48 protein-coding genes (1 of these 48 running past the window's edge) are annotated in these 57,671 nt (G+C 47.3%); 30 read left to right on the plus strand and 18 right to left on the minus strand.

Going from position 1 to position 57,671, the window contains the following annotated elements; translation table 11 throughout:
• The 15 genes from dnaA (at nt 1) to tatB (ending at nt 20,021) form a co-directional block, all read left to right on the plus strand.
• Entirely contained in the window at nt 1-1,317 is a 1,317-nt protein-coding gene (dnaA, locus tag WJM45_RS00005) for a chromosomal replication initiator protein DnaA (protein WP_341326969.1), read from the plus strand.
• Nucleotides 1,318-1,502: 185 nt separating this feature from the next.
• Nucleotides 1,503-2,603 carry a DNA polymerase III subunit beta gene (dnaN, locus tag WJM45_RS00010; RefSeq protein WP_341326970.1) on the plus strand — a complete coding sequence of 367 codons (1,101 nt, stop codon included), beginning with the start codon at nt 1,503-1,505 and terminating at the stop codon, nt 2,601-2,603.
• A gap of 227 nt (nt 2,604-2,830) precedes the next feature.
• On the plus strand, nt 2,831-3,910 hold the full coding sequence (gene recF, locus WJM45_RS00015; RefSeq protein WP_341326971.1) for a DNA replication/repair protein RecF: 1,080 nt from the start codon (nt 2,831-2,833) through the stop codon (nt 3,908-3,910).
• A gap of 45 nt (nt 3,911-3,955) precedes the next feature.
• On the plus strand, nt 3,956-6,370 hold the full coding sequence (gyrB, locus tag WJM45_RS00020; RefSeq protein WP_341326972.1) for a DNA topoisomerase (ATP-hydrolyzing) subunit B: 2,415 nt from the start codon (nt 3,956-3,958) through the stop codon (nt 6,368-6,370).
• Nucleotides 6,371-6,736: 366 nt separating this feature from the next.
• Nucleotides 6,737-6,979 carry a hypothetical protein gene (locus WJM45_RS00025; protein WP_341326973.1) on the plus strand — a complete coding sequence of 81 codons (243 nt, stop codon included), beginning with the start codon at nt 6,737-6,739 and terminating at the stop codon, nt 6,977-6,979.
• Entirely contained in the window at nt 6,976-7,200 is a 225-nt protein-coding gene (locus tag WJM45_RS00030; RefSeq protein WP_125217637.1) for a hypothetical protein, read from the plus strand. Before WJM45_RS00025 ends, WJM45_RS00030 begins: the two co-directional genes overlap by 4 nt.
• Before the next feature lie 164 nt (nt 7,201-7,364).
• Complete coding sequence (locus tag WJM45_RS00035; protein WP_341326974.1) at nt 7,365-7,751, plus strand: hypothetical protein; 387 nt, start codon at nt 7,365-7,367, stop codon at nt 7,749-7,751.
• Between the two features lie 84 nt (nt 7,752-7,835).
• The gene (locus WJM45_RS00040; protein WP_341326975.1) at nt 7,836-9,092 is read left to right on the plus strand and encodes a TolC family protein; all 1,257 of its coding nucleotides are present in this window, start codon (nt 7,836-7,838) and stop codon (nt 9,090-9,092) included.
• Nucleotides 9,089-10,258, plus strand: a complete 1,170-nt coding sequence (locus WJM45_RS00045) for an efflux RND transporter periplasmic adaptor subunit (protein WP_341326976.1) — start codon at nt 9,089-9,091, stop codon at nt 10,256-10,258. The genes WJM45_RS00040 and WJM45_RS00045 overlap by 4 nt, the downstream gene beginning before the upstream one ends.
• Nucleotides 10,258-13,323 (plus strand): CusA/CzcA family heavy metal efflux RND transporter, encoded by a 3,066-nt coding sequence (locus WJM45_RS00050; protein ID WP_341328988.1) that lies wholly within the window; start codon nt 10,258-10,260, stop codon nt 13,321-13,323. The genes WJM45_RS00045 and WJM45_RS00050 overlap by 1 nt, the downstream gene beginning before the upstream one ends.
• Nucleotides 13,316-13,621, plus strand: coding sequence for a DUF3240 family protein (locus WJM45_RS00055; protein WP_341326977.1), 306 nt, complete (start codon nt 13,316-13,318; stop codon nt 13,619-13,621). The genes WJM45_RS00050 and WJM45_RS00055 overlap by 8 nt, the downstream gene beginning before the upstream one ends.
• A 452-nt stretch (nt 13,622-14,073) precedes the next feature.
• Complete coding sequence (locus WJM45_RS00060) at nt 14,074-16,644, plus strand: EAL domain-containing protein (RefSeq protein WP_341326978.1); 2,571 nt, start codon at nt 14,074-14,076, stop codon at nt 16,642-16,644.
• Nucleotides 16,645-17,038: 394 nt separating this feature from the next.
• On the plus strand, nt 17,039-19,399 hold the full coding sequence (locus tag WJM45_RS00065; RefSeq protein ID WP_341326979.1) for a PhoX family phosphatase: 2,361 nt from the start codon (nt 17,039-17,041) through the stop codon (nt 19,397-19,399).
• A gap of 86 nt (nt 19,400-19,485) precedes the next feature.
• Nucleotides 19,486-19,701: a twin-arginine translocase TatA/TatE family subunit gene (tatA, locus tag WJM45_RS00070; RefSeq protein ID WP_014146537.1), complete on the plus strand. Its 216-nt coding sequence runs from the start codon at nt 19,486-19,488 to the stop codon at nt 19,699-19,701.
• An 8-nt stretch (nt 19,702-19,709) separates the two neighbouring features.
• On the plus strand, nt 19,710-20,021 hold the full coding sequence (tatB, locus tag WJM45_RS00075; protein WP_341326980.1) for a Sec-independent protein translocase protein TatB: 312 nt from the start codon (nt 19,710-19,712) through the stop codon (nt 20,019-20,021).
• Between the two features lie 133 nt (nt 20,022-20,154).
• Here the strand turns inward: tatB and WJM45_RS00080 are convergent, their stop codons facing one another.
• Nucleotides 20,155-21,141 (minus strand): 2OG-Fe(II) oxygenase, encoded by a 987-nt coding sequence (locus WJM45_RS00080; RefSeq protein WP_341326981.1) that lies wholly within the window; start codon nt 21,139-21,141, stop codon nt 20,155-20,157.
• A 257-nt stretch (nt 21,142-21,398) separates the two neighbouring features.
• Here WJM45_RS00080 and lgt point away from each other — a divergent pair, with 257 nt between their 5' ends.
• Both lgt and thyA read left to right on the plus strand, forming a co-directional pair.
• Nucleotides 21,399-22,181 carry a prolipoprotein diacylglyceryl transferase gene (gene lgt, locus WJM45_RS00085; RefSeq protein ID WP_341326982.1) on the plus strand — a complete coding sequence of 261 codons (783 nt, stop codon included), beginning with the start codon at nt 21,399-21,401 and terminating at the stop codon, nt 22,179-22,181.
• Entirely contained in the window at nt 22,178-23,011 is an 834-nt protein-coding gene (thyA, locus tag WJM45_RS00090; RefSeq protein ID WP_341326983.1) for a thymidylate synthase, read from the plus strand. The genes lgt and thyA overlap by 4 nt, the downstream gene beginning before the upstream one ends.
• A 548-nt stretch (nt 23,012-23,559) precedes the next feature.
• On the opposite strand, the gene WJM45_RS00095 is transcribed toward thyA, so the two are convergent.
• The 3 genes from WJM45_RS00095 to crp are packed head-to-tail and all read right to left on the minus strand — an operon-like array spanning nt 23,560 to nt 25,302.
• The gene (locus tag WJM45_RS00095) at nt 23,560-24,090 is read right to left on the minus strand and encodes a nucleoside triphosphate pyrophosphohydrolase family protein (protein ID WP_341326984.1); all 531 of its coding nucleotides are present in this window, start codon (nt 24,088-24,090) and stop codon (nt 23,560-23,562) included.
• Nucleotides 24,091-24,149: 59 nt separating this feature from the next.
• Complete coding sequence (locus WJM45_RS00100) at nt 24,150-24,629, minus strand: YchJ family protein (protein ID WP_341326985.1); 480 nt, start codon at nt 24,627-24,629, stop codon at nt 24,150-24,152.
• A gap of 19 nt (nt 24,630-24,648) precedes the next feature.
• Nucleotides 24,649-25,302: a cAMP-activated global transcriptional regulator CRP gene (gene crp, locus WJM45_RS00105; RefSeq protein ID WP_014146545.1), complete on the minus strand. Its 654-nt coding sequence runs from the start codon at nt 25,300-25,302 to the stop codon at nt 24,649-24,651.
• Between the two features lie 143 nt (nt 25,303-25,445).
• Between crp and WJM45_RS00110 the strand changes: the two genes are divergently transcribed.
• Nucleotides 25,446-25,862 (plus strand): OsmC family protein, encoded by a 417-nt coding sequence (locus WJM45_RS00110; protein WP_341326986.1) that lies wholly within the window; start codon nt 25,446-25,448, stop codon nt 25,860-25,862.
• A gap of 3 nt (nt 25,863-25,865) precedes the next feature.
• Nucleotides 25,866-26,657 carry an adenosylmethionine decarboxylase gene (speD, locus tag WJM45_RS00115; protein ID WP_341328989.1) on the plus strand — a complete coding sequence of 264 codons (792 nt, stop codon included), beginning with the start codon at nt 25,866-25,868 and terminating at the stop codon, nt 26,655-26,657.
• A gap of 742 nt (nt 26,658-27,399) precedes the next feature.
• Here the strand turns inward: speD and WJM45_RS00120 are convergent.
• Nucleotides 27,400-27,531 carry a hypothetical protein gene (locus tag WJM45_RS00120; RefSeq protein WP_341326987.1) on the minus strand — a complete coding sequence of 44 codons (132 nt, stop codon included), beginning with the start codon at nt 27,529-27,531 and terminating at the stop codon, nt 27,400-27,402.
• A gap of 618 nt (nt 27,532-28,149) precedes the next feature.
• Here WJM45_RS00120 and WJM45_RS00125 point away from each other — a divergent pair.
• Both WJM45_RS00125 and WJM45_RS00130 read left to right on the plus strand, forming a co-directional pair.
• Nucleotides 28,150-30,510 (plus strand): caspase family protein, encoded by a 2,361-nt coding sequence (locus WJM45_RS00125; RefSeq protein ID WP_341326988.1) that lies wholly within the window; start codon nt 28,150-28,152, stop codon nt 30,508-30,510.
• A 430-nt stretch (nt 30,511-30,940) separates the two neighbouring features.
• Entirely contained in the window at nt 30,941-32,164 is a 1,224-nt protein-coding gene (locus WJM45_RS00130) for an autotransporter outer membrane beta-barrel domain-containing protein (RefSeq protein ID WP_341326989.1), read from the plus strand.
• Nucleotides 32,165-32,554: 390 nt separating this feature from the next.
• Here the strand turns inward: WJM45_RS00130 and WJM45_RS00135 are convergent, their stop codons facing one another.
• The 6 genes from WJM45_RS00135 to WJM45_RS00160 all read right to left on the minus strand — a co-directional run bounded on the left by WJM45_RS00135 (nt 32,555) and on the right by WJM45_RS00160 (nt 36,609).
• Complete coding sequence (locus WJM45_RS00135) at nt 32,555-32,923, minus strand: hypothetical protein (protein WP_341326990.1); 369 nt, start codon at nt 32,921-32,923, stop codon at nt 32,555-32,557.
• Nucleotides 32,924-33,697, minus strand: a complete 774-nt coding sequence (locus WJM45_RS00140; protein ID WP_341326991.1) for a head GIN domain-containing protein — start codon at nt 33,695-33,697, stop codon at nt 32,924-32,926.
• A gap of 42 nt (nt 33,698-33,739) precedes the next feature.
• The gene (locus tag WJM45_RS00145; RefSeq protein ID WP_341326992.1) at nt 33,740-34,330 is read right to left on the minus strand and encodes an OmpA family protein; all 591 of its coding nucleotides are present in this window, start codon (nt 34,328-34,330) and stop codon (nt 33,740-33,742) included.
• A gap of 74 nt (nt 34,331-34,404) precedes the next feature.
• Entirely contained in the window at nt 34,405-34,707 is a 303-nt protein-coding gene (locus WJM45_RS00150; RefSeq protein ID WP_341326993.1) for a hypothetical protein, read from the minus strand.
• 10 nt (nt 34,708-34,717) lie between these two features.
• A complete protein-coding gene (locus tag WJM45_RS00155) occupies nt 34,718-36,259 on the minus strand; it encodes a DUF4384 domain-containing protein (RefSeq protein ID WP_341326994.1) in 1,542 nt (513 codons plus the stop codon).
• A 38-nt stretch (nt 36,260-36,297) separates the two neighbouring features.
• Complete coding sequence (locus WJM45_RS00160; RefSeq protein WP_341326995.1) at nt 36,298-36,609, minus strand: hypothetical protein; 312 nt, start codon at nt 36,607-36,609, stop codon at nt 36,298-36,300.
• Between the two features lie 76 nt (nt 36,610-36,685).
• Here WJM45_RS00160 and WJM45_RS00165 point away from each other — a divergent pair, with 76 nt between their 5' ends.
• Nucleotides 36,686-37,045, plus strand: coding sequence for a hypothetical protein (locus WJM45_RS00165; RefSeq protein WP_341326996.1), 360 nt, complete (start codon nt 36,686-36,688; stop codon nt 37,043-37,045).
• Between the two features lie 49 nt (nt 37,046-37,094).
• Here the strand turns inward: WJM45_RS00165 and WJM45_RS00170 are convergent, their stop codons facing one another.
• Together WJM45_RS00170 and WJM45_RS00175 are read right to left on the minus strand one after the other, a co-directional pair.
• The gene (locus tag WJM45_RS00170; RefSeq protein ID WP_341326997.1) at nt 37,095-37,391 is read right to left on the minus strand and encodes a hypothetical protein; all 297 of its coding nucleotides are present in this window, start codon (nt 37,389-37,391) and stop codon (nt 37,095-37,097) included.
• A 338-nt stretch (nt 37,392-37,729) separates the two neighbouring features.
• Nucleotides 37,730-39,034, minus strand: a complete 1,305-nt coding sequence (locus WJM45_RS00175; RefSeq protein ID WP_341326998.1) for a caspase family protein — start codon at nt 39,032-39,034, stop codon at nt 37,730-37,732.
• 299 nt (nt 39,035-39,333) lie between these two features.
• On the opposite strand from WJM45_RS00175, the gene WJM45_RS00180 reads away from it, so the two are divergent.
• Nucleotides 39,334-41,730 carry a hypothetical protein gene (locus WJM45_RS00180; RefSeq protein ID WP_341326999.1) on the plus strand — a complete coding sequence of 799 codons (2,397 nt, stop codon included), beginning with the start codon at nt 39,334-39,336 and terminating at the stop codon, nt 41,728-41,730.
• 155 nt (nt 41,731-41,885) lie between these two features.
• On the opposite strand, the gene WJM45_RS00185 is transcribed toward WJM45_RS00180, so the two are convergent.
• On the minus strand, nt 41,886-42,680 hold the full coding sequence (locus tag WJM45_RS00185; protein WP_341327000.1) for a TIGR01458 family HAD-type hydrolase: 795 nt from the start codon (nt 42,678-42,680) through the stop codon (nt 41,886-41,888).
• A 906-nt stretch (nt 42,681-43,586) separates the two neighbouring features.
• Between WJM45_RS00185 and WJM45_RS00190 the strand changes: the two genes are divergently transcribed.
• Nucleotides 43,587-45,155, plus strand: a complete 1,569-nt coding sequence (locus WJM45_RS00190; RefSeq protein ID WP_341327001.1) for a hypothetical protein — start codon at nt 43,587-43,589, stop codon at nt 45,153-45,155.
• Between the two features lie 78 nt (nt 45,156-45,233).
• Complete coding sequence (locus WJM45_RS00195; protein ID WP_341327002.1) at nt 45,234-46,655, plus strand: hypothetical protein; 1,422 nt, start codon at nt 45,234-45,236, stop codon at nt 46,653-46,655.
• A gap of 263 nt (nt 46,656-46,918) precedes the next feature.
• On the opposite strand, the gene WJM45_RS00200 is transcribed toward WJM45_RS00195, so the two are convergent.
• Both WJM45_RS00200 and WJM45_RS00205 read right to left on the minus strand, forming a co-directional pair.
• Nucleotides 46,919-47,533, minus strand: coding sequence for a cation diffusion facilitator family transporter (locus WJM45_RS00200; RefSeq protein WP_341327003.1), 615 nt, complete (start codon nt 47,531-47,533; stop codon nt 46,919-46,921).
• A gap of 422 nt (nt 47,534-47,955) precedes the next feature.
• Complete coding sequence (locus WJM45_RS00205; RefSeq protein ID WP_341327004.1) at nt 47,956-48,957, minus strand: IS110 family transposase; 1,002 nt, start codon at nt 48,955-48,957, stop codon at nt 47,956-47,958.
• A gap of 555 nt (nt 48,958-49,512) precedes the next feature.
• On the opposite strand from WJM45_RS00205, the gene WJM45_RS00210 reads away from it, so the two are divergent.
• Together WJM45_RS00210 and WJM45_RS00215 are read left to right on the plus strand one after the other, a co-directional pair.
• Entirely contained in the window at nt 49,513-49,803 is a 291-nt protein-coding gene (locus WJM45_RS00210; protein WP_341327005.1) for a hypothetical protein, read from the plus strand.
• Nucleotides 49,804-49,924: 121 nt separating this feature from the next.
• Entirely contained in the window at nt 49,925-50,215 is a 291-nt protein-coding gene (locus WJM45_RS00215; RefSeq protein ID WP_017841429.1) for a hypothetical protein, read from the plus strand.
• Between the two features lie 119 nt (nt 50,216-50,334).
• Here the strand turns inward: WJM45_RS00215 and WJM45_RS00220 are convergent, their stop codons facing one another.
• Together WJM45_RS00220 and WJM45_RS00225 are read right to left on the minus strand one after the other, a co-directional pair.
• Nucleotides 50,335-53,010 carry a glucosidase gene (locus WJM45_RS00220; RefSeq protein WP_341327006.1) on the minus strand — a complete coding sequence of 892 codons (2,676 nt, stop codon included), beginning with the start codon at nt 53,008-53,010 and terminating at the stop codon, nt 50,335-50,337.
• Between the two features lie 380 nt (nt 53,011-53,390).
• On the minus strand, nt 53,391-54,056 hold the full coding sequence (locus WJM45_RS00225; RefSeq protein ID WP_341327007.1) for a Crp/Fnr family transcriptional regulator: 666 nt from the start codon (nt 54,054-54,056) through the stop codon (nt 53,391-53,393).
• 464 nt (nt 54,057-54,520) lie between these two features.
• Here WJM45_RS00225 and WJM45_RS00230 point away from each other — a divergent pair, with 464 nt between their 5' ends.
• The 3 genes in view from WJM45_RS00230 to WJM45_RS00240 are tightly spaced (at most 46 nt apart) and all read left to right on the plus strand, a layout consistent with a single transcriptional unit that may run on beyond the window.
• Complete coding sequence (locus WJM45_RS00230) at nt 54,521-55,249, plus strand: hypothetical protein (protein WP_341327008.1); 729 nt, start codon at nt 54,521-54,523, stop codon at nt 55,247-55,249.
• The gene (locus tag WJM45_RS00235; RefSeq protein WP_341327009.1) at nt 55,249-57,390 is read left to right on the plus strand and encodes an adenylate/guanylate cyclase domain-containing protein; all 2,142 of its coding nucleotides are present in this window, start codon (nt 55,249-55,251) and stop codon (nt 57,388-57,390) included. The genes WJM45_RS00230 and WJM45_RS00235 overlap by 1 nt, the downstream gene beginning before the upstream one ends.
• Nucleotides 57,391-57,436: 46 nt before the next feature.
• Nucleotides 57,437-57,671, plus strand: the start of a protein-coding gene (locus WJM45_RS00240) for a serine/threonine-protein kinase (protein ID WP_341327010.1). 1,400 nt of this gene lie beyond the right edge of the window; 235 of the gene's 1,635 nt are visible here — the first part of the coding sequence; its start codon is at nt 57,437-57,439; the stop codon falls past the right edge of the window.

Here is a 57,671-nt window from a genome sequence, read left to right on the forward strand (position 1 = left end):
ATGAGTGCACTCTGGAACAACTGTCTCGCTAAACTTGAAAATGAAATTTCTTCCTCGGAATTCAGCACCTGGATTAGACCCTTGCAGGCAATCGAAACCGACGGACAAATCAAGTTATTAGCGCCGAACCGGTTTGTGCTGGATTGGGTAAAAGAACATCATTTCGCCAAACTGGAAGAGGCGATACAGCAATTTTCCAACGGTTCTTTAAGCTTGCAATTGGACATCGGCTCGAAGAAAGCCATGCTGACTCCTACACCGCAGCATATCAAAGCCCCCGATAGTAAAAAATCACGTCCTAACTTTCTTAATAAAGCATTTATTTTCGATAACTTTGTCGAAGGTAAATCCAACCAATTGGCAAAAGCGGCTTCCATTCAAGTCTCCGAAAATATCGGCAAGGCATACAATCCGTTATTAATTTACGGCGGCTCCGGTTTAGGTAAAACACATCTGATGCATGCGATCGGTAATGCGATCCTGCAACATAATCCGTCGGCGAAAATCGTTTATCTGCATTCCGAAAAATTCGTGCAGGATATGGTCAAAGCTTTACAACAAAATGCGATCGATACTTTCAAGGAATATTATCGAGGCGTCGATACCTTGCTGATTGACGATATTCAATTCTTTGCCGGCAAGGAACGCTCTCAAGAAGAGTTTTTCCATACCTTCAACACGTTGTTGGAAAAAAAGCACCAGGTCGTTTTAACCTGCGATAAATACCCGAAAGAAATCGTCGGTTTGGAAGACCGTTTGAAATCGCGCTTCGGCTGGGGATTACCGGTTGCAATCGAACCGCCGGACCTTGAAACCCGTGCCGCTATTTTAATGAAAAAAGCAATGATGGCGGGTGTCGATCTACCTCAGGAAGTCGCTTTTTTCATCGGTAAAAGGATTCCTTCGAATGTACGAGATCTCGAAGGTGCATTACGACGAGTCATTGCCAATGCACAATTTACCGGACGCGAAATCACCACTGAATTTACCAAAGAAGCATTGCACGATCTGATTTCCTTACAAGATAAGCTCGTCAATATCGATAACATACAAAAAACCGTAGCTGAATATTTTAAGATTAGGGTTGCGGATTTATCGTCGAAAAATCGGCGGCAATCCATTACCCGACCAAGGCAAATTGCTATGTGTCTAGCTCGTGAATTGACTTCGCACAGTTTTCCGGAAATCGGCGAAGCATTCGGTGGACGCGATCACACCACGGTTATTAATGCTTGTAAACGCATTGCCTCCTTGCGCGACTCGGATGTAAAACTTGAGGAAGATTATTTAAACCTGTTGAGAACATTGTCGCATTAACGGTGTTTAACTTGTGGATAACTGCAGTCATTAACAGAGAAGGCGAGTTATCCTCTTTTTATCAAGCGCTTATCCACAGCCTTAAACTCCGGTTTCTTACAAGATAAGTTATTGATATATAAGATATTAAACGACTTATCACGTTTTTTTTATAGACTAATAGTAAATATAAATAAATATCTTATATGAAATATATTATTAATAGAGAACGGCTATTGGTTCCATTGCAGCAAATTGTCAGTGTGATTGAAAAAAGACAAACCATGCCGATTTTGTCGAATGTGTTGATGGTTTTTCGTCAAGACAGCCTGTTAATGACCGGTACCGATCTTGAAGTTCAAATTGTTACCGAAATTGCAATAGAAAATACGACTTTTGCCGAAATTACTTTACCCGCCCGAAAGTTTCTCGACATCTGCCGCTTGCTACCGACCGGTGCCGATATCAAATTGGAAGTCGCCGACGACAAAGTTAAGGTGCTTTCCGGGCGTAGCCGCTTTATTTTAAGTACACTGCCTGCCGAAAATTATCCGGAATTTTCAGAATCCGTGTTAGATCATCGGTTTACCATCAATGCCGGACTTTTTAAAAAAGCGCTCGAAAAGACCGTTTTTTGTATGGCGTCTCAGGATGTACGCTATTATCTCAACGGTTTATTGCTCAACATTTCCAATTCGCGTATCAAACTCGTCGCATCCGATGGACATCGTTTATCGGTTTTCGAAGACAACTTAGAAAATCCAGCCGGATATGAAGCGCGTATCATCCTGCCAAGAAAAGGCGTTATGGAATTGGTGCGTTTATTGGATGATCCTGAAATTGAACTTTTGGTTGAATTTTCTAGTAATAACATAAGGGTTACGATCAATAATACGATCTTTTCAGCTAAATTGGTCGATGCCAAATACCCCGATTTTAACCGTGTCTTCCATCAAGATTTTCTAACGCCGATTCATATTCAACGCCAGTTATTAAAAGATGCATTAACTCGAGTGGCGATTTTATCCAATGAAAAATACAAAGGCGTAACTTTCGACCTTTCTTCGGATTCGCTGAAAATTAGTGCGCACAACCCTGAACATGAAGAAGCCGAAGAAGAAATTGTCACCGATTATGTTGGCGAACCGCTTTCGATTGCGTTTAACGTGCAATATGTGCTCGATGCGATTTCCAATATCGATTCGGAAATTACCGAGTTGACCATTGCACGTAATTCCAGTTGCTGCATCATTGACGAACCGGAAACAAGAGCTTATCGATTCATCGTGATGCCGATGCGTCTATGATCTTTGCTTTATGCAATTTTGGGGAACTTTTTCAACGGATAAATGAAGCCTTTTAAATCAACTGAATCAGTTATTGCTTCGGCATGCTTTTTTATGGCTAACTGTTCACTAACTTCCTGAAATTTCTAAATCGCAGTCATTATCAAATGTGGAAGCGACAAAAAACCGAGCTTGTTCATCTAACCGGTGTTAACCGGGTGCTTTTTTTGACTAGCAACTAATAACCGATGAGTTTACAAAAGCTCGACATTTTTAATGTTAGAAATATTCGGCAAGCCAGTCTACAACCATCGCCTGGACTCAATTTAATTTACGGAGCTAATGCCAGCGGTAAGAGCTCTTTTCTTGAAGCCATATTTATTCTTGGCCGCGCACGTTCTTTTCGAACCACGCATATCAAACAAGTCGTAAACTTTGATCGAAATGACTTGATCGTATCGGGCAAAGTGCTGCAACAGGGCGGGCGCAGCAGTTGCCAACTAGGCGTACAATTCGATGGGAAGGTTTCTGAAATCCGAATTCAGCAATTACCTAATCAACCTCGGTATTTGCTTGCTTATGCCTTGCCTATTCAATTGATTGAACCTAAATCTTATCGTCTATTGGATACCGGCCCTCAAATCAGAAGAGAATTTATCGATTGGGGGACTTTCAATGAAAACGAACAATTCCTCTTGGCTTGGCGACAATACAAAACCGCATTGAATCAACGTAATGCTTTAATCAAACAAAAGCAAACGCACTCCATCCAAGTCTGGAATAATGAATTGGTTAATTACGGTACAATAGTCGATCAATATAGACGAACCTATTTACAAAGGCTTGAGCCCGTTTTTCAAGATTTTGTCCGTCGATTTTTAGGTGCTGAAACTGTTCAATTCGATTATTTATCCGGTTGGGATAGCGGTAAAGGCTTTATCCAATCCTTGGATGATGATCTCGATCGTGATCTGCGCTATAAAATGACGCATAGTGGTCCGCATCGTGCTGACTTAACTGTCTCCGTTAATAATCGACTCGCCAAGGACTTTGTATCACGCGGACAATTAAAATTGTTAGTCATATGTTTAAAACTTGCGCAAGTACAATTGTTGTCGACCCATCAGAGTAATAATGTCTGTGTTTTAATTGATGATTTCACTGCTGAATTGGATACGACTAAAAGATCTCTGTTAATAGAATATTTACAAACAATGAATGTTCAGGTTTTTATGACGGCCACTGAGATGTCTGAGTATGGTGATTTAAGTAAACTTAAAAACTATAAAATGTTCCACGTGGAACATGGTGAAATTAAACAAGCGTAATGTTTCACGTGAAACATTGGCACATTGAGAAGGTAGTAAACACACATGAGCGAAAATAATAAGCAGTACGACAGTTCCAATATTCAGGTACTAAAAGGTTTAGATGCGGTCAGAAAAAGACCGGGCATGTATATTGGGGATACCGATGACGGAACAGGGTTACATCATATGGTTTTTGAAGTGGTTGACAACTCGATTGATGAAGCCTTAGCCGGGTACTGCAAAGAGGTTAAGGTTATCATTCATAATGATGGTTCGGTTACGGTGTCTGACGACGGAAGAGGAATTCCCGTCGATATTCATCAAGAAGAAGGGCGATCCGCTGCGGAAGTCATCATGACTGTGTTGCATGCCGGCGGCAAATTCGACGACAACGCCTACAAGGTCTCGGGCGGATTACACGGAGTCGGTGTTTCTGTGGTAAACGCTTTGTCTGAGGAGTTGAATCTGGAAATCAGGAAAAACGGAAAACTCTATAAACAACAATATCTCATGGGTGAACCGCAAGCACCATTGGCGGAAATCGGGCCGACCGAGGGTAGCGGAACCAAAATTAATTTTAAACCGAGCGATCAGACCTTCGGCGATGTCGAGTTCCACTACGATATCTTGGCGAAAAGACTCAGAGAATTATCGTTTTTAAATTCCGGAGTCAGAATTTGTCTGGAAGACGAACGCACCAATAAACAAGACGTCTACGAATTCGAAGGCGGCATCAGCGCTTTCGTGGAACATTTAAATAAAAATAAAACGCCGTTATTTCCCGATGTGTTTCACTTTAGCGCCGAAAAAGAGGGTGTAACCGTCGAAGTCGCGATGCAGTGGAACGACTCATATCAGGAAAATATTTTTTGTTATACCAACAATATTCCGCAACGGGACGGCGGCACGCATTTAGCCGGATTTAGAGGGGCGTTAACCCGTACTATCAATCAATACATCGAAAATAACGGTTTAGCGAAAAAAGAAAAAGTCTCGACGACCGGCGACGATGCAAGGGAAGGGTTAACGGCAGTGCTTTCAGTCAAAGTCCCCGACCCTAAGTTTTCCTCGCAGACCAAAGACAAATTAGTTTCATCGGAAGTGAAGCCTTTGGTCGAATCAACGATGAATGAAAAACTGCAGGAATTTTTATTGGAAAAACCGCAAATCGCCAAAGCTATCGTCAATAAAATCATCGATGCGGCCCGAGCCCGTGAAGCCGCCCGAAAAGCGCGGGAAATGACGCGTCGCAAAACCACATTGGATATTGCCGGATTACCCGGAAAACTAGCCGATTGTCAGGAAAAAGATCCGGCCCTATCCGAATTGTTCATCGTGGAGGGTGACTCGGCGGGCGGTTCGGCGAAACAAGGCCGCGATCGTCGCACGCAAGCGATATTGCCGCTAAAAGGTAAAATCTTGAACGTCGAAAAAGCGCGATTCGACAAAATGATCTCGTCCGAAGAAGTCGGCACACTGATCACCGCGCTTGGTTGCGGTATCGGCAAGGACGAATACAATCTCGACAAACTCCGTTATCACCGCATTATTATCATGACCGATGCCGATGTCGACGGATCGCACATACGCACCTTGCTGTTGACGTTCTTCTACCGGCAATTGCCGGAAATCATCGAAAAGGGCTATATCTATATTGCCCAACCGCCGCTGTACAAGGTCAAGAAGGGCAAGCAGGAACATTACGTCAAAGACGATGCGCAATTGAACGATTACTTGATACAACTAGCCCTCGACAAAGCAGCACTGCATACCGATGACAGTGCACCGCCGATACAAGGCCAAGGCTTGGAGAAATTGGCGAAGGAATACACCGAGGTGCTAGCCATCATTAATCGCTTGACCAGCCGCTACGATGACGTGTTTCTCGAGCAATTAGTCTATATGGAGCGCGTGAGTGACGAAATCAAACAAGACAAGGAACGATTGGCAGCATGGGTTAGCCAATTGGCTGAACGCCTCTACAATCCGCAAAGCAAAATGGTATTTAAGATGGAACTCGATTACCGCTCGGCTGGTGATTACACGCTAACGGTCGACAAGCGCCATCACGGCAATACCAAAACCTTCATACTGCAAGCGGCATTCTTCGACAGCAAGGATTATCAGAAAATCGCGCAATACGCCGAAGGTACCGCCGGCATGTTCGGCGAGCAGTCTAATATCCGGATGGGCGAACGCCAGCAGCCGGTCGAAAGTTTTAAACAAGCGTTCGAGTGGATGATGAAAGAAGTCAAAAAAGGTCAGCACATCCAGCGCTACAAAGGATTGGGCGAAATGAACCCGGAACAACTCTGGGAAACTACGCTCGACGCCAACAGCCGCCGCATGCTGCAAGTCCGCATCGAAGACGCAATCGCCGCCGACGAAATCTTCACAACGCTAATGGGCGACATCGTCGAACCGCGCAGGGATTTCATCGTCAAGAATGCTTTGGATGTTACGAATTTGGATGTGTAGGTGTTTTTTGTCGGGTGCCACAAAAATTGAAAAGTGTGCCAAATTAGTGAAAAACTAGTGACATAAATAATGAAAAAATTCGGCAGTTTCTATTTTTACCTAAATTTTTAGTGCTACCTTGAAAAACCAGGCAAGCCTTATGGCTTGTCTGGTTGTACTGATGCATCCCTTCTTAAAGGGGCGTTATGAAAACGGATAATCGGTCAAAACAGATATCAGATCAAAAGTTAGTGAGTAGCCCGGCAGATGGAGCTTACGGAATCCGGGGCAAACACGGCTTTGATTATTCCGGATTCCACTGCGTCACATCAGAGCTACTCACTGACCCTTTGAGCATGTTTCCGTTGATTACGTTACAATCCACAAATGGATTTTGAAATTATTGGAAACATAAAACATCCGGAAACGTTTGCTCGTGGTTTGGCGATTAGAGAGCTACCAAGGCTTCGCAAAATTTATAGGCAAGGCAATTGGCGTAAGCGCAAAGGTTTTGCAACCGTTCGTTTACAAGATGGATCGCTTCGCGAAGCTGAAATTCACTGGTATGAGGCTTCGGGTATCGGCAAACGAGAATTTAAAATTAAGCGTTATATTGACACACAGCCATGAATAAACACGAATTTGCAATTTGCATCAATAATCGCGGCTATGAAGTTTCGCTTGAAACGCGCAAACTCTACGAAGTGCTAAATGACTCCGATGCTGAAAAGCATCAACAAATAAGGGTGATTGATGAGTCAGGCGAAGATTATTTATACCCTGCTTCATTATTCGATCGGATCTCATTACCGACTCAAGTCGTTGAGCATATTTTACATGCTCCAGCCTAACAAAACGCGCTCCTGCGGGCTCTGCTGAGGTAGAGCGATCCTAAGTGACCGCGATATCGAAGCGTTTCCAAACTCGCTAGGATTCGGTGAGGAACGAACTGAATTGATTGAGACACGCTTGTTTTTTATTGCCACCAATCACTATTTGACATAGCATAAGCCCCATGTCGACGCCCTTCACAAAAGCCTTAGTCATTTTTCTCGTGATCCTGCAATCGATCGCGCCGTTGGTGCATGCGCATCCGATGGTGGACGAGTTGTCGGACGGCTTGCATATGCCCGGCTTTGAGCAATTCAACGTAGCGAACGACGACGATGATGTATTGGCGTTATTCGACTCGTCCGTGATCGATTTGGATCAGGGCATTGAAACCGAAACGACGCTGCTATCCGATTGGCTTCCTTTTGCCGTAGTGTTCGTTGCTTTAGTGTTTCCCGAACCGGATGAATGTCTCGGTTTCGAAGTCGCGTTTTCTCCACCGCCGAATGTGCTTTCCGGCCGGACGTCCTCCTCTCCTCAAGCGCCACGCGCGCCGCCTGTGCAACTGTAAACAGTTTATAGATCGTCGGATTCGCTGAGTATCCGACTCGTTGTTTCAGTTGCGGCCCTGCTGCCGCATATTGCGGAGCTCAATATGATTCCCCTCAAGCCTTTAACAGGCGCTTTGCTGTGTTGCTGCCTGCTGTCGTCATTCGGCGTATGGGCAGACAGCGAAATGATCGTCGATCATTTCGATCCAATTGAAGTCGAGCCGACCATGACTTTGGCCGGTTTGATCGATACCACTGCCGAACATTATCCTGATGCCGCATGGCTCAAAGCGTTGGAAGATGAAGCGAAAGCGCTTGCTGAGCGCGGGCAAAGTTGGATAGCAGGGCCTGCTACTGCGGATTTGTTTTTTTTGGAAGCGACCAGCGGTACCTTGCATATTCTCGATGCAGTGGTAAGTGTGCCCTTGTGGAACTTCGGGCAACGCGATGCCGAACAAAATATTGCTCAACGTGCCGATGACAGCCGGCAATCGCAAAGCCGGGCGTTCAAATTGCGTGTTGCTGGATTAGTTAGGTCGGCCTTATGGGATATCGCATTGACTGAAGTGCGTCATGATCAGGCGAAAACCGATTATGAATTAACCGAAAAATTGGTCGGCAAGGTCAAGCGGCTTTATGAGTTGGGTGACTTGGCCCGGGCCGATTTATTGCTCGCGCAAAGCGAATTGTTGCAGAAACGGTCGGTGTTGACCCTGGCGGAATCGGAAGTCATGCATGCCCGAAAGCGCTATACGAATTTGACGCGGACCGAAAAGATTCCGGCCGAATTCCACGAACCATTGGTTGCGCTGAAAACAATCGAACAGCAGCATCCCGCCTTGGCCGCGCTCAACAGTCAAATAGCCCGTAAACAAGCCGAACTCGAAGCGATACGGTTGACCGGCTCGGGTCAAACTCAGGTTTCGGTGGGCATCAACAGCGACCGGGGTAATAACGACCCGCGCAGTAACTATACCGAAAGTTTCGGCGTCGGTATTTCGGTCCCGTTCGGCGGCAGCGCGCATCAGGCGCCTAAAATTGCCGCGGTCAATGTCGAGTTAAATCGTCTGATCGCCGAACGTGAGCAACTGTTTAGAGATTTGAAACTCGCCTATCACGAAGCCGAGCATGCCTTGGAAGTCAACCGCGCCGAACAGGCAACCGCCGATGAAATGAAGCAACTGGCGGAAGAACATTTGGATATGACCGAATTAAGTTTCTCGGTCGGTGAAATCAATCTGATCGAATTATTAAGAATCCGTGCCAGAACCCAACAAGCCATCCTTAACGCCAAAGAGCGTTCGGTGATCTTGCAGAGGGATATCGCACTATACAATCAGGCCGTCGGAGTGTTGCCATGAAACGAATCTTGTTATCAGTATGGGCCGGTCTGTTTCTTTTACAGGCCTCAAATAACAGTTGGGCGGCAAACGCGTGCGAGGATGTCGGAGCGGACACGGCGCACGAGAATCATTGTTCGCCGGTATCGGAACAGGCCGTTCTCGAACTGAGCGACGAGCAGATCGCTAATTTGGATATTAAACTCGCCGCCTTGGAAAAGGCCGACGAAATACCGCTTCTGACGGCATCGGCTCGCGTGATCGTTCCGCCGGAAAATGAACAAATCGTCAGTACGACCGTAGCGGGAATGTTGAGCCGCATTCATGTTGCAGAAGGCGATGTCGTGCAGCAAGGTCAAGTATTGGCGCAATTGAACAGTCCGGAACTCTTGGCTTTGCAACGCGATTATCTGAAACAGACCAGCGAAGCGCAATTAGCCGAGGCGGTCTATCGGCGCGATCGGAAATTACAGCAGGAAGGCATTATTCCGCAGAGCCGCTGGGAGGAAACGCTTAGCCGCTTCAACGTCGCCAAAGCGAAGGCGCAAGAAGCCAAACAAATGTTATTGATTAACGGCATGACCGAAACAGAGGCCGGGCAATTGCTTGCATCAAGACGGCTGAATAGTCTGCTGGAAATTAGCGCGCCGATCGGCGGCACGATACTGCAGCGCAGCGCTTCGGTTGGTGAACGTCTAACCGCGAACGAGCCGTTGTTCCGCATTGCGAATCTCGAACAACTTTGGTTGGAACTGTCGGTCGCTCAGGATCGTATCGACATCTTAACCGTCGGAGACAAGGTTAAAGTCGCCGGCACAGAAGCTATCGCCGAGATTGTTTTGCTGGGCCGGCATGTCGATAAACAGACTCAATCGGTACTCGCGCGCGCCGTATTAGCGGGGCCTCAAGCCAAGCTGCGGCCGGGACAGACAGTCAATGCTCAAGCGATCAAACACATTGAGACCCTCGCGTTTAAGTTGCCGCAATCGGCGCTGGCGCAAAGCGAAGGGCGGGATTATATATTCGTGCGGAGCGGACAGGGCTTCGAGGTTAAGCCGGCCGAAGTCATTGGACGGCATGAAGATGCGGTCTTTATCGTAGGTGAGCTGGACGGTAGCGAAACGGTCGCGGTGCGCGGCGCCGCGGCATTGAAAGCGCTTTGGCTGGAGTCAGGGAGCGCTGAATGATGGGCAACTTGATTCGATTCGCACTGGCTCAACGCATACTGATTGTTTTGTTTGTGCTGCTGTTGGTCGGCGGAGGCTGGTATGCATGGGAACGGATACCGATCGATGCGTTTCCGGAAGTCTCTCCAACCCAAGTCAAGGTGATCGTCAAAGCGCCGGGTATGACTCCGGAAGAAGTCGAGACAAGGATTACCGCACCGATCGAAGTCGAACTGCTGGGCATTCCTCATCAGACGATGCTGCGCTCTATCGCTAAATATGCGCTAACCGATATCACGATCGATTTCGAAGAGGGCACCGATATTTATTGGGCGCGACAACAAATCGCCGAACGTTTGAATTCGTTGTGGGGAGATTTACCGGAAGGTATCGAAGGGGGGATTGCGCCGATGACGACGCCTCTGGGCGAAATGTTCATGTTTACCGTATCGGGCGGAGGCTTGGATCAGATGGAGCTACGTACCCTATTGGATTGGGTGATTCGCCCAGCACTTCGAACCGTGCCGGGCGTGGCCGATGTTAATTCGCTTGGCGGTACGGTACGCAGTTTCGAAGTCGTGCCCGATGCGCTCAAGATGGCTGCCCGAAATATTTCGGTTGACCGTTTGATCGATGCATTGAAGACCAACAATCGCAACGACGGAGCGGGACGTCTGCATGAAGGCGAGGAAACCTTGATCGTTCGCGCGGAAGGGCGCATTCAGCAATTATCGGATGTACGGGCGATTGTGGTCGATACCGTTTCCGGCACGCCGATTACGATTGGGGATGTAGCTGAGGTTCGAATCGGCGCACTGACCCGGTACGGTGCGGTCAGCCGTAACGGAGAAGGTGAGGTGGTTACCGGTTTGGTATTAAGTCTGCGCGGAGCGAATGCCCGACAAACCATCGATCTGGTCGAACAAAAACTGAACGCCATCAAAAAAACCTTGCCGGACGGCGTGAAAATCGACGTCTTTTATAACCGAGGGGTATTGGTCGGAGAAGCCGTCGATACCGTCATCACTGCCTTGACTCAGGCGATCGTATTGGTGTTGTTGATGCTAGTGTTGTTTCTCGGTAACTGGCGCGCCGCGTTGACCGTGGCATTGGTATTGCCTTTGGCGGCATTGTTTACGTTCATCATGATGAAAACGATGAATATGTCCGCTAATTTGATGAGTCTCGGCGGATTGGTCATTGCGATCGGAATGCTGGTCGATGCATCGGTGGTCGTCGTCGAAAATATCATCACGCAATTGGCGCACAAAGAAAAAGCCGAGCGTCTCCCGCGATTGCATGTGATTTATCGGGCGACCCGTGAAGTGGCAGTGTCGGTTACATCGGGTGCATTGATCATCATCATCGTCTTTGTGCCGCTGTTAACCTTACAAGGTTTGGAGGGGAAATTATTTGCGCCGGTTGCCTTAACGATTGTGTTTGCCTTGGCCGGTTCCTTGATTTTATCGCTAACCGTGATTCCGGTGCTGGCTTCTTATTTTTTGAAACAGGTGTCGCAAGAAGAGCCTTGGCTGCCTAGGCAAATGCTCAAAGCCTATCGACCGGCGTTGCTATGGTGTTTGGATAACGGCAAATCGGTGTTTCTCGGCGCGGGCGTATTATTGCTGCTGGCTTTATTGTTGTTTAACCGAATCGGCAGTACCTTCATGCCAAGTATGGATGAAGGCGATATTATCGTTCAGTTGGAAAAGCTGCCGTCAATCACGTTGGAGCAATCGGTAGCGCTCGACGGACGTGTGCAAAAAGCGTTGCTGGAAAAAGTACCGGAAATTGCCGAAGCGATATCGAGGGTCGGTTCCGACGAACTCGGTCTCGATCCAATGGGCTTAAATGAGACCGATACGTTTCTGATTTTAAAACCCGAGGATCAATGGCGGATGGACGGTAAGGAAGCGTTGATCGACGAGATTCGCAAGGTGCTCGATCAACTGCCGGGTATCGCCTATGGTTTCACGCAGCCGATAGAAATGCGCGTGTCGGAAATGCTGACCGGGACCCGAGGCGATGTCGCGGTCAAATTATTCGGCCCGGATTCGACCGTTTTGAATCGAAAAGCCGAGGAAATCGCAGCGGTGTTGAGGGGTATAAAAGGTTCCAGCGACGTCTTTTTGAAACAAAACGAAGGCATGCAGTTTCTACAATTAAAGCTGGATCGTGCGGCAATCGGACGCTTCGGGTTGGATATCGATGCTGTCGAGAATCTGTTGAGAGCGCAGATCGAAGGTTTGAAGCTGGGTATCGTTCAGGAAGGTCAAGTGAGGACGCCGTTACTGTTGCGCGGCGCTGGTAGTTCGGCGAATTTCGCTAGTTTACCGATTGCGTTGCCGGGAGGCGGCTATGTCGCGCTGTCGGCATTGGCGAAACTCGATCGCAGCGAAGGACTGGTGTCGATAGAGCGTGAAAAAACCCAGCGCTTCGCAGTCATTCGCAGCAATGTCGAAAACAGAGATTTAGTCGGTTTCGTCGACGAAGCGCGAAACCAGGTTGCGCAACAAATCGAACTGCCGACCGGTTATTCGGTCGAGTTCGGCGGACAATTTGAAAATCAGCAACGGGCTGCGGCAAGGTTGGCGATTGTCGTGCCGATTGCGTTGATCCTAATTTTTTTGCTGTTGTTCGCGACCTTCGGCTCGGTCCGTCAAGCGACTTTGGTATTGTCGAATATTCCGCTGGCGATGATCGGCGGCGTCATTGCGTTGTGGTTGTCCGGCGAATATTTATCGGTACCGGCTTCTGTGGGGTTTATTACGTTGCTAGGTATCGCGGTCTTGAACGGCGTGGTGATGGTGACCCATTTCAATCAATTATGCATAGCCGGTATGCAAGTCGGGCAGGCTGTCGTAGTCGGGTCGATGCGGCGTTTGCGACCGGTCTTGATGACAGCCGCAACCACAGCATTCGGCTTGTTGCCGATGTTGTACGCAACCGGGCCGGGTTCGGAAATTCAGCGGCCGTTGTCGATCGTCGTGATCGGCGGCTTGTTGTCATCGACCTTTTTGACGCTTTTTTTATTGCCGATATTGTTTCAACGCTTTGGTATGGCAAAGGAGCTTGACGATGAGTAGCCCTGAGTTTTTAGTCACATTGAATGTCGCGCCGGATCTTGAAGAAGCGGTCGTCGATTGCTTGTTGACTCTGGAATCCGAACACGGTTTCAGCAGTCTGCCAGTCTATTCGCATGACCACCGAAACGTCGGTTTGTCTTTGGCCGAGCAGGTCACCGGTCGTCAACGCAAAATCCGTTTTCAAATGTATCTGGCCGAGCAGGGCCTGACAGAACTGCTCGATAAATTGCGCGGCGAATTTTCGGGCTCGGGCATCAGTTATCGAGTATCACCGGTTCTGGATAGCGGTGTTATTTAATCTCTTTCCGTACCGGCTCCTCCATACGCCTGTACAGAACTTTGTTGTGCGAGGGTATCGCGTAAGTCGGGCTTAAACAAACATAAGGTAAGTATTTAGTCCCCCTCTTTGAAAAAGACGACTGCACGGATGCAGGAGGTAGGGCACTAACAGTAGGCGCTTTAGGCGACGCAGGAGCAGTTGCCGAGGGGCGAGGGGAGATTTTTTAAATAAATCCCCTTTTGCAAAGGGGGAAGCCAACATTACGACTGAATTGCGGTAATTTGCCACCCGGGTTTGAATACTTACAACATAAGGACATTTAATAACTATTTCGTACCGAAACTATTGTCTTATCTTTCCGGTATTCTTCGCTTAGAATGGCCTATTAATAAACCTTAATAACCGTAATAAAATAAATTGCCGATTATGTTGTTTCTAAGATTCGGCAAATCAATAAACGGATAGCCATTATGCAAGAACTGATGAAATTTTTATTCGGCAGCGCAGATTTAATGCCGCACGGTAATTGCTTCCTGTGGCAACCTAGCTTGCTATGGTTAACTGTAACGGCGAATATCGTGATCGCCTTGGCGTATTTTTCAATTCCGGTTGCGCTGCTTTATTTTGTTTATAAGCGTAAGCAAGTTGAATTCAAAGGCATATTATTACTATTCAGCCTGTTTATTTTTTCCTGCGGCGCGACGCATGTCATGCATGTCGTAACGATCTGGAAACCCGTTTACGGATTGTCGGGCATCATCGATGCATTGACTGCCGGTGTCTCTGTGGTAGCGGCCGTAATGCTTTGGCCCTTGATACCGAAAGCGCTATTGATTCCGAGCCCATCGGAATTATTGAAAGCCAATTCTCTGTTACAAGACGAAATTCGTTATAACTTACAAATACAAAATGAACTCAAGCGGCTCAATCAAGATTTAGACAAAACGGTTGAGTTACTGCAACAGAGTAACCAGGCTTTTCAGGAAAGCGAACAACGTTTCAAGCATGTCGTCAACGTCACGCCGACCGCGATATATACGTTGCTATTTACCGGCCATGACCGATATCCCTATAGAACGACATTTATAAGCGACGCCTTTTTAAGCATTACCGGGTTCGCACCTGTTGATTGGTACAGCAATGATAGCTTATGGATCGATCGTCTACATCCGGACGACCGAGAACAGACTATCGAATTAATGGAACAGCTGAAAGAAACCGGACAATTGAATCATCAATACCGGTTTCGGCATAAAGACGGCTCCTATCGTTGGATACATGACAGATCGATTATGACCCGAACATCGACTGGGGATATCGATGAAGTATTCGGCGCATGGATGGATGTGACCGAACATAAAGAAGCCGAAGAAGAACTGCACCTGGCTGCGATTACTTTCGAAAGCTTGCAAGGGATCATGATTACCGATCCTGATGCGACAATTTTGCGTGTCAATCAAGCATTCACGACAGTGACAGGTTATTCTGCCGAAGAAGTGATCGGCAAAAATCCGAATATTCTGCATTCCGACCGGCATGATCAATCATTTTATGAAGACTTATGGCGGCAACTGGAAATCGACGGTCGATTCGAAGGCGAGATTTGGGATCGCCGTAAGGACGGTTCGATTTTTCCGATTTGGCAATGCATTACCGCGGTTAAAAACAACCGGGGCGAAACGACGCATTATGTTGCGGTGTTTACCGATCTGAGTGAGAAGAAAAAATTCGAGGAATATATTTCGCAATTGGCTTTTTACGATCCGTTGACTGATTTACCGAATCGCAGATTGTTACTCGAAAGAATCGAACAGGTATTGATACAAGCCAAACGAAAAAATACTTATGCGGCGATTCTGTATATGGATTTAGATCGATTCAAGGTATTGAATGATTCGATGGGGCATCAAACCGGCGATGAGTTATTGGTCCAAGTAGCCAAACGTTTGAAGCAATCGATACGACAAGAGGATACGCCGACTCGCCTCGGAGGTGACGAGTTCGTTATCTTGGTGCATACCGATAGCGATCGTCAAGATGAGGCGACTCAAAAAATTTTAAATCTTTCCGAAAAAATTATGCGTAAGTTGAATGAACCCTATTTAATCAAAGGCAACGAGCATTATTTTAGTTCCAGCATGGGTGTTACCTTATTTTCCGGGCAGTGCCAATTGGCGGCGACCGATTTACTGCAACAGGCCGACACTGCAATGTATCGGTCGAAAGAGAAAGGTCGTAATACCATCAGTTTTTTCGATCAAAGCATGCAAGAAGCTGCCGATAAAAGTTTGCAGATCGAAAATGCACTACGAATGGCGATAGAGCAACAGCAATTTACGCTTTATTTTCAACCTCAGGTCGATAGAACCGGTCGGATAATCAGCGCAGAAGCATTGATTCGTTGGAACTATCCGGGTAAGGGATTGATTGCGCCCAACGAGTTTATTCCAATCGCTGAGGAAACGGGGATAATACAGCAAATAGGCGCTTGGGTTATTGAGGCGTCGTGTAGACAGATTAAACTATGGCAACAAGCCGGTAGGGACTATGCTTATGTCTCGGTTAACGTGAGTTCGCAACAATTTCGGCAAAAAGATTTCGTGATTAAAGTCAAGCAAGCCATTGTGCAAGCCGATATCGAATCAAGTCGATTAATGATTGAAATAACCGAAAGTGTACTGATGCAGGATATCAACGACACTGTTGAAAAAATGCAGGCATTGACGGAATTGGGAATCGCGATTTCGATCGATGATTTCGGTACCGGCTATTCGTCGCTGGCCTACTTGACGCAATTTCCGCTTAGCCAATTAAAGATCGATCAGCGTTTTGTCAAAAATATTGATGTCGATAAGAACAGTGCCGTGATTGTCGAAACCATTATTGCGATGGCAGGCAACCTGGGTTTAAAGGTCGTTGCCGAAGGCGTCGAAACCGAACGGCAGTTGGAGTTTCTCGTTGAAAAAGGGTGCGTCGTATTTCAAGGCTATTTTTTCGGCAAGCCGGTGCCGGTCGATCAATTTGGGATGAACATTGAGTGAATGGAAACCAAAAGTGATAGCCATTGAAAATGTATAAGCCTAATAAGAAAAGTCAGTACAAAACAAAGTTAACCCAATTAGCCACTCACTGCCATTAAGTTAAGGAAATCCGTCATTCCGCCATGGACTGGCGGAATCCAGTGCCATGGATGGCAAGCTTTTGAGGCACATTAGAGCTTGAATACAAGCATTACTTATTTTTGTGACACCATTAACTTAATGGCAGTGAATTATCCACTAAGTTAATTCATTGATACTTGTCAATTATCGATTAAGTCTTGCACGGTAACGCTTTCGTCATTTTACAGTCACTAAATCTTCATCATTTTTTCACATGTCCTCACTATAGTGACCGCTCACCTTAACCCTGATTAAGCGAAGAGAGAGGCATTAGATGAGCGATAATAAACAAACGATGATTGAGATGGACAATGGCGACGAGCCGATGAGCAATCATTCGGATAACCCGCATTTCGCAACGATTTTAGAAAAGAGATTGTCGCGCCGCCAAGTCTTGAGCGGCAGCTTAACTGCGGCCGTGGCTGGTGTGTTCGGCGCTTCCGGGATCAATAATTTAGCCGAAGCGGCAAAGCCCGGTTTCCTGCCGCCGCGAGTAGGTAAACCTCCATTTGCATTGAAGCCGACATTGGGTTTCGACGCGATTCCTATCACGCGTTCCGATACAGCAACCATCCCGCACGGTTATAAAGCGCAAGCACTGATTCCTTGGGGTACGCCGATCACCGGTGGCTATCCGGAATTCAATTCGGCCGACAGCAATACCGGTGAAGAGCAAGAACAACAAGTCGGCTCGCATCACGACGGCATGCATTACTTCCCGATGCAAGACGACCCGAACGGTCACGGCCTATTGTGCGTGAACCATGAGTATGTCGATCAACGTGTATTTCATGCAGCCGGCGCAACTTTCGTTGCCGGTCAACGGCCGACCGACGAAGTCAGAAAAGAGATTGCCGCGCACGGCGTCAGTGTAGTCGAGATCCAAAAAAATGCGATCAGCGGCGAGTGGGGCGTGGTCAACGGTTCGTACAACCGCCGTGTTACGGCCGGTACGCCTGCCGAAATTCGCGGCCCGGTACGCGGCAGCGATTTGGTCAAAACCAAATACAGCCCGGACGGAACGATGGCGCGCGGCACGATCAATAACTGCGCTCACGGTTACACGCCTTGGGGCACTTATTTGACTTGTGAAGAAAACTGGGCCGGCTATTTCGTCAGCCGCGTGCAATTGGCCCGCGCGGAAGCTTTGTTGAACTGGTTTGAAGACACGCAACCCTGGCTGTATCCGGGACGGAAAACGTCGTTCGTCCAAGGTCGTTACTTTGCGCGTTTCTATCCGGAAACCGACCGTATCATCGGTATCTTCGACGAATTCTTCGATCAAAAAGTTACCAACTTGGTTTACTCGCAAGCCGGTAATACCTTTAATGATTCTGATCGTGTATTGGAAGGCGAATTCGGCGCCTTATTGGCACAAGCCGGTATCGACCAAGACTTGTCGTTGAGCCGGCCGAGAGAACAAAGTCGTTTCGGAGTGGCCACCGCCAACAGCCGTTACCGTTGGGAAACCGCACAGAGCGGCGAAGATCAATACATCCGTTTCGATGCCACGCCTAAAGGCGCCGATGCGACCGAAGATTACCGCAACGAGCCGAACACCCAAGGCTGGGTGCTGGAAATCGATCCGTTCGATCCAAACAGCACACCGATCAAACGCACCACAATGGGCCGTTTCGCGCATGAAGGCGCTTGGTTGTCTCCGCCGCAATTGGGTCAGCCGATCACATTCTATATGGGCGACGATGCACGTAACGAATATATCTATAAATTCGTGACCAAGGCGCGTTACAGTAAAAACGCCAACGGGGACATGTTGGATGAAGGCATCTTGTACGTTGCCCGCTTCAATGACGACGGCACCGGCGAATGGTTGGCGTTGGACATCAATAATCCGAAATTCCAAGCCGCGGCTGCCGCTGCCGGTGTCGAATTCGCGGATCAAGCCGATGTGTTGGTCAACACCCGCTTGGCGGCCGATGTCGTTGGTGCGACGAAAATGGATAGACCTGAGTGGGGTACGGTACATCCGCAAACACGCGAAGTCTATATGACCCTGACCAACAACAGTTCACGTACGGATGAGAATGGTAATAACCCAATCGACGCAGCCAATCCGCGCGGACCGAATCCGTACGGTCACATCATTCGTTGGCGCGAGCAAGGTAATCGTTCTTGGGCGACCAAATTCGAATGGGATATCTTCGTCTTGTCGGGTCCTGAAGTCGATAGCCAAGTATTGCCTGAACAAGGTGGGCCTGCATTGACGCAAGAAAACATTCACGCTAGCGCGGATGGTTTGTGGATCGACCAATTCGGTACGATGTGGATTCAGACCGACATGAGCGGCTCGCAGCAAGCTTCGGGTCCGTTCGGTAATAACTCAATGTTGGCGGCAAATCCTGAGACGGGTGAAATCAAACGATTCTTATCCGGTCCATGGGATCAAGAAACCACAGGCGTCGTTTCGACACCGGACGGTAAAACCTTGTTCGTCAACTTCCAGCATCCGGGCGATCGCTCGCAACCGGGCGTGTTCACTAGTAACTGGCCGGACAGCGGCGCGGTTTACGGACATCCTGGCGATGATGAAGTTGTGCCGAATCCGAACGGTCCGCGTCCGCGCTCGGCGACATTGGTCGTTACGCGTGAAGACGGCGGCGTAGTCGGTTTATAAAGAGCTCGTGAGTTAGTCATTTTCTAAAGGAAGACTCGTGGGCAAGGATGCCCATTTTTTAAAAATGCTTTTAGTCGAGAGATACAATGGGCATCAGCGTTACGCAATTAGTCATCATCATGGTCATCGTTATTCTTTTATTCGGCACCAAACGCGTTAGAAATTTGGGTTCCGATTTGGGCGTCGCGATAAAGAGTTTTCGCAATTCAGTCAAGGAAGGCGAGGACGATAAACAATTAAGCAAAGACGAATCCGAAAAAGTGGAAGATTCGGTCGAATTGCAACATCAAAGCAAAGTCTAAATCCCGTTATGTTTGATATCGGTTTTACCGAACTATGCATGATCGGTTTGGTCGCTTTGTTGGTCATAGGGCCTGAAAAACTGCCGAAGGTGGCCCGCGTTGCGGGCTTTTGGGTAGGCAAGGCGAAAAATACCGTGGCCAAAGTCAAGGCCGAAATCAAGGAAGAACTGGACGCAGAAGAACTGCGTCAAGCGGTCCGAGAGCAAAGCGGCTTGGAGGAGATCGAGAATTTCAAAGCAGAGGCTGATGAACTCAGGCAAAAAATTAACAAGCCGATGCCGTCGATCGTTCCATCGCCGAAGCGCGCCAAGAAACTTTGATAGCGAAAAATGCAAAGCGCTTAACGCTTAAACGGTAAAGGATAAAGGAAGCCATGGAATTTGACAGATGCATTAATACCGTTACAGTTTGCTAACCGCTAACCGCTAACCGCTAACCGCTAACCGCTAACCGCTAACCGCTATCATCATCCCCCCACATAAACGTCAGCAACACATATCGTTTTCCGGCAGTCACATCGGTCGCGGCGTGAAGTAAGGTTCCGGAAAACACTAATGCGCCTCCTGCCGGAGGACGGTAACGGTTAGCTCCGAATTCCGGAAAAACGATTTCGCCTCCCGTGTAATCGTCGTTCAAATTCAGCGATAATGCGAAACGCCGATGTTTGGCATCCGGCGTCACATTATCCCTATGCAGGCGAAAATAACCGCCGGTGATTGCATCGTAAGCCACGACTTTATAACTTTCCAGTCGGGTTACCGGATAATGAAAGGCGCGGGCAATAACCGGCAATAACCGCTCGACTAATGCGTCGTTTATAGCCTGAGCCAAATCCGGATCCTTTAAGCGATGATCGCTCCTAATTTTAGTCCTGGTATCGGGAATAAGTGTCGGTTCCCCGGCGACCATGCGCACCATGCCGCTATCGAAGTTATCCGCTTCATGAGCAGCAATCAATTGTTTACACAACGAAGAGGGCAACACTTCAGGAACGATTAAGACCGGGGCTGTTTCATTGCAAACTATGGAGTTTTGCGCCGGGATCGCATCGAGGATGTGTTCTATTTCGTTGAGAGTGGGGTTTTCAAGACAGGCAAAAACGGTCAAGGTAGGGCGCAATATCAATACCAGCGGTTCGCTTACTTGCGAGGCGTTTAAAAAAGCCTGTGTCAAGCGCCCGTCATCCTGAAGTATTGGAAATGGGGAATCGATCTGATGATTTTGATTTCCGGAAAATACTCCGAGTAGGTTGGTATGATTAGTTATCGGCTCATATCGTATGAGTTCGACTTGAATGGCGGAAAATACGATAACAACCGGACCTTGTCCACAGTAGTGTTCATAAAAAGTTACCGGCATTCCGTCTATTTCCGGTAATAAAAAATCCGGAGCGATTTTACCAGGCCGGATTTTTTGACAGGGTTCGTTTATAGTTGGCAATTTAATCTCCATTTAATGTCTTGAAGTATCGTTGAAAGCCCAAATTTCGATTCACTCCACACTTAAAAATGAAGTCGCACGAATTTTCAGTATCAAAGAAGTAGTTTGAGCACAATTTGGAAAGATAACAGCAGAACATGACAAATCGTTGAAAGTTTATTGAATATTTAATGACAATAGAGAGTTACTTGTGCTTATCGGGATGCGGCGGAAGACATGTATAATGGAAGGCCTTTAATCATTACCTATCGAGAAAAATGCTGACTTATCCTAATATCGATCCTGTTGCGTTCAGTCTGGGCCCCGTAAAAGTCCATTGGTATGGCTTGATGTACTTGATCGGGTTTGCCGCCGTTTGGGTGTTGGGCAAAAAAAGAGCCGAACAACCCTGGTCGCCGGTCAAACCGGAAGCGATCGAAGACCTCGTTACTTATGGCGCACTAGGGGTCATACTGGGTGGACGATTGGGTTATATTTTGTTTTATAACTTCAGTGAATTTTTGAACGATCCGAGCATCATTTACAAAATCTGGCAGGGCGGCATGTCCTTTCATGGCGGTATGCTCGGCGTGTTTGTTGCGATGTGGATTTTCGGGCGGAAACATAATTGCACCATGTTGCAATTAACCGACATCATCGCACCACTGGCGCCGATCGGATTGGGTGCGGGCCGTATCGGCAATTTTATCAATGCCGAATTGTGGGGACGAACGACCGATGTGCCTTGGGGGATGGTGTTTCCGAATGCCGGGCCATTGCCGCGACATCCCTCGCAGCTTTACGAAGCGTTTCTCGAAGGATTGGTGTTGTTCGTCGTGCTTTGGATTTATAGCAGTAAACCGAGGCCGACAATGGCCGCGACCGGTTTGGCGGTGATGCTTTACGGATGCTTTCGGTTTTTTGTCGAATTTTATCGCATGCCCGATGCGCATCTGGGTTATTTGATGTTGGATTGGGTCACGATGGGGCAGATTCTATCGACTCCAATGATATTAATCGGCGGATTTATGTTCTACTGGGCTTACAGAAAAACCGCATGAAGCAATATCTGGATTTATTGGAAAAAATCTTAACCGAAGGGAAGTTGAAAGGCGATAGAACCGGTAGCGGTACTTTATCGATTTTCGGTCATCAAATGCGATTTCCGTTGGCGGACGGATTTCCGTTGGTGACAACCAAAAAAGTTCATTTGAAATCGATCATTCATGAGCTACTTTGGTTTTTGCAAGGCGATACCCGTTTGGATTATTTGCATCGGCACGGTGTGTCGATTTGGGATGAATGGGCCGATGCCGACGGTGGCTTGGGACCGGTGTACGGTTATCAATGGCGTTCATGGCCGACTCCTGATAAAACCTGTATAGATCAGATTGCTACAATAATCGAGCAATTAAAAAGCAACCCTAATAGCCGGCGCATGATCGTTTCGGCTTGGAATGTTGCCGATTTGCCTGATGAGAAACTAAGTCCGCAACAAAACGTCGCCAACGGCAAAATGGCATTGGCGCCTTGTCATGCGTTATTTCAGTTTTATGTTGCCGACGGTAAATTATCTTGCCAGTTGTATCAGCGCAGCTGCGATATTTTTTTGGGGTTGCCGTTCAATATCGCCAGTTATGCGTTATTGACGCATATGGCCGCTCAGCAGAGCGGTTTAGAGGTTGGCGATTTTATTTGGACCGGCGGCGATGTCCATTTGTATTTGAATCACCTGGAGCAGGCTAAATTGCAATTGACGCGCGAGCCTTATCCCTTGCCTCGCTTAGCGATCAAACGCAAGCCGGAATCGATATTCGATTATCGCTTCGAAGATTTTGAGATGCTCGATTACCAAGCTCACGCGCATATCAAGGCGACGATTTCGGTTTAGGAATGAGCACGAAATAACGTAGGTCTTTTTGATTCCTCATTTCCAGAAGGTGGGAACGTACCTCGTTCCCACCGCTCCAGCGTGGGAATGCATACCGATCTTGCCTCTGCAGCTACTCCCTTTTGATTAAAAAAACCGTCTAAGAAAAAGGTATGGGATGTGTCTATCGAGGACCGCCGTGAACCCGTCCATGTAGGCTCTATGCCAGCTCCATGCTGGTCCCTCACCTAGCGTTAGGTGAGGGATCGAACACCCCGGCGCCTCCTCGGGCACTGCCGAAATTTGAAGTGCGAAAGGTATAAACTTAAATTCGGCAGTTAAACCATGAAGCACATGAAGTTCATGAAGGATTTCAAGAAATTACCTAAATCTTCTCGCTAACCTTTTTGGTGAGCGAAAGCTTGATTCATACGCGTAATAAGTTATTGAATTAACTTTCTATTCTTCATGATCTTCATGGTGAAATGCTTTTTCTAGGATAAAAGGTATGAGTTCCCACGGAGGATCGTGGGAACCAGAAAGCAGTTGTCGAAGTTATTTCATGTTCGTTATTCGTACATGAATTCGCTCAAGTCCGGCGCTTTCGGTAATTGCAATTGAGTTAGCCTATCCGCGTTTTTTATCGCATTCAGTCTGTCCATGTTATTGGCGTGAACGCACTGGAAGGCGCCGTTAAAGTCGGCATTCAAAAAGGCTTTAGTTAGGTGAACACATAAGCAATAGAGTGCGGAATAGTTTTTCGGATCGCCGTCTTTACATCGATCGATTTCCTTCGACAACAAGGTCATGACCGATAGCACGAAGCCGTCGTGCTGCCAATTCACCGGTTCATCGCTGACTTCATTCCCCGAAAGCGCGATTGCGCTCAACGCGTAATAGGCGAGATCGGTCAAGCCGGCCAGAATAGCCGCCATTTCGCCGGATTTGATTGCCTTAAAGGTTTCGCTGCCGCCGTCCATCAGTAAAGCCTGACGTAGAATGATATCCATATCGGAAACTTCGACGGGCGCTCCGTGCTCGGCTTGCGGAATCGCTAATTCGTCGTGGTAAGCCCTGATTGCTGCTAAATGCTGATTCATTGCTGTCCCCTTTTTTGATGGATGTCGAAATGAGACTGAATGAGGCGAAAAAAGTTGCGTTAATTTTGTCCGCAGCAACGTTTGAATTTTTTTCCGCTGCCGCAGGGGCAGGGTGCATTTTTGCCTTGGCCGCTTTCCGATTTCGGTTGGCCGATCGATTTGACCAGACCGTCCAGATAATACCAGCGTCCGCCGGATTTTTTGAAACGGCTGAGTTCGTGCATGACGCGTTCTTCGTTATCGAGGCTAAAATAGGCTTTAAACTCCACTAAACCTTTAGCGTCGTTTTTACCGCCTTTTTTGACATTGACGATTTCGAGCTTGGTCCAAACCGTTTTATCTTTGGAAAAATCGATAGACTGAGGCTTTTTAGCATTGTCCCAGGTTGCTAAAAGATAAGCCGCGTCATGATAGGCATAAGCGGTAAAACGCGAACGCATTAAGATTTCCGCGGTTTCGGCAAATCGGCTACCGTTATGGTAAGTCCGGCAGCATTGTTCGTACGGTAACCCCGAACCGCATAGACACATATCAACCATCGATGTAATATTGTTTACGTCAACGGGTGCCGAATACGACGATGGTTTTGCCGTGGGCGGTAATCAGGCCTTTATCTTCAAGCTCCTTGAGTACGCGTCCCGCCATTTCCCGAGAACAACCGACAATCCGGCCGATTTCTTGACGGGTGATGCGCAGTTGCATGCCGTCCGGGTGAGTAACGGCATCCGGTTCTTTTGCTAGGTCGAGAAGGGTGCGAGCGATACGGCCTTCCACATCCATGAAGGCGAGGTCGCGGAATTTGCGGCTGGTGATTAAAAGGCGAGAGGCTAATTGTTCACCGAGCATGGACAGGATTTCGGGAGCATATTCCAGCAATTCTTTTTTTAATGCTTGTTTTAGCCTTTCATAACCGATTTCCGCTAATTTGCAGGGCGTTCGCGTGTTAACGCTTACTTCTCGAGTGTCGGTCGGTTTAAATACACCGATTTCGCCGATAAAGTCGTGTTTGTTTAAATAAGCAAGGATCAATTCACGGCCGTCTTCGTCTTCGACACCGATACTGACAGAACCTTCGATAATAAAATAGAGGCGGTCACCGGTATCTCCGGGACGAATGATGGTGGTTTTGGCCGGGTAGGACTTGGTATGGCACAAGTGTAAAAAAGGCTCCAATGCATCTCTATATGCCGGGTTTAGCTTACTAGGGGTCATAACAACTAATCATCCTCTAACTATGTTGTAAAAAAAATTCCGCTAACAGTGCCGCATTTTTATAAAAAAATCAACAATGATGATCTTTTAAATTTAGCCTGGTGTGGTAATCTATGCGACTTTTATTGAGTCGGTATAGACAGATGGAAGCGAAAGTTAAATGGGTTGACGGTGTGATGTTTGTTGGCGAAACCGGTAGCGGACATGCAGTCGTCATGGACGGTTCGCCAGACCATGGCGGACGTAACATGGGGGCGAGGCCGATGGAAATGATTTTACTCGGACTAGGCGGTTGCTCGTCTTTCGATGTTGTAGACATTTTGCGCAAAGGCAGAAACGACATCGTCGATTGTCGTGTCGAAATAACGGCGGAACGAGCGGAATCCATACCCAGCGTATTCACCAAAATTCATTTACATTTTGTCGTAACCGGACGTGAACTTAAAGCGAATGCTGTAGAACGCGCGATAAAATTATCGGCGGAAAAATATTGTTCCGCATCCATCATGCTGGGTAAGACGGCAGAGGTTACCCACGACTTTGAAGTAATCGAGGTTTGATAAATTTTGAAAAAATTAAAATTACACGGCTTTAACAACTTAACAAAGTCGCTCAGCTTTAATATTTATGATGTTTGTTATACACCGGCCGATCAAAAACAGGCTTATATAGACTATATCGATGAGGCATACAATGCCGACCGCCTCACACAAATATTAAAGGATGTCGCCGAAATTATCGGCGCCAATATTCTGAATATTGCGCATCAAGATTACGACCCGCAAGGTGCCAGCGTGACCATGTTGATTGCCGAGGGTATGGATACTGAAGTCGATGCCGAGCAACTCAACAGCGAGTCGCCGGGACCGCTGCCCGAAACCGTGCTCGCGCATTTGGACAAGAGCCATATTACCGTGCATACCTATCCCGAATGTCACCCCGATACCGAGATCAGCACATTCCGAGCGGATATCGATGTATCGACTTGCGGTCAGATATCGCCGTTAAAAGCATTAAATTATCTGATTCATAGTTTTGAATCCGATATTGTGATCATGGATTATAAAATACGTGGCTTTACACGAGATGTATCGGGGCAAAAGCATTATATCGATCATAATATTACGTCGATTCAAAAATATATCTCGGAAGATACGCGCGAAAAATATCAAATGATCGACGTTAATGTCTATCAAGAACATCTTTTCCATACCAAAATGCTGTTGAAGGAAACCGAGTTGGAAAATTATTTGTTCGAAAAAGAAAGCGCGTTTAGCGATGAAGAAAAAGAGGCTATTCAAGAGCAATTGCAGCAAGAAATGGCTGAAATATTTTACGGAAGAAATTATGCTTAATTTTAGTTAGCAGTTAGCAGTTAGCAGTTAGCAGTTAGCAGTTAGCAGCGAATAGTGAATTTTTGCGCGGATAGGTTGTATTTGAGCTATCCATATCTTTTATTGCTTAAGACATTGTGACCAAGGAAGGTCTCAATTCCCTGTTTTCCCATTTCGACAACTTTAGGAAAAAACACGTCATTTCCGTTTCGTATTGGCGTAGTCCAGTGCAGGGTGGCCGTAGCTTCATATCCATGGCCTAGAATATCGTCAATTCAGCCGAGATGACGAATAACGCCGTAAATACATTACAAAATAAGCTATAATTTGGCGCTTATGTTTTTTCCCTTCTCTCGCCTATAAGGCTCATCGTTATACATAAGTCAAAAATTACCGTTTTCCTCGTTCCCACCGCTCCAGCGTGGGAATGCTACCGATCTTGCCTCGGCTGACAAGGTATGGGTTCCCACGGAGGACCGTGGGAACCAGAAAAAATTACTGTTTTGCAATCTTAGCTAATGAGGCCTCGATACCATTTTTTGTCGCCCAACGTTTCCGACTTTCCCTCACCTAGCGTTAGGTGAGGGACGATCTGGGGATCGCTCCCAAAGAGCATCCTGCCCTCTTGTGGGAGCGACGCCTTTGTCGCGATTTCGAAGCCACTGATGTTCAATATCCGCAGATTTATCAAACAACACCGTTTTCAGGTATACAGATGACCTCTGTTTAGCAAGTTTACCGATACTTGTGTATAACGGCGAGCCTATAAGGTTTCGGCATCGATTGCCGAATTTTCCCTAAAAATTTCCCAAAATTTTAAAAATTTATCGCTGTGCCGTTTTAAGTCAAGCGTACTAATACCGTTGAGTGGACTGATTTTATAAGAGGTTTTCATGAACTGATCGGCTATTTTGTTTCTAGCATGATTTAAAAATTAGTACTAATATTATTTTTTGTGAAAATGTTCGCAAAATGCCAATATTTATAATGAATATTTTTCGGTAGTGTGAATTCCCTTAACATCGGTTTGTGGTTGGAGCCTAGTTGCCATAGCTCTCTGTGGGAATCCAAACCGAACTTAATAGCCATGACTATTAGGCAGGGCTACTCCCTTTTGACCGAAAAAGCGTATAAGAACGAGAAGGTGTGGGGTATGCCTAGCGAGGATGTCGGCGGCAGGGAGCTGCCGTCAAGCCCCCATGGACGGGTTCACGGCGCTCCTCGATAGGCATACCCCATACCCAACAAAGTTGAACGATTCTTCAGTAAGAAGGGAGTAATGATAGTCTAAAGCCCCCTAAGAGTAATTATTCACACCCTCTATCGTTCCCACGCTCCGGCGTTGGAATGAAGACCAGGACGCTCTAGCGTCTCGTACCGCTGGAGCGGTACTCAGACGTTCCCACGCAGAGCGTGGGAACGATAATTGCCAGAGGACTGAATAGTTACCCCCCTAAGAAGCTCTAAATTTTATGTCTACATTATATCAATAATCTTGATTCGGCTTACAGCTATGAAACTGTTTCCCTTATTAGCTTCAATGACAATTGTAGTGTTGGCCGCTTGTACGGCAGATTCCGTTGTGGTCAAGGAGCGCGCGGCGGATTTTGCGAAAGTGGAACAGATGCGCGATGCCGATAAACTTTATATCGTGGATTGTCTCCTGCCCGGTCAAATTAGAAGAATGGGCCGGATGATGACCTTTTTAACGGCCAAGGTTCCGATCAAGACCACCGCGCTGGACTGCGAAATTCGGGGCGGCGATTATGTCGCATTCGATCGTTCGAATTATGCGACCGCTTTGAACTTATGGCTCCCTGCCGCTCAAGAGGGAGATGCCGAAGCTCAGGCCTATGTCGGGGAAATTTTTCAAAAAGGGCTTGGAACGCAGCCCGATTATCAAAGCGCGGCGTTATGGTTTAAAAGGGCGGCCGAGCAGGGCAACAAGCGAGCGCAATTAAGTCTCGGTTATCTCTATGAAAAGGGACTTGGTGTCGAACAGGACTCCGCCGTTGCTATGGAATGGTACCAGAAAGCCTCGGGACTCGACGATAAAGATCTTCGCTATGCGGCAACTCTGCAAACTTCACCGGATGAAGGCTTGTTGGAGGAAATCAAATGGCTCAAAGCCGAGCTCAACAACAGCCGCAATGAGGCAAGACGCTTATCGGGCGAACTCGCGAAAACGCAGCGCCAATTACAGGAAAGCCAACAAAAACTGCAACGCTACTTAGACGAGCGCAACAATACCCAGTCGAAATTAGATGCGGCTATCGGCCGAGGCGACAATGCGGCCATCGCCGATTTAAAAAGGAAATTGCAAGATGCGGAACGGGAATTATCGTCTTACGCGGCTCAGGTGGGCAATCTTGAAAAGCAGTATCGTCAAGAAGTCGACCAACTCAACAGTAAATTGCAGGAAACCGAAAACCGGGCCAATCAAATCTATAGCCAACTCAAAAAACAGAAGACCGAAGCCGGCGAAATCCAGCTTAAATTAGTCAACGCCGAGGCGCAATTAGCAAAAACCGAGCAAGAATTGTTGTCGGCCAAGAGTCCCGTTTCGGTCACTCCGACGGCGGGCGATACGCAGCAATTGGACGCAATCGAACGAAAGCACCAGGATGCCCTGAAGAAAATTCAAAAGGACTTACAAGAAAAAGAAAACCGCGAACGGCTCATGGCCGATCAGATTGCAAGCCTCGAAGCCGACAAGAAAAGATACGAACAAGAAATCCAACAATTACAGAAGTCTTCGGTGACCGTGGCAGCGGCGCAAAAACCCGTGATCGAAATTATCGATCCGCCTTTCATGCGAATCCGCGGAGTACCAACCGTAACATTGCGTTCTGCCGTCAAAGAACGGGAAATCATCGGCAAGGCCAGTTCGCCGGCGGGTATGTTGTCGGTGTTGATCAACGATGTAAAAAGCCGTATCGACGAGCGTGGGTTGTTTAACAGAAGCATTGCCATCACCGCTCAGGAAACGCCGGTTAGGATCGTAGCGGTCGATAACAATGGCGCACGCGAAAGCCTCGAATTCAAAATGACCTTGGAAGACCCAATAAGCGATAGTCAACGCGGTAAAGATGACATTACCCGCTTGCACACTGTCAGCCCATGGAAAGGTTTGGATTTCGGCCATTATCATGCCCTAATCATCGGAAACAATCGTTATCAGAAAATTCCGTCTCTCGATACGCCGGTCAATGATGCGCGAGCGGTTGACCGGGTTCTTCGTGAAAAATACGGATTTAAAACAAAATTATTGATCGACGCTAATCGTTATCAAATCTTGTCGGCGATGAATGAAATGCGAGCCAAGCTGACCGAAAAGGATAATTTACTGATTTACTATGCCGGCCATGGCGAGTTGGATCAAGTCAACATGCGCGGTCATTGGTTGCCGGTCGATGCCGAAGCCGACAATAATGCGAATTGGATATCGACCATATCGATCACCGATATTTTGAATGCGATGTCCGCAAAGCACGTCATGGTCGTTGCGGATTCTTGTTACTCCGGTGCGATGACCCGTTCTTCACTGGCGCGTCTGGATGTCGGTATGAGTCCCGAAAAGAAATCCGAATGGCTGAAAGCGATGCTCAAAGCCCGGTCCCGGACCGTAATGACCTCGGGCGGATTGAAACCTGTCATGGATGGCGGCGGAGGCGAGCATTCGGTATTCGCAGCCTCCTTCATCAAGGCATTGGATCGCAACGATTCTTTGCTCGAAGGACAGGAATTGTACCGGAACGTATCAGCCAATATCGTAGCGATAGCAGCGAAGTACGGTATCGAGCAAGTTCCCCAATATGCGCCGGTTAATCATGCGGGGCATGAGTCAGGGGAATTTTTCTTTGTGCCGAAATAGCGGCATTAAATCCAAGGTCAAATTTGAATGTTACCGGTATGTTATTAGGTAGGGTATTCAGGCTTATAAAGGTATTTTTTAATGAGGTTGCCCGACTCGGGGCAAACACATTAAAAGTTTCTATTGCCCTCATGTTACGCCGTGTTGAATTTTAAGTTATTGGGATATTTCCTTAATCCTAGAAAAAGCATTTCACCATGAAGATCATGAAGAATGGGAAGTTAATTCAATAGCTTATTAAGCGTTTGTATAGAACTTTCGCTCACCAAAAAGGTTAGCGAGAAGGATTTGGTAAGTTCTTGGAATCCTTCATGAACTTCATGTGTTTCATGGTTAAACTGCCGAATTCAGGTTAATAAATATATAAATCAGTAGCATAAAAAAATCCAGTGTAAGTAAATAATTTTTTTAATCTAACGGGGGAAGTTAAATGAGTCTTTTTAAAAAATCGCTAGTTTATACGGTAGTAAGTGGCTTGCTTATGCCATTGGGGCAAGTATCTGCTACGGAGACTGTTAATCAAGCAGAAGTTAATAACGCTATGTGCGGCAGTAGATCTTCGACTATTAGTCAATTTTGCAATACAAGTTTAGAGGGGCTTACTCAGCTCTCATCCATGCAAACTGCCGCTCAAAGTATGAACGCATTAGCAATGAACAATGTACAGTTATCGTCGATCGGCGCACGAGTTGCCGCCGTAAGGGGAGGTCGTCAAGGTGTCGGTTTGAATTTAAGCGGCTTATTGTTTGATGACGTAAATAACCCGCTAGCTCTAGGACAAACGAACAAAGCCGCTGCGGGCGATACCGGTTATGAAAGACTTGGTATATTTGTTAACGGTAACATCGGATTCGGCGACAGACGAGCAACTGTCAATGAACTCGGTTACAATCTCGATGAGCATGGCGCGACTTTTGGCGCGGATTATCGAATTACCGATAATTTTCTCCTTGGTGCAGCGTTCGGTTATAACAATTCAACTTCTCGGTATTTTAATAGTTTAGGAAGAAATGAAAATGACAGTTATACCGGCGCAATTTATGGATCATTTTTTACCGAAAGCGGTTTTTTTATTGACGGTATTTTTTCCGGCAGTCACTTAGAGTATGACTCGATTAGAAATATTGCGGTCGCAAACACGAACGCTCAGGGAAATACTCAAGGTGATGAATTTAATTTAAGTATGAATACCGGCTATAACATGGCATTTGGAGGGCTGACCTTGACTCCTCAAGTGCGAGTCGATTACACGACGACTCAGGTCGATGCGTTAACGGAAACTGGTGGAGCGGGTTTAGCTTTGCATATCGGTAGTCAAGAGTTCGAGTCGTTGCAAACCGCGGCCGGTTTGCAACTTTCTTATGCGCTGAGTTTGCCATGGGCGATTATCGTACCAAGTGCGAAAGCTGAGTATATTCATGAGTTTGAAAACGATAGTCGGCGAATTAACGCACGTTTTGTGGCTGATCCTACTGCTCAGTTCTCAATAATTACCGATAATCCCGATAGAGACTACATTGTTATGAATGCAGGTATTTCGGCGCAATTCGCTTATGGTTTGTCGGCATTTGCCAATTACGATACGGTTCAAGCCCATTCGTTCGTTAATAACCATAACTTTAGCGGCGGTTTAAGATGGGCGGTATCTTTCTAGAAAATAGTATGATTTAGATTTTAGTCGTATCCGGGACAATCAGGATTAGGAGTAATCCTGATTGCCTTTATGAAATAATTAGTAGAAACTGACCGCTTTTAGGATATGCTAAAAATGCTTCATGCGCTTTGTGCACATCCCTCAAAAGTTTAACGTTCTCATACTCTGCGTGGTAATGCCGCTTTTGACGCTCCACCTCTATTACGACGGATAGTTTTGGATTGAGAAAATGTAGAGAGTGTATTCCGCTCCCCGGAGCCCTTCGGTTTAACTTAATGGCCTTGAGGCAGAGCGAAGGAACGATGAATAATCGGGAAGTTTTTGTTACGAAATTCTTAGAGAGGTCGTAGGAAAAATTAAAGAATATCAATGCAAAATAAATGATTAAATTTAAGGATACAGAATAATATTCAACAGCTTGTTGGATTGATCGTAGAGCTGTAAATTTCGATTGAACCATTCGCCGTAAACGTATTTTTTATTGCCTTTGCCGTCGAATAAATAGCCGGTGACGTCTCTTGTTCCGGTTTTTTTCACGATTAAAAAAACATACCGGTTATCTAAACTACCGTGCAACTCGTGCCATTTGTCTTTTTTGGATTTGAGTTCCGGCTTAGTCATCGATTTCGGTTTGATTGCCGGCGACTCCGATTCGCTGAATGTGATTCCTGCCAATTGAGTAGTTTGCGCAGAACCGTTCGTGAATATCAGAAAAGAACCGGCCATAATGACCCAAGCGCCGCGCCATGTGAGTTTCATTTAATCTCCCGGTTGCAGATCGCCGCTGCCGATTATGCGTTTTTCTATGTGTGCCGGACGCCCGTAGTAGGTAATGTCGCCGCTACCGATCAGATAGGCTTTCAATGTTTCCCGTGCGGTAACTGAAATATCCCCGGAACCCGATAACCGGATATCCGCCAACTTGCTAACCAATCCTTGTGCATCGATATCGCCGGCGCCATTGACGGTCACGTTAAAGCGGTCGACCTGTCCGTCGGCGGTCACATTGCCGCTTCCATTAAGAGCGAGCGTGAACGATTCTTGGCGGATCGCGTTCAGCCGAATATCGCCGGCACCATGCAGGGCAAGCGAATCCAGACGCGGGCTCGTAATTTCGACAGTCAGCGGTAAATGTTGTTGATAACTTTTACGCCCGGCGATCGTTAATAGACCGCCGCTAACCGATGTTTCGATAATCGGAATCAAGTTTCGGTCGCCGATGATCTCGATACTTTGCGCCGGGCCGTTACGATAGTTAAGGTCGATCCCTGCGGCAACATGGATAGCCCGGAACGTCTCGACATCGCGGCGTTCTTTGCCTAAAACTCCCGAGCCTTGTTCGATACGCGCATCGCTGCCGCCATAAACGACTCCATCGATGATAATTTTGCCGGTCGTCGCTTGGCCTGCAACAGCATCGGTCGGTGAGGGTAATAAAACGGATAGGCCCAAGCTCAGACCGATAGTCAGAGATCGGCGACCGGCCCTTTGTTCGGGCCGGAAATCGGTTGTTTGTTTTCCTTGCGTTGTCATAGCGCGTCTCCTGATGACGAATCGAATAAAAAAGCCGCGTTGTTAATTCGCACTATAAAACTGAACTCTGCGATTGACCGCATCGAACGGGTCGCGGCCCGGCAGGGGTTTGGATTTTCCGAGCCCTTTGGTGGTTAATCTATTCGAGGAGACGCCGAAATTACGCGCTAAATAATTTCTTACGGATTGCGCTCTGCGTCTGGATAAATCCAAATTATAAGAGGCCGAGCCGACCGCATCGGTATGGCCTTCGATGATCAAGCGCTTGTCGGCAAAATCGGACATCGTCATCATTTTGCCGACTTCTTCCAAGAACGGTAGCGATTCGGGCAAAATTTCATCCGAGTTATAGGCGAATTTAATCGGTAAACCGATACTGGTTTTTTCCGCCTCGACTCGTTCGGCGGTGGCTAAATCGTCGGCCCGCTCATTCTTTTTTGGTTGGAAATTGATAGAACGCATTTTCATGGTTCCCGGAGTGCCGTTCGTTTGTCCTCCGAACAGAACTTTGCCCATTTCCTCGGCGCTAGGGGGAGCATCGTACATGCGTACTTGCTCGGCTTGAGTATTAAGGGTGTATAAAGCCAGTAAAAGGGCACCGCTGGCGGCGGTGATAGAGTGATGTAGTTTCATGGTACTAACCTCTTTAATTCTAATACGAATTGTTTCGTGTTAATCATCAAACCGGCTCAGAAAGAATTGCCGGCTTATTTTTGTTCCCAACGGGTAACTTTGCCGTTTTTGTCGAAAAATACCACTTGCGTGGAGTATTCCCAGGCTTCGCCCCAATCTCCGGAAGTGGTGCCTGTACAGCTCCAGCAAGGCCTTCCCCAAGCCGCTTTAACTTGGTCTTGATCCATGCCCTTGACCAGATAGCCGGCTTTGATGACTTCGACCATTTCCTTGTCCCACTCCGGATGTTCGGAAATCATTTCCTCGCGTCTGACCGGAGCATTTTCGCAGGCTTGTAAAATCAGGCCGGCGAGTAAGATTAATGTTAATTTTTTCATAATGCTTACCTTATCGAATGACATAGTCGATTGCGGCTTTAACCGAGTTGGCCGCCATTCTGGATTCGTCGAATTGACCGTCGTTGGTGAAATACAATGCGTCGGCCGGAATCGGATTTTTAGAGGCTATAGCCCTGAGTTTATCGGTGCCGGCCGGGCCCGAGACATCGATAGTGAAATCAGCGCCGGGTGAGGGGATGCTGTAGGTTTTTCCCGGTAAGCAATAATTATCGGGTTGATAGATATTCGGGAAAACCGTGTCGATCTTGCCTTCCGAATTGATCAGAACGATGCGGACGTACATCGGTTCGCTGACCGTGAAATCGATTTGCATCGGTTCGCCGATACGGTATTCGGATTTGTTGGTTCTAAGCGATAACGAGCCGGGAGTAGGCGAAGCGTCGATAAAAGTTTGCGGAGCCGGGGCGGGCGCCGGCGGGCTATAAGTCATCGGCTCATGAGCGGCATAATGGAAGCTTCCCTGTCCTTTCAGATTTTTTCGCAGTTGCCGGGTGGCATGATTCAAAGGAACGTTTTCATACAAGGCAAGATAAAGCTCTTGATTCAAATCGGTTCCCGGTAGGTTGTGTTTTTGAACAAAATTTTGTAATGCACTTTGAGTCGCGCCGTCCATCTGACCGGTAGGTTGCACGCTGAAGCCATGCAGATAGAGTAATTCCTGAACCTTGGCTATTTGTTCCGAACGGGTAAACGAATAATAATCGGCTAGGACTTGATCTATCACGACATCGTCGGGTTCGACGCCGGGTATCAAACGCCAATAGGGTAATTTTTGATAGCGTCCGATCAATTGAATCATATTCAATTGAACCAGCAAACGGACGGCCGCGTGCCTGCCTTGTACTTTTTTGATTTCGCCTTTTGCGCCGAACGTGACGCTTTTGATCGTAAAACCGATGCTGTCCTCTTTGGTCGCCTTATGTAGTTTGATGCCGTTGATCGCCTGTATTCTGGGAATGCCGGTAAACGTTTTGAAATCGATCATATTGAAATCCAACGTGACGCTGGCCAGTGAGGACTTATTTTGATCGGTAAAATTGAGCCCGTATTCCTTCACCTCGATATCGACATCGAAGGAGTCGCCTTGGGTCACGAGGCCGCGGTCGAATTCGGTAATACCTCCCGACAAAATAACCTGCGGCAGGATCTTGTCTTCATAGCCGCTATAACCGGTTTGTGCGGTATTGAGCATGAATTCGGGTTCGTAAGGTATGTAAAGTACGTTTCCGCCAATTCCGTTCAAGGTACTCTTGACCATTTCAGTGATGTCACGCGGAATTTCACCGCTCGTTGCCACGGACGTTCCGGTATTGTCGAACACTTCTTTGGCCATGATTTTGACCGGCTCGTTGCTGTAAATTTCGGTCATCAAGCCCAATTTATTGATTGCGCGTTGATAAATCGTGGTCTTGGCTTCAGGCAGTGTTTCATTGAGCCCAATATCGGCACTCTGCGGATTTAAACCGCAGCCGACGAGCAAGAGCGGCAAGCCAATGATTCGAAAACCGCTAGTGAGTTTATAGTTGTTCATAACACGACCTCGTTTCTAAAAATTTGGCATTCGGACGCTTATCGTCTTCGCTCGATGCAGACCGAATTGGCGCGTCTGTTATCCGAAAGGTTGACAATGGTGGCATTTTGCAAATTGGCGCCCGGACCGAAGGTTTGATTACCTGTACCGCCGCAACCGGAATTTTGATCGGTGTTACGTCGCGCCTTTGCCAAGGCATTGCGTTTTATAAAATCGATATTGGGATTGAGCTGTATGTTATCGTTGATGGGTTCATCGATGCCGATACCGTCGTCTAAATCGTTGGCAAGAAGCGGCGTTACGGGCAAGCCGATAAAGAGTAAAAAAGTACACAATCGAATAAATGACATAGCCGTCTTCCTCGTCATGAGGGAAACCGGACGGATCAAGTAATCGGACCGGTTTCCCGTAAGGGTTAAGGTTTACTTGATATCGACAGAACCGGTATTGGCCGAGCTGTCTCTGCCGATTGCTTGGGTATTGGATAGAGTATTTTTCGAAGCGTTAATCACAGTCGATTTTTCGACCTTGGAGCCTTCGACGCTGATTGAGCCGGTATTAGCCGAAGAATTGCGACCGATGGCTTGGGTATTGGTCAGCGTGTTTTTAGACGCATTGATCAACGTGGATTTTTCGATTTTCGAACCTTCGGCGAATGCGGAAGACGAAGCGGCGGCTGTCAAAGCCAATGCAAGCAGTGAAGTCGATAATGTTTTCATGGGGTTTCTCCTGGGTGGTTTTAAAATTCGAGGTCAGTGTAACCGGGCCTCGGGTTTATCGGCGTGAAGGAATCACGGAAAAAACGTGATCTATTCACATCCGAAGCTTGAATTCGTTATTTGATATCGACCGAACCGGTGTTGGCCGAGCTGTTTCTGCCGATTGCCTGAGTATTGGTCAGAGTATTTTTCGACGCGTTGATCACAGTTGATTTTTCGACCTTAGAACCTTCGACGCTAATCGAGCCGGTATTGGCTGAAGAATTGCGGCCGATAGCTTGGGTATTGGTCAGCGTGTTTTTAGACGCATTGATCAACGTGGATTTTTCGATTTTGGAACCTTCGGCGAAGGCGGAAGACGAAACAGTGGCCATTAAAGCCAATGCAAGCAGTGAAGTCGATAATGTTTTCATGGGGTTTCTCCAGGTGGTTTTAAAGTTCGAGGTCAGTGTAACCATCCCTGAGAGATTTCGATGTGAAACATTCACATTCGATTTGTGATTTAGTGACCAGCGGGAAACTGTCAGCTATCTTTTTCCGTCTTGGAGACGGTACTGCCATTAAATTAACGGAAAGCCGTCAAGTCCCCATGGATGGGTTCACGGCGGTCCTCGTTAGACACTCCCCCATACCTTTTATTCTTAGACGGTTTTTCAATCAAAAGGGAGTAGAATTAAAAACATTAAATTGCATGCAACAATAATTGAGCGGGTTTGTCAAGAATAGGCTTCCTTTTTGTTGTTGTCACGATTTATTCCGGTATAAACAAAAAGTTGCCGGTAAACGACGATTCCATCCAGGGGATTTGTTGGCCGCCGGTTTCTTGATTGACGCCTTGCAAGACGCGTTTGAAAACTTCTTCTATCGTGAGACCGGGGACTTGCATATTGTTGAGCAAATGCTTGGTGTAGATTCCGTTGTCGTCTTCGCCGTCGGCGGCAACCGAACCGGGACTGGTCGCAAAGCCGATAATGGTGCCTTTCGGACCGTCGATTTTGGCGAGGCCACGGCCGGCACTCCGGAAACTGCGCGGCAACGGATTGTCCCGGCAGGCATCCAAAATCACGATTTGTAAATTGTCTTCGCCTTCCATGGCGCCCAATACTTGCCCGATATTGACCGCTTTATAACGGACATCGGACTGCCTTTTAATGACCGCATCGGTCGGAATTAGGTAATTTGAACCGTCAACCTGAACGCCGTGGCCGGCGAAATAGAATAAACCGACTAATTTACCCGCACTCATTTGCCGGCCGAATTTATCGATCGCCGCTTCCATTTGCTCCTGATTACCATCGAGCAATAACGTGACTTCAAACCCTAAACGGCTCAGGGAGTCGGCCATGGCTTTGGCATCGTTGACCGGGTTCTTTAACGGGCTGAAGGCATATTCGCTATTGCCGATCACTAAAGCGGTTCGGCGCAGCGGTATCGTGCCGATAGCCTCAATGGCGGCGTTCGACATGGGTTGCACTGTAGACGATGACGCCGACAATTGTTGGGCGCCGGGCGGCAGGGTGATCATGGCGGGATTCGGTGATGCGATTGAAGGATTAGAATCGGCTAAGGCAATTTCGACATCGACATAACCTTCGTTGTCGTGGTTGCCGTCGATTACGTCATTGATTCTGAGCATTAACGGGCCGTCTTCGGATGCCGTAAACGTGACGTCCGAGCCGACTACGAAAGGGGTACCCTGTTCGCCGATTTTGGCGATCAGAGTCGAATGACTGTAACCGTCGATAATCTGAGGATATAACGGAGTATTATCGCACCAAGCCTTGTATAAACCGATACCGTCGGGGCCGGTAAAATTGCAGGTCGGATAAGTCCGCCATTGCCCTTTGGCGGAAACCCGATAGTTCTGTCCGGCGGAAACCTTGACGCCGCTATTTCGCCACTCCTCAACCGCTGCCGATACGCGGGTTTGCGCAGGGGTTCCTGTAGCGAGAGGGCGGGTTGTGATGACATTGTCGGTATAGTAACGTTTCGGCGCGCATGCCGACAACGATATGCACGCAGCAATGACGATTGAGTTAAAAATTATATTTTTCATAGTGTTACGGTATAAAGACGACTAGAAAAAGCACATGTTCCTACAGGATTATAGCGGCGATTTTTATTTATGGTTCATGGATTCATTTGAAAGGTCGCTCGACTTCAAGTGATAAATGCATGATGCACTGTAAGTTTGCCGAAACAAGTTCGGATGACAAATTGTAACGACGTGATAGGCAAATCGACCGTGTTTATTACCCGAATACCCGGTGAATACCGCACAGAGTTCCTAAGTTAAACCACATACGATGGAATTGCGCTAAATCGTAATTCAATCATTAACTTAGGGTGTGTGCCATGAAAACAAGAAAAAAACCGATGGTAAAGCTATTTATGACCGCTTTACTGCAAATTCCGTTGATGTCGACCGCGTTCGGTGCGGAAGGCGTCAGTTGCGATGCTTACCGTTGTTCGATCTCTATACATGAAAGTTTGGCGATCGAGTCCGGCATTGCCGATTTTTACGGAGACGGCGACCGCTATGAAATGATCGGCGATCTGACAGTCAAAACCCCGGCCGGCAATGTGCCGTTACTGGATGCGCAGTTGTATTTTTCCAGAAATACCGACAATGCCGACATCGGTTTCGAAGTCTACGGTGTTGCCGAAGCGCCCTTTCCGTCGGTACCTCTGTTGGCCGGTGCAAGCTTTACCGCCAAACCGCTGGCCGCAGTCGGACTGGCCGGTAGAAAAATGTTGAAATCTTTGCTCGAGTCGGACGGCTATACCTTGCCGTTAGCGGAAAACCCGAAAGATCCGGAAGGCGATCCTAACGATATCAAGCAGCCTGCATATTTGTTTTTTCATTTCCAAAGCGGATTGGCGTTCGATATGCCGCTTGATGCATTATTGGGAATGAATCAGGAGGGCGATAATCCGTTCAATTTTTCGGTGCCCGGCGATAAAAGCGTGACCTTTATTCTCGATCTCGAAGAGCCTTATTTTTTCATTTCGCAAAATGCGCGCGAATTGGTAGCGGAAAAATCGGAAGCCGCAATCGATTTGGCTAAGCAGGCCAACGAAGAGAGGGAAAAGGAGCGGGAGCAGCAAAACGGCGAGGATAATAAAGAAAACAACGATGCAGTCAAAGACGCCGCCTCGGAAACCGCCAAATCGGTATTACCCGATTTAGGCGATCTGGCGTTTTCGTTCGAGGGCGGTATTCCATTCAGACCGGAAACGATATGGGGAATACCGGAAGGAGCGGGCGAATTCAAAGGCCATCTGTACATAGAAACCGAATTGCCGCTTTATAAATTCGTCAAACTCAACGGCGAAATCGTCACGTATATCGGCAAAGAAGGTTATATGCAAGGCGGTAACGGCAACGTTGAAGTTTCGTTCGATCTGATTCCGAATTTCCTGAACTTTTCGTTTCCGCTCGGCAATGCCACTGCAGGAGTCACGATAACCAAGGACGAACAGGCTACCTATTTCAGCGGCATCAACGATCCGAATTATTCGTTTTTACCGTCTTTCGTACCGTTCACTCCGGCCAACAAAACACTGGTTTCGGGTTATATCAGCAGCGCCAATCCAATGGTGACGCAATTGCGGGCCAAGGGCCAGTTCGGCTACGATACCGCCGGTCTGAGCAAACTGGTCGGCGTCAATCTGAATAATCTAGCGGTCAACAGCGCCGATCTGACGGTAACGGTCGAAGGTATCCGGTTGCGCGGACGGACATCTTCAAGCATTCACCCGTCGATACAATTGGGCGGTTCGGTCGATGTCGACATCTTCTTTCCGTTTACTCGTCCTGAACTGAGCTATGTTCGAATGTCCGGACAAATGCAGGTTGCAGGCGTCGGATTGTCGCCGGTTGCTTTGGATATCAGCGCCAAAGGCTTTTTCATCAACGGAAAATTCGTCACGCCGCTGAGCGAGATCGGCATGGGCGGCCAAATTACCAACCAGGGGCCTTTACTGACCGGTAATGCAGGCATCTATTTACCGATCGGCGATATTACCGCCGCGTTGAACAAAGCGAGGGAAAGCGTGCTGAAGGCCGAGCAAAAAGTCCAAGAAGCCGGATATTTGGTCGATCAAGCGCGGAAACAAGTGCAGGCCGATCGGGACCGTGATGCGGCCAATCTGGAAAAAGCCCGTGCCGAAGTCGTTAGTGCGCAAAACGGCGTTAAATCGTTGCAGTCGAAGATCGACTATCAAAACGGCTTGATCAAGAAATACAAAGGCGAAATTGCAGCCAAAAAAAGATGGTATGACGATCAGCCGTGGTACAAAAAACCGGCCGCTTGGACCGCCTATACCGCTTATCGTACCTATAAGCTGGGTCAGATCGGTGTTGCCAATACGGCGATTGCCGGATTGAATGTAGCGATGGCGGCCGCCAAAGGGGTATTGTGGACTGCCGAACAAGTTCTGTACGGTATTCAACAAGGCATCTCGGCATTGCCGATCGATTTGGATCCGCGCGTTTCCGGATTGATTATCGGCTTGGAAAGCGCTAAAGCCGCTTTGAAACTTGCGCAATTAGCCCTACCCGATTTACCTGTGATCGATCTCGATGTCGGCGGTAAAATCGATCTGACACTCGATATCAAAGGAATTAACGGCAATCTCAGCGCTCAAATGAACGGACAATCGCTTGCCGACGGTAAAGTGGCTTTCGATCCGATACCTAAAGCCTGTGTGATTATCAGTAAACTCGGCGAATTCTGTACGCCTTTCTGACAAAAAGCATTGCTCGTGCTTGATAATTAGCCCCGCCACATCCGTGAGCTGGGCTTTTTATATGCCGTTTTTCGTATGGTTTGACGCAAGGAAGTCCAAAAATCGAGAGGGAAGGCAAGCGCGCAGCTTAGCCGAACTTGCGTCCGAATTGAATGTTAAGAACCGGCAATCTCAATAGGCAATCGAGCCGGCAACTCGGCGACCGACGGAATGATCAAATCCGGCATCACGCGGCTAGCGTCCGCATAGGCTTTGCGGTATTTGCCGGTCTTCACCAGAATGCCGATCAGGCCGGCATTTTGACCGCCGCCGATGTCGGAGTCTATGTCGTCGCCGACGATCGCGACGCGTTTTGGCGGCAATTCCAATTCGGTCAGCGCCGCACGGAAAAAATCGGGCGACGGTTTGCCGATGATCGTCGCCTGCTGGCCGCTGGCGTATTCTAGAGCGCTGACGAACGCGCCGATATCCATTTGCAGGCCCTGCTCGGTTTGCCAAAAGCGGTTCTTGTGGACCGCGATCAGCCGCGCACCGCCGGTCAGCAGACGGAAGACACGGTTCAGAACCGGGTAAGACCAACGGTCGCCGATATCGCCGACGATCACGAAATCGGCCTGAGTATCCGATTGCCGGAACCGCTCGAAATCGCGTCTGACATCGTCGGCGAGCAGCAAATGGCAGACCGGATCGCCGAATTGTTCTAGGTAGATCAACGTGGCGCGCGTCGCGCTGACGATTTCGCGTTCGTCGATGTCGAAGCCGAGGCGGGTTATTTTGTCGTGCAGCGAAGCGGCCGACAACGTGCTGGTGTTGGTGATGAAACGGCAACGGTAACCGCGCCGTTTGATTTCGGCGATAGCCTCGACGGCGCCTTCGATGACATTCGAATCGACATACAAAACACCGTCGAGGTCGATAAGAATACCTTGGATTAAAGATAGTTTTGGCATTCGGAAATTCCTCGATTCGTTTCAAAAAGAGATTTTGCCGCATCATGGCCCATAGAGTCACTTAGGATTTCGTGATAAATAACCTCCTGGAGCTATGAGCTTTGTTGAGGGTTTGGTAACTCGCTTGACAGGACGCCGTGAATACGTCCGTGTAGGCTTGACGGCGGCTTTCCCTGCCGCCGACACCTGCCAATCAAGCTACCGAACCCTCCATAAAATAGGGAAGTTATTTACGACCAAATCCTTAGAAGATAACAATTCGGGTTTGAATTGAGTTATCGAAAGGCTAGTGGAGATTAACAGAAAGGAATTTTTTGCAGATTTAACAAATATTCGAAATTTCAGCCTCATTGTTTACGCCAAGGCCAAGTGGAACTATCCAGACACGGAGGGTAAATAGAGAAATGCAAAAGACGATTGCTGTCTGCATTTGTACGATGCCGAATAGCGATTCAGTATTTACCAATTGACCGCAACGGCCGATAAAATCTTCTTCGGATTTTTTGGCAGAATTTTCCTTCGGCTCAGCCGTTGCAAACGAAGTTATCAAGTGCGAAAGGTTCCGATTTCATGTTAGGCATGTGACGAATAGGCCCATCGTCCATTTTGATGATACGGCAGAAGGGCGCAAATCGATTAGATGTCCCACATCGGCAACTGAATTGTTCCTTGAATTTCAGGTGATGTATAGTCTGAAAATTAGTTTGTATCTTTTGCAATTGTTTGATCAGTATTGTAGTTATCTATACCCTTGTATCATGTTCGATTTGCATGTTATCCGGCAGAAAAAGAAGCGATCGTGGATAATCTTTGTCAACTGCTTTTTCATGCAGTTAAGATATCCCGGTCAAGAGAATGGCTTTATGCCGTTTATAAAGATAGATAGAACCACTAAAGGAGTCTAATATGGTCTTTGGCCAACTTTCAAGAAATCGCAAACGTGAAAAAGGGAATATATTTCTCGGTTCACCGGAAGCGGAGGCTGAAGCGTTACCTAATTCTCGTATGCCTTTATCTAAGGTTTATGAAGACCATTGCGACCTTATTGGCGCCCTAGCAAATGAAAAATTTATCGTAGTTGGTAGAAAAGGCGCTGGAAAAAGTGCTTTTGCGGAGCACATATGTTCGATAGCAGAAGATCAAGCTAATTTATTCGCAAGATTTATTCGACAAGGAGAATCTAATCTAGAGCAAATAGTGCAGATAGGTATAGAAAACGGCCATGAGATAGAAAAAGAGAACTTATATAAGTGGCTTATTCTGACAAATATATTGAAGATGTTTTCAGATAATCAGGCAGCGCAAAACGCTAAAGAGTATGACCTACTTAAGCACTTTATATCTAAAAACTCAGGGTATATAGATATAAGAGAATCAGAGGTTAAAGAGCTTATTAAAAAGCAAGGCTTCGACATCAACATTCAGTATTTGAAGCGTTTTTTTACCAGTAAAATGAATAAGAGTTTAGAAATAAGACAGGAAAAAGCACCGTTTTACAAGCTAATACCACACCTAAAAGAGATATTGTTAAAGGTTCTTACCAGTCATTCTGAGCGAGAAAACAACAATAATTACGTACTATTTTTTGATGACTTAGATATCGTTTTTGATGCAAATAATGAGAGTACCGTTAACTCATTAATTTCTCTACTCCGAGTGTCTAAGGAAATTAACAATGAGTTTTTCGCTAAGAACAATCTTGATTCAAAAGTAGTTATTCTATTAAGAGATGATATTAGTAAAAAGGTTGCATCTACCACATCCGACACAGCAAAAATATTTTCTTCATATTCGGTTCCTATAAATTGGTACCAGGATGAATATCACAGTGGAGATGAAGAACTTCAGTTGAATATCCGAAAGTTTATCAATAAGAGGATAGATTACGCCTTTGGCGAGGAAAGAATTGCTGTTAATACTACTGATCCTTGGCTTTCTTTGGTGGAAGATCCTTTTAGCGGAACTCAGGATTCTACAAAATCAAGTTTTAAATACATTCTGGATCATACTTTTTTCCGGCCAAGAGACCTATTACTGTTTTTTAAGCCACTATCTCAGCATAATTATAATTTCCCTTTATCAAAGACAGACGCAAACCATCTCATTGGGCGATATTGCGAGGAAGTTGTAAATGAGATTAAAAATGAATTATCGTGTTTCTATTCATCCGAACAAATAGCAACGGTCTTTAATGCCTTCGGAGAAATTAGCTCTGCTCTTAAAAAACCGCACATACGCTCTATAACTTATGAAAATGCAATAGATATCATTAACCGAAATTGCTCTGGTGTTTCTGCTAGTAATTTGCTTGAGGATATGTTCTATAGGTCGTTAGTTGGGGGTATGGGTGATAATGGGTACGTTTATTTTAAGCATAGAGAGCCAACAACAGATGTCTATGAATTTAACAAGTCACATGGTGTTATTATTCACAGTGCTATGAAGGTTTATTGCACAAATAAAGGCTATGCATAACAACCGTATTAACTCCGACCTTCACCGCGATACGGCTCAGTCGGGTTATGCGGAGCGTTATAACTTAGGGAGTTCAGTTTGACGTACGCTCTTCTTGACAATGCTACTCTTTCAGCTGTGCAACGAGTACTTGGTGACGCTGAAATTTCCAACCCTGATACGATTAATGGAGATTTGTTAGCATTCGAAAATTTGATATTGGCAATTTTATTTTTTGATCAACTAGTATGCATAGACAATTACAAAGAAGAATATCGCCAGCAAAGAGTAGAACGATTCCCATATATAAGATTTCTTTCACCAACCGAATTAGGCCTTCAAGAAGTAGAAGCTGAAGCAAAAAAGGCAGCTGCTAGTATAAAGCCAGCAATAATAGGAGGAAAATTTGAAGATAATGAATTTTCTGAATTGTTAGAGCTTCTAAAATTGAATATGACATGCACTTGGGATTTACGTTCAAGTGTTTATTATTTGACGATGAAAATGTTGGGGCAGCCAAATACAAAAGAGTATGAGAAGTATAGTCAGCTAAGCAGCGCAATTTATAGTGAGCTGGTTGAGTCGAGTACAACAAAGGGCTACTGGTCGAAAGAAGTTAGGTTAGTATCGTCAACTGGCCAGGAATTTACCGAAGAAGACTTTAAACAAGCTAGAGATTTAGCTTGCCGTGGTTTTGGGGGAACTACAAAAGCATTGGATATGTTTATTGCGTCTTTAAATTGGTTGGCATTCAAAACTATTTATTATTCTATGACAGCCCGTTATCTTGAAGCAGATACATTTCTTCATCCTATAAGACACGCTTATCAAATGAATTGGATGTCAAAACATGGTGTTTATGGCAGCGATATAGCGACGGAGCTGGTTGCAAGCCTTTCTCAAGCAACTGCCAACGCGGTTACTAATGTTATTTCACATGGTCGTTCTGCATCAATTAAATATACGTTACCAGTTTTTTCAGCAGCACTAATTCAACGAGCAGGAAGTCCATCCGGTGTACTTGAGCTTGCTTTTGAGTTAAAAAAAGAAAATGCTATTTCTGAAATTAGAGGTGCGCTTAGAGAAATTAAGAACGCCTACCAACAAGAAGGTTACGAAGGTAGTTCTCCATTAGTTACTAAATGGATGAAATTTATCAATGCAGGATGTGAGGCAACCCTGGCAAAGTATGGAGTCGCTACCGAACAGGGTATTCATTCAACAACTTTAATAAATATATATAATTCGATCGCACCTTTTACTACTGGTTACAAAGTGCCGGGCTTTAATTTTAATATACCTTATCCAGAAATTTTAAAATCAAGAAGAACAAAAGCGTTTGGTATGGTTATAAGGGATGTAGTAGCCGGGCTAACTAGTATTGAACGATTGGGCGCAATTAGGGATCAATTAGCAACACAATTTAGATACAAAGAAAATTGGGATGAAATATATATGCCTCCAAAAACAGAAGATCCTAAATTTGCCTCATATTCATCGGATTGGAAAATTCCAATGTAGAATAAGTTATAACAACCGCATTAACTCCGACCTTCGCCGTGATGTGGCTCAGTCGAGTTATGTGGAACGTTAGAAGCCAAAGAAACAATGGAGTAATTATTAAGTGCCGATTTTCGATATTTCAGGTGACAAGCTATCTGCCGTCGAGCAGAAGAACTTCGCTCTGGAAAAGGACTTACAGTCCCTGATCGAGAAAAATCTCGAAACGGTTTTCAATTGCAGATTAGTTGCCAGTGAGTTTTCTACTGGCGCACAGCCCTTGCCTAATGCCGCCATGAAGCCGCATCTTCTATCGGTTCCAGGTGGGTTTCTATATCGATATGGTCGAATTTAGCCTTGATCCGATGTTCTATGGTTTCCAGCAAATCATGGCCTTGTTGTACAGACCATTGCCCCGGCACCAACACATGTACCGACATGAAACGGCGCGCACCGGCATATCGGGTGCGTAAAGCATGATAGGCAATTTGATCCGAAGCGATAAATTGCTCCAACACCCCTACAATTTCGGCTAGTTCTTCTTCCGGCAGCGTAGCATCCATCAAACCGGAAATAGTGCGGCGCAATAGATGTAACCCTGCCCAAAGAATGTTGATTGCAACTAAAATCGCAATCACCGGATCGAGAATCTCCCAGCCTTGCATGCCCAATTGCTCAGCAAAATCCAGCGTCAATTGAAACCGATTGCCCAACGCGATCAAGCCAATACTTGGGACAATTCCGACCGTGGTCCACACGTCGATCATCAAATGCTTACTGTCTGCTTCTAAGTAATTGAATGCCCGGCTACGACCGACTGTAATCAGAATTTTAGCCGCAACCGGATTGATTAACGACGCAAACACGGAAATGGCGATACCGACATTTAGTTGCTGCAAAGGCTCCGGATGCAGCAGGCGACCACTGCCATTAAGTAAAGCTGTAACAGGATAAGTAATGTTGGCATTCAGGCTCGGATGTGCTTCAAAAGCCTGCCATCCATGGCACTGGATTCCGCCAGTCCATGGCGGAATGACGGGTTTTCCTTAACTTAATGGCAGTGACCTGTAGCGGGCCAATGATTTCATTTCGGCAGCCATCCACTCAATCCGCAAAAAAAGCAGTTTAGCCCTTCCAAATTACGACTTGTACTCAAAAAAAAATTGGTTCAATTAAATCAAAAACCTGGGTCGAATTGCGGCGCGCCTGAATTTGAAATATCTGTGATCAGAATAAACTTAGTAATGGGCATGAAATAAATCGGGGGATTGTAGATACTCTCTTAAAACACAAGGCCTATTCTGCTAAAGAGTTAAAAACTTCAGCTAGAGGTATCGACAGGCATCGCATAAAAACGAGAACCGTCGAATTCCTTATTGGTTTTCAACATGCCATGGATGGCGTGCAACAATTTTCGCATCACGGCACAGAGCGCTTGTAGCTTCTTGAGCCCGTTGTTTTCAATTAAGTGGTGGTAATAGCGTTTAATGTTTGGCTCATAGCGCGTCGCCACTAAAGCAGGCATGTATAGGGCGTGACGAAGATATTTGTTGCCCGCCTTACTGATACGCGGCTTTTTGGCGACACTACTACCGGATTCGTTATGTCGAGGATCGAGGCCCGCGTAGGCTACCCATTGTTTTGCGCTTATGTCTTGAGGCAAGACCAGTAGTTCCGCTAAGAGTTGTATCGCGCTGGCCTCGGCAATCCCTTTAATACCGATGATTAGGGTAAAGACTCGCGTCAGTGATTCGTGTTGCCGGATCAGTTCCAAAGCGCTGTCCCGATGAGCCTGGATCTGTTTTTCCAGTACGCTGACTAATTCTTCGGTTTGCTCGATCACGATATCAGGCGTGTCCTGAGTGGCTGTTAAGGCATGACGCTGATTTTTTGTTTGTGTTTTCAATTTATTTAACGCCGCGATTCGTCGCCCTATGGCCCTTAAGGCAATGACTTCGTCAGCCGGACGCTGCCACGCTTCAAACGGCATTCTTTCGCAATAGGCCGCTAAGGTGGCCGCATCAATGGTGTCGGTCTTACTCCGTTTCATCAAGGCCTGAGCGAAGTTATGAGCGGCTTTGGGATTGATCACCATCACTTCGAGGCCATCTGTTCGGCTCAGGGCGACGGCTAAATCAAAATGATAGACGCCCGTTGCTTCCAAGCAAATTCGTGTTTCGCCTTTCAATTTGGCTAATAGCTGAATGATCTCACGATGCCCTGTGGTTGTATTTTCAAACTTCTTGGCCGGACGCGCTTTCCCTTTGATAATCACGACGACCATTAATTCTTTTTGGCTCACATCAATGCCAACATAGTTCATTATCTATCTTCCTAAGATTTGTTTGTTATGATGATTGCTGGTTTCCCAACCCTGACACTTCATCTACCGTCCTTGTGAATGCAGACTCAGAAGCTTGGCTTACAGGTCTCAGATACTCCGCGGCATGGATGACGAGGGTGGGGAGCCTATCTACATGCAAGCTCAAGGCTTCAGGTGCGAACGGCTTCCCCAGAAATCGGCAATCACTATAAACTTTTGGGTTTAAATTATCTTGTGTTTGAAGATGTTTTTAATATACAAGGTGCGAATTTATTCGCACTGTGCGGATAAATCCTCACCTACACCGGAAATTCATCAGCGCACTTGAGGAAGTTATTTTATGCGCGTTCCTTACTTTTTCTATGATTCGTCAATCCGATCGATTAAACACAACGACCAATGATTCATCGGAATCCGGTTCGTGAATAAATCACAGAACCGGCGTTACTCGATCACCGCGTTTTCCTTTCCAAATCGGGATACTTTACCCAAGTTCAACGAAACGTTCGAACCCGTATTAACTAAATCAAATAATCAAAACCAGAGGAAAACGTCATGAAAAAATTCACAGTAGCAGCAGTCGCATTGGTCGCAGTCTTCAGCGGATCGGCAATGGCCGAAGGGTCCAAAATCGAAAAATCGACTTTGATCAACGCCTCGAAAAACACCCTGACCAACACGCAAGCCATCGGCCGCAACAGTGCCGCGAGCACCGGTTCGATCAACGTGGTCGGCTCGAAAGTCGAAAAATCGACGGTGATCAACGCGTCCAAAAACACGTTGACCAACACCCAAGCGATCGGCAGGGACAGCGTCGCTAACACCGGTTCGGTGGACATTCGCTAATACAGAAGCGGTGAATAGTTCACAATTTTAGCGTGAACGGTTCACCGCAAAACAAACAGTCAAACGGTACAGTAAAACCGTAACAAAAAACCCAATACTTAAAACTCAAGAGGAAAACGTCATGAAAAAATTTACAGTAGCAGCAGTCGCATTGGTCGCAGTCTTCAGCGGATCGGCAATGGCCGAAGGTTCCAAAATCGAAAAATCGACTTTGATCAACGCCTCGAAAAACACGCTGACCAACACGCAAGCCATCGGCCGCAACAGCGCCGCGAGCACCGGTTCGATCAACGTGGTCGGCTCGAAAGTCGAAAAATCGACGGTGATCAACGCGTCCAAAAACACGTTGACCAACACCCAAGCGATCGGCAGGGATTCGGTGGCCAATACCGGTTCGATCGATATTCGGTAACGGCTTGATTGAATGACGCCAAGGACAACCATTTCGTAAAGAGAGGAACCCAATGGATTACCACATGGCACATGGACGTGTCTTTTTCTCGAATCGGCAACTATTCGGCCGTTGCCGTTTTATCCTTCGCGGCGCCATTCGTCGATCATCGCGGCGACCAAATTCGTCCAGGTCTGATGAGATGCTCCCAAGCCTTTGCCGGTTTCGGCATGGAAATATTCGTGAAACAGCAAAAGATTTCGCCAATGCGGGTCGTCGTCAAAGCGCCGTTCGTCGCCGAAAATGGGTATTCGGCCGTCGTTGCCGGGTTGAAAAAGCTTGATCATGCGGTTCGATAATTCTCGCGCCAGCGCGCCTAGAGACAGAGATGCCGGTTGATTGTCCAATACGACATCGACCTTGAAATCGGGTCCTAATGCCTTGTCCAGTTTGCGCAGCGACTCAATCATCAGGAATCCGACCGGAAACCAGATCGGTCCTCGCCAGTTGGAATTGCCGCCTTTCAATTTCGATTCCGCTTCGCCCGGTTCATAGCGGACTTCGCTCGAACCGAATTGAAAAGGCTGGTTTTCGTGAATCTTCGATAGGCTCCGCATGCCGAACAGCGATAGAAATTCGTTGCCGTCGAAGACGCGGGCCAGCATGCGCTTTATCTGGGACTGGTTCGGAATGCTCAATAAATAATTGGTTCGGCCGTCCCGATCGACCGGATGGCAGCTGAATTGCGCGAATTGATTGCGGTTCGCCAGAAACCATTGCAAGTTGGCCTTGAACGACGGAAACGGCTCGATCCAATCGGCTTCCAGGCGCTCGACGGCAAACAACGGTATCAGGCCGACCAGGGATCGGACCCGGAATTTATCGAAATGTCCGTCGTGATGTCGGAGCACGTCATAAAAAAAGCCGTCGTTTTCGTCCCAAAGTTGATAGTGGCGTCCGCCCATGTTTTTCATTGCAGCGCCTATGTAAATGTAATGCTCCAAAAATTTGGTCGCGAGGCTTTCGTAGCTGCGGTTGGTCAACGCGAGTTCCAAGGCGATGCGCATCATGTTCAAACAGAACATCGCCATCCAGCCGGTTGCATCGGATTGTTCGAGGGTTTGGCCGCCGTTCAGGGGCTGGCTGCGGTCGACGACCGAAATGTTGTCGAGACCCAGGAATCCGCCTTCGAAGATATTATTGCCTTGACTGTCGACTTTGTTGACCCACCAAGTGAAATTGAGCATGAGTTTATGAAAACAACGCTCCAGAAAGTCGCGGTCGGCATAACCGTGTAAGCGCTTTTCCATGTTGTAAACGCGCCAGACCGCCAATGCGTGTACCGGCGGATTCAAATCGGAAAAGTCCCATTCGTAGGCCGGGATCTGACCGTTCGGATGCTGAAATTGTTCGAATAACATCAGCCACAGCTGTTCTTTAGCAAACTGAGGATCGATCAATGCCATCGGGATGCTGGCAAGCGCTAAATCCCAAGCGGCAAACCAAGGGTATTCCCACTTGTCCGGCATCAGCAGCACACGCATCGAATTGAGATGCCGCCAGTGCCGGTTACGGATGGTTAGCCGCGATTCCGGCGGCGGTGCGCTCGGCAAATCGCCGTCGAGCCATTTGCGCACGTCGAATAAATAGGTCTGCTTGCTCCACAGCAAGCCGGCCAATGCTTGCCGCTGCACCAAGCGTTCCTGGTCGGTCGCAAGCTCGGGATGAAGCGTTCGATAAAATGCATCGGCTTCCGATTTGCGTTGTTTGATTAAGCTTTCCGCGTCCCGGAACGGCTCGTCGACGAGTTGCTCGCTTAGACGCAGATGAATTACGGCCGTTTTGCCTGCCTCGATATCGAATACATAATGCAAACAGGCCTTGGAGCCGGAATTATCGGGTTTAAGGCATGGCTCCCGATCGATAAGGTAGCGGTGAAACGCGTCCTTGGTGTAGAGCTGCGTATTGTCGGTACCGTAGACTCGCCGAGTATTAGTTTCGTTATCGGTAAACAGCGGTGTGCAGTCGCCTTCGGCATATAAATGGTAATTGGGTAAGCGGTAAGGGAAAAGCAGGCCGGGTAGCGCCCCCAGTCGAGTGCTATCGGCCAATAGGCAGCGATATGGACAATTCGGCGTATCGATTAATTTAATTTCCGGCGCTTGTTTGCGCGGTTCGCTCCAGGCCCAAGTATTTCTAAACCACAGATGAGGGAGTATATGCAGCGGTGCGTCGTCGGGTCCTCGGTTGGTTACGGTTATTTTGATGCAAATATCGCCGGGCGATGCCTTGGCGTATTCGATTTCGATATCGAAGTAGCGGTTTTCGTCGAATAGTCCGGTGTCGAGCAGCTCGTATTCGGGGCCTTGTCCCTCCCGGGCTTGATTTTCCCGAACCAACGCTTCGTAGGGATAGGCGCGTTGCGGATATTTGTATAGATAACGCATGTAACTGTGCGTCGGCGTGTTGTCGAGATAGAAATAATATTCTTTGACGTCCTCGCCGTGATTGCCTTCCCACATGTTGAGACCGAACGCGCGCTCTTTTAAAATCGGGTCTTGTCCGTTCCATAAGGCGATGGCGAAAACTAATAGTTGATAGCGATCGCAGATGCCGGCCAAGCCGTCTTCGCCCCAACGATAAGCCTTGCTACGCGCCAAATCGTGGGGCAAATAACGCCAGGCATCGCCATCCGGACTGTAATCTTCGCGGACGGTTCCCCAGGATCTTTCGCCGACATAGGGACCCCATAACCACCAGGGAGGCAGATCGCCCCGGTTTTCTTCGATTCGTTTGCGCTCGTTACAATCAGCCATGATCGACTCCTTGGAAGTGACCGGTAAGTGGTATCGATATGATCTATAATTCGAGTTTTATACCTTTCGCAATCAAAATTTCGGCAGCGCCTTAGGAGGCGCCGGGGTGCTTAGCCCCCTCACCTAAAGCTAGGTGAGGGGCCTGCATGGAGCTGACATAGAGCCTACATGGACGTATTTACGGCAAGTATCCCGGTGCCGAATTTTGATCTATGATGGCTATACATTGTTCGTATTTTCCTATCGATGTTTAATTCAATTGCGATAGCTGAGCCTTTGCCGAAATAACTCGCGGCACACTTTAAACAAGCCGCATCATCGACTTGCCGAACTTGCCTACCCTAAATCAAAAAATAGGGACGTTATTTATAACCAAATCCTTACCAAGCCGACGGCAATTTTTTGTTGATTTTAATGTGTTTGTTTTCGCATGAGACGTATCCGCCTTTTTCCAATTCGCTCAGGATTCGGCTGATCATCTCCCGCGACGAGCCGACCCGCATCGCGATATCTTTGTGGGTCAACGGTATCGCGACGACTAATTGACCTTCTTGATTCGGTTCGGCCAAGCTTTGTATCAGTTTAACGAGCCGTCCGTAGACGTCCAATAATGCCAAGCCATGGGCTAGGCTGGTCAAAAATCTTACCCGCTCGCATAGATAACGTATGATCGCCAATGCGATTGCAGAGTTTTGAGTCAGTAGTTGTACGAATTCGGCTTTGTGCAAAACGATCAATTCGCATTTTTCGAGGGCGACGGCATTTGCGGACCGGGGGGCTTCGTCAAGTAGGGACAATTCTCCGAAATTATCTCCCGCTTGCAATGTGGAAAGAATCATTTCTTTTCCGTCTTCATTGGTTACGGTAATGTTGACTTTGCCTTTTTGTATGATGTACATGGCATTCGAAGTATCGCCTTCGCATAAGATCAACGAGTTTTTTAGAAATGTCCGGGTTTGGGTCAGTTTTGCCAGAGCGGTAAGCTCTTCGTCGTTCAATTCGCTGAATAAACCGTTGTTTCTTAAAATGTCGATATCGGTGGCCATAAGCTACTCTGAATTGAAAGGTTTTCAAGAAATGATTTCGGCGATTTACATGGGTAACAAATCGCTTTGCCTTATATTGATTTACAAAGCTAGCATATTAAAGAATTAATTGCTTACCATATAAATGAAAGCAGCAATTCCCAGTTTGAGCATTTTCGCCGATCTTAGGGTGTGGGGTATGCCTGTCGAGGAACGCCGTAAACCCATCCATGGGGGCTTGACGGCAGCTCGAACGCCAAGGATGGCGTGAATGCAGATTTTGCAGGAGCAAAAATCTGCCCTGCTGCCGACATCCTCGCCAAGCACACCCCACACCCTTTTTGATCCCCAAATTGGGAATTGCTGAAATGAAAGGGCGTTTTAGCCCGAATCGTTTAATGCAAGTTGATGAACATTGTTCTTTTATCAATAGAGTAGTCAAAATAAGTTGTAACTCAACAGAGTTTTGCCGGAGGTCATTTGTTATGAAAACCATAGTCGTTACGTTTTTAGTACTGACGGGGCTTGAAGTTCAGGCCTCGGAGTGCAGTAACATCCAATATCTGGATGCCAAGAGTCAAGGCGTCGAAGTCGTAAACGATCGTTGCGCCAAGGGAAACGAAGTCGGCCTGGGGACCGTCTTTAAATTAAGCCGGGACGCAAGATTATGGATCAAATCGTTACCTAAGCCCGAAACCGATGCGGATTTTCAACTCGTTTGTCAAAACGGTTCGTCCGCACCGCTTGAAGTCACGGTATCGAGTTTGTTTTTGCCGTGGATTACGCCGACCGATTTGAAAAATTGCACTGGATGGGTGGATCATAAACTCAAATGCGACGGCGTTCATGGCGGCAGTAACGCATTTTTTTGCGCTATCGCGGCGATCAAGCGTTCCGAGACCGCAGGCAGCGGGCAACTCGCGATGTCGACTTCGGTCAAGATGCGAAACTATTCGACCGATGAGCGGCAAGCCGGCATCGACGAAATTTTCGAGGCCATAGAGCCTGAAATCGAACTGTGCCGGAATCTTTTTCAAGTCGACGGCAAAATCACGGTAAATTTGACCGTCAATTCGGTAGGGCGCGCCGAGTCTGTCACGCTATCGTCCATAGAATCTGAAGGCGGCCGGTTTTTGGATTGCGTCGAAGCCGTTATCAAAGACTACCGTTATCCGGCAACAAGAACCGGTCAAAAGTTTACCCGCACTTTTTGATGCTTGATTTACCGATCAACCGATGGATTGTGTTGATACCGCTAATCGCGGCGGCATTTTTGGCCGGCTTGATTCTGGACCGCTTGGGGGGTACCGCTATCGACGACTGGATACACGATTCCGCGTTGGTCTTTCAAGCCCGGGAAGAATGGCGGTACACTGCGGTTGTGGTTTTGGATCACGGCGTGCCGATCGATGTCGGCCGTAAACAGGCTTTACCGCTTTTTGCCAAGGCTACGGAACGAATTATTGCCGCCGGCGGTAATGGCGTTTTTCTCGACGCGGTCGTTTCGAAAGAAATGGAAGGCAGAATGCCTTATGCCGCTTGTATCGAATCTTCCGGCGCGGTCCAATGGTCGCAGCCTCGATGCGCCGCTTCTCCTACCGGCGGCGAATGCCGAATGAGTAATAGCGAATTAGGCAACGCGCCATTGCAAATGCCGGCCTTTGCGATCGAGCATTTCAAAATTGCCCCCTATTTTAGCGGTCAAGAAGCGCTTCCCGATTTTTTACTGTACGGCTTGGAGGCCGCTTTTGCAGTGACCGAACTGGGTTTGGTAGCAAGCGATCGTTTGGTCTCTAAAAATAACAGCCCCATCTCTCGATGGTTGGATTTGAGCCCGGATCATGCAGTCGTTGCTTTGGCACGATTTATCCTTCCGCAAAACTTCAGTGACGATTATTTGCATGGACCCGATGACGAACTATGCGACGGCCGCCGCCCATGCCGCCGAATACGGTTGAGCAAGCCGCAGTTCGTCATATCCGAAGAGGGCAATAGGCCGATGATACCGGTCAGTCGGTTGGCGTCTTGCGATAGCGATATTGCAGAGCGGACTGCCGCGTTATTGAGGGATAAAGTTGCCGTGTTTCAGTTGACTGCACCCGACGAAGCTACCGACGTGTTGGTAACGCCGATGACAACGGGTTTGTTCGGCCCTCATTTGCCGACTCACGGAGCGCAGTTTTTGGCCGATGCGGTCGAGACGCTATTGAATCGAGATCATCCGAGAGCGCCCGCGTTACCGGTAAAAGCGGCATTGTTTTTGACGGCGGCTATGATCGGCGTCCTATCGGGCGCTTATTTGAAACAGGGTTTTGTTTGGCTTATCGGCGGCTTGTTTATTGCTGCTGTCGGGTCTTTGTGCTATTTGAACGACTTAGTTCAACTTTGGCCGGTTACGGCTAGTATGATCGTTTTTATCGCAGGTGTCGGTCAAACGATAGGCATCCATTTGATCATCGGTTCGCGGGAAGGCAAGCTGATTATCAACTATATGCCGAGGCAAATTCATAATTTATTGATAAGCTTAAAACCCAACGAGACCTTTCAAAACCGGCGCCGATTCGCGCTGGTATTGATGAGCGATTTGGCCGGGTATACGACCGTGACTGGCTTCATTAAGGACCCGGCCGAAGTGCTGAATCTAATGAACGATTATCTGAGCGAAACCTCATTGATTCTTCAAGATAAATACAATGGCTGGTTAGAGGATTATGTCGGCGATATGGTTTGCTATTATTGGCCCTATCAATGCAATGAAGGGGAGAATATAGCAGCATGCGCCAATGCATTGCAGGCGGCGTTGGAATTGGTCACATTGCAAAAACGTTTTTTTGCAACGCTCGAAGAGCGCTACGATCGAAAAATTGAAGCCGATGTGCTCAAGCGGATTCATGCGATTATCGACGCCGGTGTCGGCTTGACTGCGGGTTCGGTGGTGATGGGCGATTTGGGGCCGAAAAAAGGCGTCAGAAAATTCGGCATTTTGGGCGATCCAATGAATCTGGCCGCGCGAGTGGAAAGCCTGACCCGCTTGTTCAATACCGAGATCATTGTCACCGAAGACTTTATCGGCGCGGCGCGGCAATTGAATTATCCGGTTCGGCGCTTAGGGCGTCTGCAAGTCAAGGGCAGGAACGAACCGGCAACCTTATATGCCGTGGGCCATGCCGGCGATTCGCGTTTTTCGCCGGATGCGATTGCCGCTTGGGAAAACTGGTTGGCAGGAATCGAAACGTATGGCTCGGCGACATCGGAATGTCCCGAAGTTTACCGAAAGGACCGAAGCACAATAACGAAATGGCTGGAAAGACGCTTATTGGGCGCCGACGGCGTCTGGCATTTGGACGAAAAATGATTCCGGCGCATTCCCCGGCTCAATGACATCAAACACATACCGAACCATGGATCGAGATCCTAAAGAATCAGCCGTCAACCGAACTAAAGAGTCGGATGAAACCATCATTCAACAAAAGCCGCGCCGAACCGAGGGCAATTCGGATTTATATTCGGCTCGAACGCAGCACGAACTCTTCGGAACGACCGGCGGAATCGGTAAAACAGCGACCGGTTTTGATGAAGGAAGTCCTTATGCCGACGGCTCAGTAACTCCGGGTTCGGGCTCGGTATTGAAAAATC

It is taken from the genome of Methylotuvimicrobium sp. KM2 (assembly GCF_038051925.1).
GTDB lineage: Bacteria > Pseudomonadota > Gammaproteobacteria > Methylococcales > Methylomonadaceae > Methylotuvimicrobium.

Coding starts and splice junctions, on each gene's coding strand:
- dnaA (WP_341326969.1), top strand. CDS start 1: ATGAGTGCACTCTGGAACAACTGTCTCGCTAAACTTGAAAATGAAATT.
- dnaN (WP_341326970.1), top strand. CDS start 1,503: ATGAAATATATTATTAATAGAGAACGGCTATTGGTTCCATTGCAGCAA.
- recF (WP_341326971.1), top strand. CDS start 2,831: ATGAGTTTACAAAAGCTCGACATTTTTAATGTTAGAAATATTCGGCAA.
- gyrB (WP_341326972.1), top strand. CDS start 3,956: ATGAGCGAAAATAATAAGCAGTACGACAGTTCCAATATTCAGGTACTA.
- WJM45_RS00025 (WP_341326973.1), top strand. CDS start 6,737: ATGGATTTTGAAATTATTGGAAACATAAAACATCCGGAAACGTTTGCT.
- WJM45_RS00030 (WP_125217637.1), top strand. CDS start 6,976: ATGAATAAACACGAATTTGCAATTTGCATCAATAATCGCGGCTATGAA.
- WJM45_RS00035 (WP_341326974.1), top strand. CDS start 7,365: ATGTCGACGCCCTTCACAAAAGCCTTAGTCATTTTTCTCGTGATCCTG.
- WJM45_RS00040 (WP_341326975.1), top strand. CDS start 7,836: ATGATTCCCCTCAAGCCTTTAACAGGCGCTTTGCTGTGTTGCTGCCTG.
- WJM45_RS00045 (WP_341326976.1), top strand. CDS start 9,089: ATGAAACGAATCTTGTTATCAGTATGGGCCGGTCTGTTTCTTTTACAG.
- WJM45_RS00050 (WP_341328988.1), top strand. CDS start 10,258: ATGGGCAACTTGATTCGATTCGCACTGGCTCAACGCATACTGATTGTT.
- WJM45_RS00055 (WP_341326977.1), top strand. CDS start 13,316: ATGAGTAGCCCTGAGTTTTTAGTCACATTGAATGTCGCGCCGGATCTT.
- WJM45_RS00060 (WP_341326978.1), top strand. CDS start 14,074: ATGCAAGAACTGATGAAATTTTTATTCGGCAGCGCAGATTTAATGCCG.
- WJM45_RS00065 (WP_341326979.1), top strand. CDS start 17,039: ATGAGCGATAATAAACAAACGATGATTGAGATGGACAATGGCGACGAG.
- tatA (WP_014146537.1), top strand. CDS start 19,486: ATGGGCATCAGCGTTACGCAATTAGTCATCATCATGGTCATCGTTATT.
- tatB (WP_341326980.1), top strand. CDS start 19,710: ATGTTTGATATCGGTTTTACCGAACTATGCATGATCGGTTTGGTCGCT.
- lgt (WP_341326982.1), top strand. CDS start 21,399: ATGCTGACTTATCCTAATATCGATCCTGTTGCGTTCAGTCTGGGCCCC.
- thyA (WP_341326983.1), top strand. CDS start 22,178: ATGAAGCAATATCTGGATTTATTGGAAAAAATCTTAACCGAAGGGAAG.
- WJM45_RS00095 (WP_341326984.1), bottom strand. CDS start 24,090: ATGAATCAGCATTTAGCAGCAATCAGGGCTTACCACGACGAATTAGCG.
- WJM45_RS00100 (WP_341326985.1), bottom strand. CDS start 24,629: ATGGTTGATATGTGTCTATGCGGTTCGGGGTTACCGTACGAACAATGC.
- crp (WP_014146545.1), bottom strand. CDS start 25,302: ATGACCCCTAGTAAGCTAAACCCGGCATATAGAGATGCATTGGAGCCT.
- WJM45_RS00110 (WP_341326986.1), top strand. CDS start 25,446: ATGGAAGCGAAAGTTAAATGGGTTGACGGTGTGATGTTTGTTGGCGAA.
- WJM45_RS00120 (WP_341326987.1), bottom strand. CDS start 27,531: ATGAAAACCTCTTATAAAATCAGTCCACTCAACGGTATTAGTACGCTT.
- WJM45_RS00125 (WP_341326988.1), top strand. CDS start 28,150: ATGAAACTGTTTCCCTTATTAGCTTCAATGACAATTGTAGTGTTGGCC.
- WJM45_RS00130 (WP_341326989.1), top strand. CDS start 30,941: ATGAGTCTTTTTAAAAAATCGCTAGTTTATACGGTAGTAAGTGGCTTG.
- WJM45_RS00135 (WP_341326990.1), bottom strand. CDS start 32,923: ATGAAACTCACATGGCGCGGCGCTTGGGTCATTATGGCCGGTTCTTTT.
- WJM45_RS00140 (WP_341326991.1), bottom strand. CDS start 33,697: ATGACAACGCAAGGAAAACAAACAACCGATTTCCGGCCCGAACAAAGG.
- WJM45_RS00145 (WP_341326992.1), bottom strand. CDS start 34,330: ATGAAACTACATCACTCTATCACCGCCGCCAGCGGTGCCCTTTTACTG.
- WJM45_RS00150 (WP_341326993.1), bottom strand. CDS start 34,707: ATGAAAAAATTAACATTAATCTTACTCGCCGGCCTGATTTTACAAGCC.
- WJM45_RS00155 (WP_341326994.1), bottom strand. CDS start 36,259: ATGAACAACTATAAACTCACTAGCGGTTTTCGAATCATTGGCTTGCCG.
- WJM45_RS00160 (WP_341326995.1), bottom strand. CDS start 36,609: ATGTCATTTATTCGATTGTGTACTTTTTTACTCTTTATCGGCTTGCCC.
- WJM45_RS00170 (WP_341326997.1), bottom strand. CDS start 37,391: ATGAAAACATTATCGACTTCACTGCTTGCATTGGCTTTAATGGCCACT.
- WJM45_RS00175 (WP_341326998.1), bottom strand. CDS start 39,034: ATGAAAAATATAATTTTTAACTCAATCGTCATTGCTGCGTGCATATCG.
- WJM45_RS00180 (WP_341326999.1), top strand. CDS start 39,334: ATGAAAACAAGAAAAAAACCGATGGTAAAGCTATTTATGACCGCTTTA.
- WJM45_RS00185 (WP_341327000.1), bottom strand. CDS start 42,680: ATGCCAAAACTATCTTTAATCCAAGGTATTCTTATCGACCTCGACGGT.
- WJM45_RS00190 (WP_341327001.1), top strand. CDS start 43,587: ATGGTCTTTGGCCAACTTTCAAGAAATCGCAAACGTGAAAAAGGGAAT.
- WJM45_RS00205 (WP_341327004.1), bottom strand. CDS start 48,957: ATGAACTATGTTGGCATTGATGTGAGCCAAAAAGAATTAATGGTCGTC.
- WJM45_RS00210 (WP_341327005.1), top strand. CDS start 49,513: ATGAAAAAATTCACAGTAGCAGCAGTCGCATTGGTCGCAGTCTTCAGC.
- WJM45_RS00215 (WP_017841429.1), top strand. CDS start 49,925: ATGAAAAAATTTACAGTAGCAGCAGTCGCATTGGTCGCAGTCTTCAGC.
- WJM45_RS00220 (WP_341327006.1), bottom strand. CDS start 53,010: ATGGCTGATTGTAACGAGCGCAAACGAATCGAAGAAAACCGGGGCGAT.
- WJM45_RS00225 (WP_341327007.1), bottom strand. CDS start 54,056: ATGGCCACCGATATCGACATTTTAAGAAACAACGGTTTATTCAGCGAA.
- WJM45_RS00230 (WP_341327008.1), top strand. CDS start 54,521: ATGAAAACCATAGTCGTTACGTTTTTAGTACTGACGGGGCTTGAAGTT.
- WJM45_RS00235 (WP_341327009.1), top strand. CDS start 55,249: ATGCTTGATTTACCGATCAACCGATGGATTGTGTTGATACCGCTAATC.